Origin of the sequence: Pandoraea cepalis (genome assembly GCF_902459665.1) — a bacterium.
Classification (GTDB): Bacteria; Pseudomonadota; Gammaproteobacteria; order Burkholderiales; family Burkholderiaceae; genus Pandoraea; species Pandoraea cepalis.
In genome coordinates this window covers 114344-157398 of record NZ_CABPSL010000013.1, presented here as the reverse complement: position 1 = coordinate 157398, position 43055 = coordinate 114344, and the positions used below count along the sequence as shown (strand labels likewise).

The following is a 43055-nucleotide window of genomic DNA, read 5'->3' as shown; positions in this document are numbered from 1 at the left end:
CTGCGCTCCACTTGAAAGTCGCTCCGTCAGGGCACCGGCAATCTCCGCCAATCCATTGCCCCAGGACAACCATCGCCGGATCGTCACTCGGTGTTTCACGTGAAACCTGGTCGGGTGGATTTGGCGGTTGCTTTGACGTTACCGCGACGTGAAGGCACGACTCCACCACCTCACCCTCAAACTCCACCGCCCCCTTTTCCATCTCGGCGGCGCCAGCGGACTTCAATGCAGGACGCAGTTGAGAGATCGAACGCACTAGTAGTGGGATTGGCGGAGCTCTGACGGAGTGACTTTGCGGTGGAGCACAATCAGTGTGCCAACAATCAATGACCACTGCCCGGACGGATGAGAGCACGTCACCTGATTGCAGGGACGCGGTGTTTCTGCTTCCTTATTCCCCCCCCCCCCGCTCTACGTGAAAACCTCGGAAGCAAAAGCGACGCTACAAAATCGAAAGCACCTTCTGGCATCGCACTTTGAAACCCGCATATCCACAGGCGCCTTCTTACCCCGAAAATCGCTTTCGGGAATTTGCTTTTCTGTGGATAACCTCAAATGTCATTTCCTTGAGATTCTCGAAAATATCGCCAAACCCCTTATTGCGGCAGTGCGCCATGGATTTTGCAGCGCTGCAAATATCCACAAGCAACTGTGAATAAGTGAGTCCACCGGTGCAGTGCATGGCACCCCTCTCTTCTTCAAAAAATAGGGGCAGATAACAGTCGCCGACGGGAGCCGGTCAACCTCCGAAAATGAAAAAGCCCGCCAAACTGGCGGGCTCTCCGGGGGTACCAACGCGACAAGCGACGCCCTTCAGGCAGCCTTCTTCGCCAGCCCCAGATACGTTTCGATGACTTTAGGATTGTTGGCCAGTTCTTGCGCCGGGCCTTCCAACGCGAGTTCGCCCGTCTCGATGACGTAACCGTAATCGGCCACCTGCAACGCCGCGCGAGCGTTCTGTTCGATCAGCAGCGTGGCCACACCGGTGTTACGCAAGTCGCTGATGATGTGGAAGATTTCCTTGACGATCAGTGGCGCCAGCCCGAGGCTGGGCTCGTCAAGCATCAGCAATTGCGGCTTGGCCATCAATGCACGGCCCACCGCGAGCATTTGGCGCTCACCGCCTGACAAGGTCCCCGCTTGCTGCTTCTGGCGCTCTTTGAGACGCGGAAACAGGGCGTAGACGACTTCCATCTGGTCCAGGAAGTTCTTCTCCCCCGCCCGCTTGCGACGGTACGCCCCCAGCAACAGGTTGTCCTCGACGGTCATTGTCGAGAACAACTCGCGCTTTTCCGGCACCAGGCACATGCCGCGGGCCACGCGGGCTTCGATGCCCAGCGCCGACATCTCGTGACCGAGATACGCGACGCTCCCACGGCTGGAGCCGTTGTGCGGCAATGCCCCCATGATGGCGTTGAGCATGGACGACTTGCCCGCGCCGTTCGGACCGATCACGGTGACGATCTGGCCCGCCCCCACCCGCAGATGCGCACCGTGCACCGCTTCGACTTTGCCGTACGCCACGGCGAGGTCCTTGACCTCCAGAATCGCGTCTGCCATCACTCCACTCCTCCCAGGTACGCTTCGAGCACTGCCGGGTTCTTCTGCACGTCTTCGGGCAGGCCTTCGGCGATCTTGGTACCGAACTCCATCACGACGAGGTGATCGGTCAGGTTCATCACGAAGTCCATGTCGTGCTCGACCAGCAGCACGCTCATCCCTTCGTCCTTGAGCTTCTTGAGCAAATCGGCCAGCGCCTGCTTCTCTTTGTAGCGCAGGCCGGCTGCCGGCTCGTCGAGCAACAGCAACGTGGGATCGCACGCCAATGCGCGTGCAATTTCCAGAATACGCTGCTGGCCCAACGCGAGACTGCCCGCCTCGTCATACATGTGCGCGCCGAGACCCACACGCTCGATCTGCCGCTTGGCTTCGTACAGCAACATGGCTTCTTCCTGACGATCAAGACGCAGCACGCTGGACCACACGCCGCCCTGGGGACGTCGACGCAGCCCGTTCTTGTCTCGCAGATAGGCGCCAATCGCAACGTTCTCGAGCACGCTCATCTGCGGCATCAAGCGCACGTGCTGGAATGTACGGCCAATACCGCGCTTGACGATTTCGCGCGACGGCAGCCGGTCGATTCGCTCGCCGAGGAAGGAGATCTCGCCGCGGGTGGCCTGCAGCACGCCGGTCACGAGGTTGAACGTGGTCGACTTGCCCGCGCCGTTCGGCCCGATCAGCCCCACGATCTCGCCTGCTTTGACCTGGAAGGAGACGTCGTTGACCGCTACGAGGCCGCCGAACTCCTTGCGCGCCTTGTCCAGCGTCAGCACCACTTCGCCAACCGCCGGCTTGGCACGATGACCCAGCGGATCCGCTTGCTCCGGCGCCTTCGCGACACGACGCGCCGGGAAGATCTTGCCGAAGAAGGGCCACACGCCGTCGCGCGCATATTGCAGCAGCAGCACCAGCAACACGCCAAAGACGATGGTCTCGAAGTTGCCGTTCGCACCCAACAGCATCGGCAGGATGTTCTGGAGGTAGTCCTTGAGCACGGTCAGGATCGCCGCGCCGAGCACCGCGCCCCACACATGCGAGACGCCCCCCACCACGGCCATGAACAGGTATTCGATGCCGTGGTTCAGGTTGAACGGCGTCGGGTTCACGGCGCGTTGCAAATGCGCATACAACCAGCCCGAGATGGCGGCGAGCACGGCGGCGTACACGAACACGACCACTTTCATCCACGCGGTGTTCACGCCCATCGCCTCGGCCATCACGCCACCGCCCTTGAGCGCACGAATGGCGCGGCCAGGACGCGAATCAAGCAGGTTCTTGACCGATACCACCGCCAGCACCACGACGATCCAGATCAGGTAGTACATCTGACGCCCGCTCGCCAATTCCTTGCCGAAGAGGCTGATCGTCGGGATATCGTTCAGACCGTCGTACTTACCCAGGAACTCGAGGTTGCCGAACAGGTAGTACAGCGCCAGGCCCCATGCAATCGTGCCCAGCGGCAGGAAGTGGCCCGACAGGCGCATGGTGATCGCGCCAATGACAAGCGCTGCCGCCGCGGTGATGATCACCCCGACGATCAGGCCGAGCCACGGCGACGCGCCATAGGCAGTCGTCAGATAGGCCGTCGCGTAGGCGCCCAGACCGACGAATGCCGCCTGTCCGAACGACGTCATCCCCGCCACGCCCGTCAACAGCACGAGACCAATGGCCACAATGCTGTATAGACCGATGTAGTTGAGCAGCGTTACCCAGTACTCGGGCAAACGCACGGGTGCAGGCAGCACCGGCAACACGGCCAGCACCACCAGGAAAATCAGGAAGTATTTGTTTTTCATTCTGTGGTCCGCCCCGGCTTATTCCTCGTCTTCTTCCACATGCTTGCTTGTGAGCGACAGCCACAGCAGCACGGGAAGGATCAGCGTGAAGACGATGACCTCTTTGTACGCACTCGCCCAGAACGATGAGTACGACTCCAACAGGCCGACCAGAATGGCGCCCAGCGCCGCAACCGGATAACTCACCAGACCGCCGATGATCGCGCCCACGAAGCCCTTGAGGCCGATCAGGAAGCCCGACTCGTAATAGATCGTCGTGATCGGTGCGATCAAGATGCCGCACAGCACGCCCAGCACGGCCGCCAGCGTGAACGCCAGACGCCCCGCCTGCACCGTGCCGATGCCCACGAGCCGCGCGCCCAGCCGGTTCACGGCCGTCGCACGCAACGCCTTGCCCGAGAGCGAACGGTCGAAGTAGAAGTACAACGCCAGGATCATCACGACCGAGACACCCAACACCCACAGGCTCTGGCCAGACACCATGACGGAGCCGATGTTGAAGTTGGCGTCGGAGAATGCCTGCGTGCGCGAGCCTTCCGCCCCGAACATCACGAGCCCCAGCCCCGTCAGCGCGAAGTGCACGCCCACGGAGACGATCAGCAGCAACAGCGTGCTCGCCTCCGCCAGCGGCTGGTACGCGAGACGATAGAGCATCGGCCCCATCGGCACGACGAGCAACATCGTGAGCGCGATTTGGACGAGCATCGGCAGATTCATCGGTGCCAACGCCCTGACGACGAAGAACGCGGCAATCGGAAACACCAGGTACTTGCCCGCAAGCGTCGGCACCAAGCGCCCCGCCAGCTTGCGACGCTCGCTGTGACGCAAGACGCCCGCCGTCTCCACGACGAACGTACATACGCCCATCGCCACAAGCATCCAGCTCGTCAGCGGAAACTTCTGGGTTTGCAGTGCCGCCAGCGTAAGCGCGCCATACGACACGAACTCGCCCTGCGGAATGAAGATGACGCGAGTGACGGAGAACACCAGCACCAGTGCCAATGCCAGCAAGGCATAAATCGCACCCGTGGTGATGCCGTCCTGCGCCAGGATGGCTGCAATCGAAAGATCCATGCTCCTCTCACTTCGTTTGAGTACTTCTTGAGCCGACTGGCGAGACAGCCGGTGTGATGCACGGCGCAGCGCGCTGCCACCCCGTTCCCCTTCATATCCCTACGCCCCCACGGTCCCCGTGTGACAGCGCACAGAATTATGTATTGTATAAATCATTATGCATTGGTAAAACTCGGGCGACTACTGAGTCATCGACGTCTTTCGAGTGACGTCGCTGCCTGCCATGTCGTCCTCGCCACCCGCGCCCGGCATGCACCGGCCATCATCGCAATACCAGGCGTCCCGAAAACGGTCATTCCGCCACCTTCCGGCGGCGACGCGGCTTGGCCGGCAGCGATGGCGCAGCGGCCAGCACCTCCGGCGGCAGGGCCTCGCACACGACGTCGAGCAGCCGGTAGATCTCGGCGAGCGTGTCTCGCCCGACCTTGTCTTCCAGATAGCGATAGCGCGCCTCGACCAGCGGACCGAGCTTCTTGCATAGTGCGCGGCTCGATGGCGTGAGCGACACCATCACGCGACGCTGATCGACTGCCATCCGACGGCGAATGATGAGGCCCGACGCCTCCATGCGCTCCAGCATGCCGGACAGGCTCGGGCTGAGGATGCAGCACTCCCGTGCGACCTGCCCGATTTCCATTTCCCCGGATTCGCTATCGTTGACGGCCCTTATGACACGCCATTGTTGTTCCGTGATGTCATAACGATTGAGCAAGGGTCGGAACAACCCCATTGCCGCTTCCCGCGTCTGTAACAACACCAACGATAGGTTGCGGTGTTCGAATTCACCCGTCATGGATTTACGCTCGAAAGGATCGGCCGGCCAGCCCCCCGGCGGCGGCGATCAGGTTGGGACAATGCGGCCTCTCAGGTGCCGCTCGCAAACGCATGTCCTGCCGTCTCTTTGCGAAGCGCGAAACTACCACGCTCAAAAAAAACGGGCGCGAACGCCCGTTCTTCCGGCCCGGTCGGTCCAACCGGGCGCCGATACCGCAGATCCATCGGAGGTGACAGCGGGGCATGCCTGTGAGCTATAGGCAGCCCCCGCGCCCATCAGTTCGCCAATTTCCACTTGCCGTTGACGATTTCCACCATCACGCGCGAGCGCTGGTCCAGGCCGTTGTGGTCCTTCGCGCTCATGTTGAAGATGCCCGCGGTGCCCGGCATGTCCTTGACGTTCTCCAGGGCCTCGCGCAATGCCGCGCGGAACTCGGCCGTGCCCGGCTTGGCCTTCTTCAGCGCAACGGGAATGGCCCGCTGCAGCAACAGACCGGCGTCCCAGGCGTGACCGCCGAAGGTCGAGATGGAGCCCGCGCCGTATGCCTTTTCATACACGACCTTGTAGGCAGCGGCCGACTTCTTCACCGGATTGTCGGCAGGCAGTTGGTCGACGACGAGCAGCGGGCCCGCCGGCAGGTAAGTGCCGTCGCAATCCTTGCCGCAAACGCGCAGGAAGTCGTTGTTGGCTACACCGTGGGTCTGATACAGCTTGCCCTTGTAGCCACGCTCCTTGAGCGTGCGCTGCGGCAGCGCTGCCGGCGTACCTGAACCAGCGATCAGCACGGCATCCGGATTGGCCGCCATGATCTTGAGGACCTGGCCCGTGACCGACGTGTCGGCACGATTGAAGCGCTCATTGGCCACGACCTTGATCTTGTTCAGATCGGCAGCCTTCTGGAACTCCTTGTGCCAGCCTTCGCCGTAGGCGTCGGAGAAGCCGATGAACGCGACCGTCTTCACGCCGTTGTCGGCCATGTGCTTGGCAATGGCGGTGGCCATCAGAATGTCGTTCTGCGGGGTCTTGAACGACCAGGCGCGCTTGGCGTCCACCGGTTCGACAATGGCAGCGCCCGCGGCCATCGAGATCATCGGGGTCTGCGTCTCTGCCGCCACGTCGACCATCGCCAGGGAGTTCGGCGTGACCGTCGAGCCGAGCACGGCGTCAACGTGGTCTTCGCTGATCAGCTTGCGCATGTTCTTGACGGCCGTCGTGGTGTCGGTCGCGTCGTCGAGCAGGATGTACTGCACCGACTGGCCGCCGATCGTCTTGGGCAGCAGCGAAATGGTGTTCTTCTCGGGAATGCCCAGCGAAGCCGCTGGACCGGTCGCCGACAGCGACACGCCAATCTTCACCTGGGCGCTCGCAACGCCCGTAGCCAGCATCATCGCCGACGCCACGCACAGCAACTTCAGTTTCATTTGGGTCTCCTCGCAAAAATTTTGAATTCGTTGTTCTGACCATTGTTGAACCCGCCGGCCCGATATTAACCGACCGCGCAGTCGGCAAATTGTCGCTCATCTTACGGGCACCGGCGCCTTCTCGTAAAGTGCGGTTTCCCCACCTGTGGCTTCAACCGCAACGGCTCACGTCCGAACGGCGCCCGGCGCCGCCCTCACGGCCCTTCACGACCCTCCCCCCCCTTCACCCGCAATGCCGCACTTACCCACGCGCGATGCTGCCCGGTCTCCCGTCAGCCGCGAAGCAATGCGTCATAGCCGGTCTTCACGATCAGCACGGCGAGCACATACAGGAACATGCGTCGCACGAAACCCACGCCGCGCTTGAGCGCGAGCCGGCTGCCCACCTGACTGCCCAGCACGTTCATGACCGCCATGCCGAGGCCAACCTGCCACGCAACGTGCCCGCCCATGCCAAACAGCCACAGCGCGGCCAGGTTGGTCGCCACGTTCACGATCTTCGCAGACGCCGAGGCGTTGACGAAGTCCTGACCAAACAGGCGGACAAACAGGAAGACGAGGAAGCTGCCCGTGCCGGGGCCGAAGAAACCGTCGTAGAAGCCGATGGCGCCGCCCACGGCGATCGCCATGAGGGTCACCCCCACCCCACCCGTCACAGGGGCGTGAACCGTCCCGAAATCCTTCTTGCGCAGGGTGTAGATCGCCACGCCGGTCAGCACGAACGGCAGCAGCTTGCGAAGCACGTCGGCCGGCACATGGGAGACGGCGTACGCACCGCAAAACGAAAACAAGAAGGCGGCGACGGTGGCCGGCAACAGAATGGCCCAGCGCAGTTGAACGCCGCGCGCGTAGCGCAGCGCAGCCGATGCCGTGCCCCAGATACCGGCCAGCTTGTTGGTACCGAAAAGCAACGGCGGCGCCGCGTTCGGGAAGACGGCGAAAAGCGTCGGTACGGAGATCAGCCCGCCACCTCCGACCACCGCATCGACCAGACCGGCCACAAACGCCCCGACCGCGAGCATCAGCCAATCGGTCAGCGCCCAACTCGTCAACATCCGTCCCCCCTATCGGCAAACAGGTGTTTTTCGGGACGTGCTCCGATCGCCGCAAGGACACGCCGGACATGGGCGCGCAAAAGTGCTGAAGGAGGAACGTGAGGGGGGCGGGGCATGCGACCAGGACTGTCGGGGGACGAGAATCGGGCTTCTGCGGATGACGGCCTCGCACTGCGGCGAAGCCCAATATAAAAAGCGCTGTTGGAGTTCTCTCCAACAGCGCTTCCTTTTTGGCGGTGCGCGTTATCGCGCTTATTGTCTCCTCGATCCTCGCCCCTATATCCTGCCGTGACGCGAATTGAAGGAGAGAATAAAGGAGCACCCGATGCACCACAAGTCAGCATTTACCCCTACGGATTAGGTTTTTTCCGACACGCGTGCGCCAGGGTGAAGAGCGGGCGCCCCAAGCCGGTGCGCCCGCGCCTCCGTCAAGAAGGTTGCGCCGTGGTGCGCGCAGGGCGGAATAACCGGCTCCGCGCCACCAGCTCGCCCACCAGACCGCGGCGGAAGGCCAGCACGCAGATGATGAAGATCACCCCGATGACGATCGTCACCGACTCGCCGAGCGTCTGGAACCAGGTCACGCCCGTGGCCGTCGCGAGCCAGTCGCCGATGTCGCCGAGCTTGTTCTCCAGCACGACGATCACCACCGCGCCCACCACCGGCCCAAACATCGTGCCCAGCCCACCCACCAGCGTCATCAGGATCACCATGCCCGACATCGTCCAATGCACGTCCGTCAGCGTCGCGAAGCCCAGCACCAGCGTCTTGGTCGAACCGGCCAGCGCGGCAAGCGTGGCCGACAGCACGAACGCGAGCAGCTTGAAGCGATCGACGTCGTAACCGAGCGAGATGGCGCGCGGCTCGTTCTCCTTGATCGCCTTGAGCACCTGACCGAAGGGCGAATGCACGACACGCATGATGAGCAGGAAGCCCAACGCGCAAATGGCCAGCACCACGTAATACAGCGTGAGGTCGGAATCGAGCGGCAGCAGGCCAAAGAGGCTACCGCGCGGCACGCCTTGCAGGCCGTCCTCGCCACCGGTGAACGGCGCTTGCAGGCAGAGGAAGTACAGCATTTGCGCCAACGCCAGCGTAATCATCGCGAAGTAGATGCCCTGCCGCCGGATCGCCAGCACCCCCATGACGAGGCCAAGCAACGCCCCGGCCGCCACGCCCGCAATGATGCCGACTTCCGGCGTGAACCCCAGATTGCGCACCACATAACCGGTGACGTAGCCCGCGCTGCCAAAGAACGCGGCATGGCCGAACGACAGCAGACCCGTAAAGCCGAGCAGCAGGTTGAACGCACAAGCGAACAGCGTGAAGCACAGCACCTTCATGATGAATACCGGATACGCACCGGCGAACGGCGCGACGATCAGCGCCAGTAGCAAGAGGGAATAAAGCACCCGTTGTTGCGTCTCTTGTTGCATGGTTCCGCCCCTTACTTTTGTTTGCCGAACAACCCTGCCGGGCGCAGCAGCAACACGATCACCATGATGACGAACACCACGGTCGCAGACCCTTGCGGGTAGAACACCTTGGTAAAGCCTTCGATGATGCCGAGCATCAGACCGGTCAGGATAGAACCCATGATGGAGCCCATACCACCGATCACGACCACCGCGAACACGGTGATGATCATCGACTGCCCCATGAGCGGCGAGATCTGGATAACGGGCGCGGCGAGCACGCCCGCAAACGCGGCGAGCGCCACCCCGAAGCCATACGTCAGCGTAATCATGAGCGGCACGTTCACACCAAACGCTTCCACCAGCTTCGGGTTTTCGGTCCCCGCGCGCAGATACGCACCGATCTTGGTCTTCTCGATCACGAACCACGTTGCGAAGCACACCACGAGCGAAGCCACCACCACCCACGCGCGATAGTTCGGCATGAACATGAAGCCGAGATTGGTCGCGCCGGAGAGCATGTCGGGGGCGTCGAAGGGCTGCCCCGACACGCCGTAGATCGAACGGAAGACGCCCTCGAGCACGAGCGTGATGCCGAACGTCAGCAGCAGGCCGTACAGGTGATCGAGCTTGTAGATCCAGCGCAGCATGGTGCGCTCGATGACGATACCGATGATGCCCACCACGACGGGGGCGAGAATCAACATGACCCAGTAATTGAGGCCGAGATAGTTGCCGCCCATCCAGGCGAGCATGGCCCCCAGCATGAACAACGCGCCGTGCGCGAAGTTGATCACGTTGAGCAGGCCGAAAATCACCGCCAGGCCGAGGCTCAGCATGGCGTAGAACGAGCCGTTCACCAGTCCCAGCAGCAGTTGGCTCAACAGCGCCGGCAGGGGGATGCCTAGTAATTCCATCGAAATCGATTCTCTGCGAGAAAGGTCGCGACGGGACACGCGTCCCGCCGCTTTCGGAGCATCGTGCTAACGGCGCTTACTTCTTCCAGATCGGACAGGTCGACTCTTGCGGCGTGGTGAATGCCTTGTCACCCGGAATTGTGGCGACGATCTTGTAGTAGTCCCACGGCGCCTTCGATTCCTGCTTGGTCTTGACCTGCATCAGGTACATGTCGTGGATCATCGAGCCGTCCTTGCGGATGTAGCCCTTGCTGAACATGTCGTCGATCTTGATCTTGTGCAGTTCGTCCATCACCTTGTCGGCGTCGGTCGAGCCCGCGGCCTGAACCGCCTTCAGATACGTCATCGTGGCCGAATAGTCGCCGGCCTGCAGGCTCGACGGCATCTTCTTCATCTTGTCGAAGTAACGCTTGGAGAAGGCACGCGTCTTGTCGTTCTTGTCCCAGTACCAGCTATCGGTCAAGTACATGCCGCCGGTGTTATCCAGCCCCAGCGAGTGAATGTCGTTGATGAACACGAGCAGACCGGCGATCTGCATCTTGCCCTTGATGCCGAACTCCTTCGCGGCCTTGATGGCGTTGACCGTGTCGCCGCCGGCATTGGCCAGACCCAGCACCTGGGCGCCCGACGCCTGCGCCTGGAGCAGATACGACGAGAAGTCCGAGGCCGAGAGCGGATGCCGCACCTCGCCCTTCACCGTGCCGCCGTTGGCCTTGACCACATCGGCCGTGGCCTTCTCCAGCGCGTGGCCGAACGCATAGTCGGCCGTCAGGAAGAACCACGACTTGCCGCCGGCCTTCACGACGGCCGAGCCGGTGCCACGCGCCAGTGCGACGGTGTCATAGGCATAGTGCACGCCGTACGGCTGGCACTGATCGTTGGTCAGGGCGTCCGAGCCGGCGCCCACGTTGATGTAGACACGTTTCTTCTCGGCCGAGACCTTGTTCATCGCGAGGCCAGTCGCCGAGTTCGTGCCGCCGATCAGCATGTCCACGCCATCACGGTCGAACCATTCGCGCGCCTTGGACGCTGCGACGTCCGCCTTGTTCTGGTGATCGGCGGTGACCAGCTCGATCGGCTTGCCGAGGACCTTGCCGCCGAAGTCGGCGATGGCCATCTTGATGGCTTCCGCCCCGCCCGGCCCGTCGATGTCGGTATACAGGCCCGACATATCGGTAATGAAACCGATCTTCACTGCATTGCCGTCGGCATGGGCCTGTGAGGCCATCGCCGCAAAACCGAACGCAGCCGCAACGGCCAACGCCTTCATCCGCATCGTCATCTTTGTCTCCTTCATGGATTGGATTGCCTGGTTTCATCGCCCGGCAAGCCTGCGCGCCGGGCAACTCACCTCATACCCCTAACAACTCGTGCAGCACCGGCATCTTCGCCTCCAGCTCCGGAGCGCCGAAGCGCTCCACGATCTTGCCGTGCTCCATCACATAGAAGCGATCGGCCAGCGGAGCCGCAAAACGGAAATTCTGTTCCACCATCACGATGGTGTAGCCCCGCGCCTTGAGCGTGGTGATCATGCGTGCCAACGTCTGCACGATCACGGGCGCGAGCCCTTCGGAGATCTCGTCGAGCAACAGCAGATTCGCACCGGTGCGAAGAATGCGCGCCACCGCCAGCATCTGCTGTTCGCCGCCCGACAGGCGCGTGCCGGGACTGTGGCGACGCTCCTTCAGGTTGGGGAACATGTCATAGATTTCGTCGAGCGACATTCCGCGCCCGCCGTCGTCGCGACGATTGCCTCGCACACCGATATAAGGGGGCAGCAACAGGTTTTCCTCGCACGACAGGCTCGCGAAAATGCCCCGCTCCTCGGGGCAGTAGCCCACGCCATGGTGCGCAACCTTGTAGGTCGGCAGGTGAATGGTCTCCTCGCCGCCGATCCGGATCGAGCCCTGACGCTGGCCAGTCAGGCCCATGATGGCGCGCAGCGTGGTGGTGCGCCCGGCGCCGTTGCGTCCGAGCAGCGTCACGACCTCGCCGCGGCCGACCGCCAGATCCACCCCGTGCAGGATGTGCGATTCGCCGTACCAGGCCTGCAGTCCTTCGACTTCGAGTGCGGGCACATTCGCGCCACCATTACCGCCGCCGTTACCGTACATAGACGTCCTCACCCGTGCGCTCCCTGCAATTCGCCGTCCGCGGTGCCCATATAGGCTTCCATCACCTGCGGATTCTTCGAGACTTCGTGATACGGCCCTTCGGCGAGCACCTCGCCACGCTGAAGCACGGTGATGGTGTCGGAAATGCCGGCGATCACGTTCATGTTGTGCTCGACCATCAGGATCGTGCGACCGGCCGACACTTTCTTGATGAGCGCGGTGACACGATCCACGTCTTCGTGGCCCATGCCTTGCGTCGGCTCGTCGAGCAGCATTAGTTCGGGCTCCATGGCAAGCGTCGTGGCGATCTCGAGAGCGCGCTTGCGCCCGTAGGGCAGCTCCACGGTCAGCGTATCGGCGAATTCGGTCAGGCTGACTTCCGCGAGCAATTCCATGGCACGGGCATCGAGCTGATGCAGCGAACGGCTGCTGCGCCAGAAGTGGAACGCGGTGCCGAGGTTGCGTTGCAGGCCGATGCGCACGTTCTCGAGCACGGTGAGGTGCGGGAAGACGGCGGAGATCTGGAACGACCGGATGATGCCGCGTCGCGCGATTTGCGCGGGCGCTTCGCGTGTGATGTCTTCACCGTTGAACGTGATGGTGCCGGCGCTGGGCACGAGGAACTTGGTGAGCAGGTTGAAGCAGGTCGTCTTGCCGGCGCCGTTAGGCCCGATGAGTGCGTGAATGGTACCGCGCGCGACGCGCAGGTCGACCCCGTTCACGGCGGTGAAGCCACGAAACTCTTTCGTGAGTCCGCGGGTCTCGAGAATGTAATCGTTGTTCGCCATGTCTCCTGCCACATTCCTGGTTGGCGGTGCGAGGCAAATGACCGCCTCGGCACCATCGTCTGTGACAACCGCGAGGCAGGCGGACATCGCTGTGGGTGGCGTCGTCGGCGAGGTGCCCCGCGTCCCGGGGTGTGTCGCCGAATTCTTGGTCCGGTCGCACACTGGGAACCGATATTGTGTGGGGTTTGCTGCAACGCGATCATTGGGATTTGCACTAGGCTTCGCGTCTACCGAAACGCGCATGCGCACACGCTTTGGAGACCCTTCGATCGCGGCGCGAACACGTCCCAAACCCCTTATGGCATAAGGCTTTTACCGCGCCCGCAAATAAGCGTCCGGGCCCGTTTGACGATGCCCCGCCGTGGGTCGCGCAACCGACATTAGGTATTACTACGTAAGTTTTAAGGTAAATATCCGGAAATCCGGAAAGTGCGCCTGGCGCCGTCATCATCGGATTTTCACCAAACTACGCCGCGTCGCTTCGTGACAGCATCGAACGCTCTCCCCGGAAGAGATTCGAAATGCGCAGCGCGGAAGTCCTTTGGCTCACCAGTTCACTCACGGCGATCAGCGCGCTGCTGCTCGATGTCACATTGCCCGCGTTCGGAGCCATGGCGCTCGACTTTCGGATCGACGTCCGCGCCATCGCCGCCATCGTCGGCCATGTGGTGCTGACACTCTCAGGACTGCAATTGATCGTCGGCCCGATGTCCGATCGCTTCGGTCGAAAGCGCGTGCTGCTCGGCAGCCTGATGCTTGCGAGCATGGGTGCCGTCGGCAGCGCATGCGCCACGACGTACGAGATCCATTTCGCCTTTCGCATCGTTCAGGGCGCAGGCTGCGCGGGCTTCGCGCTTTGCCAGGCTATTCTGCAAGACGCCTTCCCCGGCGAGACCGGATGGCGCGCGCGCATTTTCACCCTCACGTTCGCGGGTGTCTGCCTCGCGCTCGCCCCACTTGTGGGCGTGGCATTGACGCAGGCCGCCGGCTGGCGTGCCATTTTCTGGTCCTTCGCAGGACTGGGCGCCCTGACGGGCTTTGTCACAGCGGTTCGATTCCCGGCATCGACGCCGCAAGCGCATTCCGGCCTCGCGCAATACGTTCGGCTGTACGCACAAATGCTGCGGCATCGCCAGTTCATGATCTACGCCAGCCAGGCCGCGATGGCCTTCGTCTGCCACTTCTCGTTCATCATGCTCTCCCCGGCGATCTTCATCGACGACCTCGGGTATTCAGCGAGCGCCTATGGGCAGATGCTCGCCATCTACGGGTTGACCTACGTGGCGGCTGGCTTCGCGGCAGGACGCATGGCCCGCGTGCGTGACGCGCGCGATCAAATCCGCACGGGATTCATGCTGCTGGCGATGGCGGGTGGACTGATGGCATCGCTGGGAGTCCTGATTGGAATACATGTCGTCACCGTACTCATCCCCATGCTGATCGTCACGTTCGGCGCAGCCGCAGTGCGTCCCGCCAGCACAACGCTCGCGATGGCCCGCTTCGAGACGCACGCCGGCACGGCAGCGGCCATGATAGGGGCCATCCGCTTCACGATGGCGGGCACCCTGACGCTCGTCATCACGGCCGTCGATCTGCCACGACTCGCGATACTCGCCAGCCTGCTGATCACGTGCTCGCTCACCGCCCTGCTTTGCGCGCCGCGCGAATCATGTCGCTCGCGCGCTCGGCGATCATGATCGTCGGCGAGTTCGTGTTGCCCGACGTGATGACCGGCATGACCGACGCATCGACCACGCGCAGGTTCTGCACGCCGCGCACGCGCAACTGCGCATCGACGACCGCCTGGGGGTCGTTGGCTCGGCCCATGCGACACGTGCCCACCGGATGGAAGATCGTCGTGCCGATGTCGCCCGCCGCGCGCTTCAACTCCGCGTCGGTCTGGACCGATGGCCCCGGCAAATATTCGCGCGGTTCATAGCGCGCGAACGCCGGTGCGCCCACGATGCGGCGCGTCAATTTGATGGCATCCGCCGCCACGCGCAAATCCGCTTCCGTCGACAGATAATTCGGCGCAATGCTCGGCGCAACGCGCGCATCAGGTGAGCTCAGATGGACACCGCCACGCGACGTCGGCCGCAGATTGCACACCGACGCCGTGAACGCATTGAACTTGTGCAACGGTTCGCCAAAGCGCTCCAGCGACAACGGCTGTACGTGATACTCAAGATCGGGGCGCGCCATATCCTCATGACTGCGAACGAACGCCCCCAATTGCGACGGTGCCATGCTCATCGGTCCGCGCTGCGCAAACGCATATTGCATGCCGATCTTCAGCTTGCCGAACCAACTGTTGGCGGTGAGATTGAGCGTCGGCACCCCGCGCAACTTGTACACCGTGCGCAATTGCAGATGGTCTTGCAGGTTCTCGCCCACGCCCGGCAGGTCCGAGACGACGTCGATCCCGAAACCGCGCAGACGCTCGCCATCGCCAATGCCCGAGACCTCCAACAGATGCGGCGAATTCACCGCCCCTGCCGCAAGAATCACTTCGGCACCCGCCAGCGCCGTGAAGTCCTCATTGCCGCCGCGATACGCCACGCCTGTACAGCGTGTGCCGTCGAACAGCAAGCGACTCACACTCGCGCCCGTGATGATCGTCAGGTTCGGCCGCTGCGACGCCGGACGCAAGAACCCCTTGGCCGCACTCCAGCGCACACCGCGCCGCTGATTCACTTCGAAATAGCCAATGCCGAAGTTGTCGCCCTGATTGAAGTCGTCCGTCTTGGGGATACCCACCTGCTCGGCGGCGTCCGCAAACGAATCGAGCACGCGCCACGACAGGCGCTGCTTCTCGACACGCCATTCGCCCCCGCTGCCGTGAAACGCCGTACCGCCCTTGTAGTGATCCTCGCTGCGCTTGAAGAGCGGCAGCACGTTGTCCCACCGCCAGCCATCGTCACCGGTGGCGTCGGCCCACACATCGTAATCCTCACGCTGTCCGCGCATGTAGATCATGCCGTTGATCGACGAGCTGCCGCCCAGCACCCGCCCACGCGGATACGCGAGCGAACGCCCGTTCAGCCCTGCCTCGGCCTGCGTGCGATACAGCCAGTCGGTGCGCGGATTGCCGATGCAGTAGAGATAGCCGACGGGAATGTGAATCCAGTGATAGTCATCCTTGCCGCCCGCTTCGAGCAACAGCACGGTGACGTCGGGGTCCTGCGTGAGGCGATTGGCCAGCACGCAACCGGCCGAGCCGGCCCCCACAATGATGTAATCGAAGCGATCCGGCTTCGCTGCCTGCTTGTTCATTCCCGCCTGTCTCCGTCGATGGCGCAGCACTCGCCATGGTGCGGTGCCAACACTGGTGCGGCACCCGAGTGGGATGGACTGTCGCCACCCGCACCGGGTTCATTTTTGTCATCAGGTCCGACATCCGGCGCGACACCCCGGTGCGCGCCGATACGCACGGCACTCGATTATTTCGCCACCGGCATCGTGAATTCCGCCCCCTTGGCGATGCTGTCCGGCCAGCGCTGCATCACACTCTTGAAGCGCGTGTAGAAACGAATGCCCTCCTCGCCATACGCGTGATGATCACCAAACAGCGAACGCTTCCAGCCGCCGAACGACTGCCACGCCATCGGCACCGGAATCGGCACATTGATGCCCACCATGCCGACCTTCACCTGACGCGAGAACGCGCGCGCCACGCCACCGTCGCTGGTGAAGCACGAAACGCCATTGCCATATTCGTGCCCATTGACCAGGTCGATGGCCGCCGCAAGATCCGGCACACGCACCACCGCCAGCACCGGCCCGAAGATCTCTTCCCGATAGATCGTCATTTCGGGCGTGACGTGATCGAACAGCGTCCCGCCGAGGAAAAACCCCTGCGCGTGGCCCGGCACCTGCAATCCGCGGCCGTCGACCAGCAGCTTCGCGCCAGCGCTCACCCCATCGGCAATATAGCCCTCGATCTTCGCCTTGTGCGCCCCCGTGACGACCGGCCCCATTTCCGAGGCCTCGTCGACCCCCGGCCCCACGCGCAACGCCTTCACACGGGGCACCAACGCATCGACCAGACGATCCGCCACCTGGCCCACGGCCACCGCGACCGAAATCGCCATGCAGCGCTCGCCCGCCGACCCGTAGGCCGCACCGATCAGCGCGTCAACCGCCTGATCGAGATTCGCGTCGGGCATCACCACCAGGTGATTCTTCGCGCCGCCGAGCGCCTGCACTCGCTTGCCGTGACGCGTGCCTTCCGTATAGATGTACTCGGCAATCGGCGTCGAACCGACGAACGACAGGGCGTCGACGTCAGGATGCGCCAGCAGCGCGTCGACTGCGACCTTGTCCCCTTGCACCACGTTGAAAACGCCATCGGGCAGCCCCGCTTCGCGCAGCAACTCGGCGATCAGCAAGCTGGCCGACGGGTCGCGCTCGGACGGCTTGAGCACGAACGTATTGCCACACGCCAGCGCCATCGGGAACATCCACATCGGCACCATCACGGGGAAGTTGAACGGCGTAATGCCCGCACATACGCCAACGGGCTGACGCAGATGCCAGTTGTCGATACCGCCGCCGATGTTGTCGCTGTGCTTGCCCATGAGCAGGCTCGGCGCACCGCAGGCGTATTCCACGACTTCGATACCGCGCGTGACTTCGCCGCGCGCGTCGGAGAACACCTTGCCGTGCTCGCGCGTGATAATGCGTGCCAGTTCGTCCTGATGTTCGTCGAGCAACGCCTTGAACTTGAAGAGCACCCGGGCGCGCTTGAGCGGCGCCGTGTCCGCCCACGATGGCAGCGCAGCCTTGGCCGCCGCCACCGCGGCGTTCACGTCGTTGACACCCGCCAGCGCCACGCGCGCACTCACGGTGCCGAGCGCCGGATCGAAAACGTCGCCAAAACGCTCGCCCTCGCCCGCTACGCGGCGACCGCCGATGAAGTGTTGCACCGTCGGAATATCAGCATTGCTCATGTTCGTCTTTCCCCAATCCGGCCCGGTCCGTGACACGGTCCCCGCCTGTTTCGCCAGACGCTCGCCCCACGGCTCACGCCACATCAAGCCCCAAGCGTACTGCTGCGCACCGACACAATCCAATGAGAAATTATCAAAAGCAATATAAGATTCACTTATGTTGCTCTCCCTTTCTCGATAATCCACGCCTCGGGCGCCGCCCGTGAATGTCCTCCATGGAACTCGCCCATCTTCGCGCGTTTGTCGCCATCGCCCACGAGGGCAACCTCACGCGCGCCGCGCAACGCCTGCATCTGACGCAACCGGCGGTCAGCCTGCAGGCGAAGGCGCTCCAGGAGGCGCTGCGGCTCACCCTCTTCACACGCACGGCGCAGGGGTTGGCGCTCACGCGCGACGCACAGGCCCTGTTGCCGCTGGCCGAGCGCATGCTCGCCGCGCTGGCCGATCTGCAGCAGGCGGCCGGTGCGATGCGCGACACGGTGCGGGGACGGCTGCGCATTGGCACGATTCTCGACCCCGAATTCACCCGGCTGGGCGCCTTTCTCAAACGGCTGGTCGAGTCATATCCGCAGATCGAAACGGCGCTGCGTCAGGGGATGTCCGGCTCGGTGCTGCAACAACTGGGGCGCGGCGAACTCGACGTCGGCTTCTATCTCGGCCTGCCTGACCCCGAGCGCTTTCACGCCATCACGCTCACGCCGTTCTCGTATCAGGTGCTGGCGCCCGCCGGCTGGCGCGAGCGCGTGGCCCGGCGCGGATGGCGCGAACTCGCCGCGTTGCCGTGGATCTGGACGCCCCCCGAATCGGCCCACAACCGCCTGCTCTCTGAACGCTTCGGCGCTCTGGGCGTGTCGCCCACGAAGGTGGCGGAAGTGGATCAGGAGCCGTCGATGCTCGATCTGGTGAAGTCGGGCGTCGGGCTGTCGCTCGTGCGCGACTCGATCGCGTTGCGCGAGGCGCACGCCCACGGTCTGGTGATCGCCGACGGCGTGAGTGTGCCGACGGAGCTCACGTTCGTCACGCTGGCCTCGCGACGCGACGAACCCGCCATCGCCGCCGCCTTGCAATTGGTGACGGCGGTCTGGGCCTGAGCGCGCGAGCAACGGCTACGGCACGCCCTCGCCCAACGCCAAACGCCCGACGCCCCGCGCCCTCTACCCCCGGTTGGGGCGCATAATTCGTGGCTCGGGCCATCGGGTTCCAAACCTTCGAAAAGCCCCCCCTGTCCCGCGATTCACGCCCACGTCGTGGCGCATCCCGGAAGACGCTGCCATGCCGGATCCCGGTGAAAGCTCTAGAATTTAACTCTGTCTTCGAGGAGTCGATCATGTCTGTGAGAATGGAACGCGATACCTTCGGCGAAATTGCGGTACCCGCCGATCGTCTCTGGGGTGCGCAAACGCAGCGCTCGCTGCAGAACTTCAAGATTTCCACCGAGAAGATGCCGCGCGAACTCGTGCGCGCGCTCGCTCGCGTGAAGCGCGCCGCCGCCGAGGTCAACAAGGGCCTGGGCGTGCTCGACGCGAAGAAGGCCGACGCGATCATCCAGGCCGCCGACGAAGTCATCGCCGGTCAGCATGACGACGAATTCCCGCTGGCCGTGTGGCAAACCGGCTCGGGCACGCAGTCGAACATGAACATGAACGAAGTGCTCGCGAACCGCGCCAGCGAACTGCTCGGCGGCGTGCGCGGCGAAACGCGTCTCGTGCACCCCAACGACGACGTGAACAAAGGCCAGTCGTCGAACGACGTCTTCCCGACGGCCATGAGCGTGGCCGCCCTCGACGCCCTCGTCAATCACCTGAAGCCCGGGGTCGGCCAACTGCGCGACACGCTCGCCGCCAAGGCCCGCGCTTATGACGATATCGTCAAGATCGGCCGCACCCACCTCCAGGACGCCACGCCGCTCACGCTCGGCCAGGAAATCTCGGGGTGGGTCGCGCAGATCGACCACGGCCTGAAGCACGTCGACGACGCCCTGCCCCACGTGGCGGAACTCGCGCTCGGCGGCACGGCTGTGGGCACCGGCCTGAACGCGCATCCGGAATTCGCCAGGCAAGTAGCCGCCACGCTCGCGCGCGACACCGGCCTGCCGTTCGTCACCGCGCCGAACAAGTTCGAAGCGCTGGCCGCCAACGACGCCATCGTCAACGCGCACGGCACGCTCAAGACGCTCGCCGCCAGCCTGATGAAGATCGCCAACGACGTGCGCTGGCTGGCCAGCGGCCCGCGCTGCGGCATTGGCGAGCTGATGATTCCGGAAAACGAACCGGGCAGCTCGATCATGCCGGGCAAGGTCAATCCGACCCAATGCGAAGCGATGACGATGCTGTGCGCCCAGGTGCTCGGCAACGACGTGGCGATCAACATCGGCGGCTCGATGGGCAACTTCGAGCTGAATGTGTTCAAGCCGATGCTCATCCACAACTTCCTGCAAAGCGTGCGCGTGCTGGCCGACGGTGCGGTGAGCTTCGACGACAACTGCGCCATCGGTATCGAACCGAACCGTGCGCGCATCGGCACGCTGCTCGAAGAGTCGCTCATGCTCGTGACCGCGCTCAACCCGCACATCGGGTACGACAAGGCCGCGCAGATCGCCAAGAAGGCGCACAAGGAAGGCACCACGCTCAAGGCGGCCGCCCTCGCGTTGGGCCACGTCACGGCCGAGCAGTTCGACGCCTGGGTTCGCCCCGAGCAAATGGTCGGCAAGCGCTGATTTCGCGCGCGCCCTCACCCGTCACTTCGTCACCACGCATGCCCATCTCGCCGTTGCCGCCGCTGCATTGCCTGATCGCTTTCGATGCAGCCGTGCGGCACGCGAGCTTCACGCGGGCCGCCGTCGAACTCAATCTCACACAAAGCGCCGTGAGCCGGCAAATCGCGCAGCTCGAGGAATTCCTCGGGCGCGCGCTGTTCACGCGCGAGCATCGCACGCTGCGCCTGACGGTGGCCGGGCAACGCTACGCCGAACAGATCCAGCGCCTGCTCGGCGAGTGCGCCGAAGCCACCGCCGACCTGATGAAGCGGCGCGGCGATCTGGAACTCACCGTGGCCTGCTCGTCGGGCGTGGCGGTGTTGTGGATGACGCCCCAACTCATGCGATTTCGCGCCGCGCACCCCGACATCAAGATTCGCGTGATCGTGAAAGACGGCATGACGTCGCTGTCCGCGTCGGAGTTCGATCTGGGCGTCTATTACGTGCGTAACGACCTGCCCCCGGACTTCGCCGGTCGGCGGCTCTTCGACGAGGAAGTGTTTCCCGTCTGCTCGCCCACTTATTTGCGCGGGCGCCAGCTCACGCCGGCCGATCTCGTCGGCGAGACGCTGCTCTTCATCGAAGACGGCCAGCGCAAGTGGATGTCATGGACCGACTGGTTCGAGCTGCAGGGGGTGAACGCACCGAAGTTTCCGCGCATGGTGAGCGCGAACTACTACCCGCTACTCGTGCAGATGGCGATCGAGGGTGGCGGTTTGGTCATGGGATGGCGCCACATGATCGATCCGTGCCTCGACGCGGGCCTGCTCGTGCAGGCGTGCCATGCGACCGCCAGCCTGGGCGGCGGCTACTATCTCGTATGGCCTGCCGAGCGCCACGAGCATGCTGCGGCGCGAATTTTCCGCAACTGGATCTACACGGAATATTGTTCCCCATCATAGGGGTTACGCCATCTTTCGGACCGTTGCCATGCGCCACACGCATGGCAACATGCAGAATTTTCGTTTGGCCTGTCATTTTGTCTGCACTACTTTGTGTCTTATCCGCGCACGTGTGCCGATCCCGATGGGAGCGCAGACGTGATCCGACATAAAAGCAGGCGTATTACCGGTATGACGTAGTCGCAAGGCACGCAACGGACGCCACCCATCTTTCGGGAGACTCAGATGCAGGCGACTTTGGCAGTGCCTCAACAGAACCTGGCCCGTCAGCGCCGTCACGCGATCGTGGCGACGGTGATCGGCAACGGTCTCGAGTGGTTCGACTTCACCGTGTACAGTTTCTTCGCGGCCATCATCGCGAAGCAATTCTTCCCCACCGGCGACGATCTGTCGTCGTTTCTGCTGGCCGTGGCCACGTTCGGCGTGGGCTTCTTCATGCGCCCGGTCGGCGGCATCGTGCTCGGCATCTATTCCGACCGCGTGGGCCGCAAGGCGGCCCTGTCGCTCACCATTCTGCTCATGGCCGCCGGCACCGCGATGATCGGCCTGGCCCCGACCTACGATCAGATCGGCCTGGGCGCGCCCCTCATCATCGTGCTGGCGCGTTTGCTGCAAGGCTTCTCGGCCGGCGGCGAAATGGGCGGCGCAACGGCCTTCCTGACCGAGTACGCGCCCGCCAATCAGCGCGCCTATTACTCGGCCTGGATTCAGTCGAGCATTGGCTTCGCCGTGCTGCTCGGCGCGGCCGTGGGCACGTTCGTGACAACGGAACTCGATCACGCCTCGCTCGTGTCCTGGGGCTGGCGCGTGCCGTTCCTCGTGGGCATGCTCATCGGCCCGGTCGGCTTCTACATCCGTCACAAGATCGACGAAACGCCGACGTTCCAGCACGCCGAGAAGTCCGATACGCCGTTGCGCGACGTGCTCTCGCAGTATCCGCGCGAGACACTCGCCAGCTTCTCCATGGTTGTGCTGTGGACGATCTGCACTTACGTGCTGCTGTTCTACATGCCGACGTATGCCCAGCGCGTGCTCAAGCTGCAGGCCTCCGATGGCTTCACGGCGGGCATGGTCGGCGGCGCGATGATTCTCGTGTTCGCGCCGGTGGTGGGACGTCTGGCGGATCGCTACGGACGCCGTCCGTTCCTGTCGGGATCGGCCCTGCTGATCCTGCTGCTGGCATGGCCGATGTTCACGTACCTGAACGTGGCCCCTGGCCTGCACTCGCTGCTGATGTTCCAGATCGTGTTCGGCCTGCTCATCGCTTGCTATACCGGCCCGATTCTCGCGGCGTTCTCCGAGATGTTCCCCGCGAAGGTGCTCTCGACGGGTCTGTCGGTAGCCTATAACTTCGCGGTGACGATCTTCGGCGGCTTCGCCGCGCTCATCATCACGTGGCTGATTGCCCGCACGGGGAGCAACATGGCGCCTGCTATCTACGTGATCGTCGCGGCGGCCATCAGCCTCGTCGGCACGTGCTTCGTGAAGCCGCTGCCCAAGGCCTGAGTCCCCTGTCGCCCGGGCGCGCCCTCACCGGCGCGCCTTATGCATTTTTTCAAGGAATCCCCCCATGTCCGTTACCCTGCTTCGCGGCGGCAATGTGCTCGATGCAGCCGCCGGCCGCTTGCTCGAGCGTCACGATGTCGTTATCGAAGGCAATCGCATTGCGGCGCTCAGCGCCACGCCGCTCGACATCGACGGCGCGACGGTGATCGACGTCACCGGCAAGACCGTCATGCCCGGCATGATCGACTGCCACGTGCACGTGCTTGCTTCGCATCCCAACCTCGGCACGAACACCAGCCAGCCGAACGTGCTCACCGTACTCAAGTCGCTGCCGATCATGCAGGGCATGCTCAATCGCGGCTTCACCACCGTGCGTGACGCCGGCGGCGCCGATTGGGCGCTGCAACAGGCCATCGAGCAGGGTGTGATTCCGGGGCCGCGCATTTTCCCGTCGGGCAAGGCGCTCTCGCAGACGGGCGGACATGGGGACTTCCGTCCCCGCAGCGACACGCTCGAGCCGTGCTCGTGCGCGTTTCGCGCGGGGGCGATCGGGCGCGTCGTCGATGGCGTCGATCCGATCCGCCTCGCCGTGCGCGAGGAGATTCAGAAGGGCGCCACGCAGATCAAGCTGATGGCCTCGGGGGGCGTGGCGTCGCCGGTCGATCCCATTGCCAACACGCAATACTCGGAAGACGAGATCCGCGCCGCGGTCGCGGAAGCGGAGGCGGCGCAAACCTATGTGATGGCCCACGCCTACACCCCGCGGGCGATTGCCCGCGCTGTGCGCTGTGGCGTGCGTACCATCGAGCACGGCAATCTTTGCGACGCCGAGACGGCAAAGCTCATGGCGGAGAAAGGGGCTTATGTGGTGCCGACGCTGGTCACCTACGACGCGCTGGCCAAGGACGGCGCGTCGCTGGGCCTGCCGCCGGAGTCGGTGGCCAAGGTAGAGAGCGTGCAGCGCGCCGGTCGCGAATCGCTTACGATCTATCGCGACGCCGGCGTGAAGATGGGCTTCGGCTCCGACCTGCTCGGCGACATGCACAAGTACCAGTCCGACGAGCTGACGATCCGTGCCGACGTGCTGGGGGCCGCCGAAGCGCTTCGCTCGGCGACGGTCATCGGTGCGGAGATTCTGAATCGCGCGGGCGAGCTGGGTGTGATCGCACCGGGCGCGCTGGCCGACGTGCTGGTCGTCGAGGGGAATCCGCTCGAATCCATCGAGGTGCTGACCGGCCAGGGCGAAAACATCCGCTGGGTCTTCAAGGACGGCAAGGTCGCCAAGCAGCCGGAATAACCGCAATCACCGGAGCCGCCGCCCGGCAACCCGCGCAAGCGCGTTCGCGGTGAGCGGAAAGCGAAGCGCCGCGATGTCTCGCACATCGCGGCGTTTTTTTGTTGCGTAAGCAGTCGTTGCCGGTGGTGCCTCGGTACCCCGTTTCCGACAATTCGACGCGCGAATGAAAAGCGCGGCCGGGCACCGCTGCATAGACTCCTCGCAATGTCGCGCAGAAGGTGTCTACCCATGAAGCTCGCTCCGCCATCCTACCTGTCATTAGGCTTCGATACCGCCTTTGGCGGGCGTGTCGCCAAGCCCTTATCGCCAACGCCCGGGTCCGAATGGAAACAGGTCGGGGTTCGGCAGCATGCGCCAGCCCCTGGATCGGCCTCGTCGGCCACCGCTGGCGCCGATACCTTACCCACGATCGAAACGCTCCGGGCCGACATTGTCGCCAACCTGGCCGCGATCAAGCGCGACTGGGATGCGGCGGCGCAAGCGGTCAGCCCCGCAGCGGTCCGGGGCAAACTGTCCGGCGAGTACGACGCCATCGCGCGACTGTCGGAAACCATCTCGACGCACGCGGCGTCCGATATTCTCGGCATCGATGCACTGATCGACCAGTTCGAGAAGGCCATCGTGAAAATCGGCAAGGCACGCGATCTGTCGTTCACGTCGCTAATCTCGTCCAAGCGCGTCGACGCGCAACAATCAATCTCCGACACGGCACAACTGACGCCGAAAGCGAAGGCGGCGTTCGACGCGCTCCGTCATTTGAAAGCCGCGCTCGACACGATGGTGGGCACGACATCGGCGCGACGGGTTCTGGAGGACCAGCAGCGGGCCCTGGAGAACGCGGAGATGACGCCGGCAGCGCTTCGACAAGCGAAGGCAGAGCTATACGCGGCGTTCGTGGTGACGGGCGATCTGTTGAGCAAGTCCGAGCCGCTGATCAACCACTATCTGACCGAGGCGCAGGCCGCCATCCCGGGAGAGAAGCGGAGATGGAAGACAAGAATCCTGATTCTCGTCTCGTTCCTGGTCATCACGGTCTCGTTAGGGGTCGCATCGGCGGTGCTTCCCGGGTTGCTGCCCGCCATCGTCGGTCTCGCGCTGGGGTTGAAGCTCGCCTCAACGGCGGCCGGTGTGTTGACGGCCTGCAACGGGATATTCAACGTCTTCGGTTATGCCCGCAATCGCGGCTGGGGCAAGCTATCGAACGAGATTACGGCCATCAAGAACCTGAACGACGCCGTCAATCGCGGGCTGGAAGCGAGACACAGTGCGCATCAATCGGGCGCGACTACCGAAACACAGGCCCGTCTCAACGAGCTCCGTCATGACATTGCGCGCACCACACGCAATCAAAGCGTGCTCAATGAGAATCTCGAGCATCTTGATCACACGCTTGGGAATACGAGGCTTTGACGGCGAGCCATTGGCTCGGCGAGGGTTCATTCAACACGAGGAGACAAAATCACCATGCGTCCAATCAATTACGTATCCGCCGCGCCCACCGTCGATTTGGCGCAACGCTATCGGACACTCGCCGCGCAAGGGCAGATCAGGGACGCCCTAACGGACGCGGAAAACGGCCTCGCGGAACTGCTGAGCCTGCAGAATGCGGCGCTGGCCCGCGTCGAGCGCCTCGTCCGTCAGGCGAACGCGGGCGCTGCGGCGCACGATGCATCCGCCGGCGAGGCGCAACCCCTGCTCAGCGCAGAGTCGTTCAGGAACGACATGGCACAGTGTGGATCGAGCCCCAACGGCGAGACCGCCCCTGTCACCAGAACTGCCATACAGACGCCCTCCTCGACAACGCCTCGCCCTCTGCCGCGCCCATGAAAAAAGCAGCCCACCTTCGGGCTGCTTGCTTACGCTTGGCAACATCGCCCACGCGACGTTACTTCTTCCACCCGGGCGTAACAAAGACAGAGCGCACATCTTCGAGCGTTTGCGAGACCGTCTCACGCGCGCGCTCCGTACCGGCGCGCAGCATGTCCCACACGAACTCCGGGTTCTTGGCGAATTCTTCGCGACGCTCACGCATCGGGCGCAGCATCTCCTGCAACCGCTCTTCCAGACGCGCCTTCACCTTCGAGTCGGCCAGACCGCCGCGCACGTAGTGATCCTTGAGCGCCTGCAAGCCTTCCTTGTCTTCGTCGAAGGCATCGAGATAGGCGAATGCCACGTTGCCTTCCAGGTGCCCCGGATCCTCCACCTTCAGGTGCAGCGGATCCGTGTAGCACTTCTTGACGGCAGCGCGGATCTCGTCCGGCGTCGACGAAATGTTGATCACGTTGCCCAGCGACTTGCTCATCTTGGCCTTGCCGTCGATGCCCGGCAGACGCCCGATCGGCGGCACCAGTGCCTTCGCTTCGACCAGGATCTCGCGATCGGCCAGACGGTTCAGGCGGCGCACGATTTCGTTGGTCTGCTCGATCATCGGCAACTGGTCTTCGCCGACCGGCACGAGCGTTGCCCGAAACGCCGTGATGTCGGCCGCCTGGCTGACCGGATACGTGAGGAAGCCCGCCGGAATATCGCGCTCGAAGTTGCGCAGGCCGATCTCCTGCTTGACGGTCGGATTGCGCTCCAGGCGCGCCACGGTCACGAGGTTCAGGTAGTAGAACGTGAGTTCGGTCAGTTCGGGTAGCCACGTCTGCACGCAGATGGTCGTCACGCTGGGGTCGATGCCGACGGCCAGATAGTCGAGCGCCACTTCCGAGACGTTGCGGTGTACCTTGCCGCGATCGTCGGTGTTGTCCGTCAACGCCTGCGCGTCGGCGACCAGGATGAACTGTTTGTATTCGTGCTGATACGCCACGCGGTTCTTCAGACTGCCGACATAGTGGCCCAGATGCAGCGGCCCCGTCGGGCGGTCACCCGTGAGGATCACCTTGCGATCCGCAGGTGCCTTCGAAACACTCATTTTCCTCTCCGTATTCAAGCGCTTATGGCAAGTCCCGCTGCCGCCTGCTCGATGGACGGCCTCCCGTCGCAACGCCACCGCCGGCATCCGGCTCACCCCATTGCGTCAACCGTAACCCCCGAATGGTAGCGCGTCGGCGGGATGGCGGTGCAGAAACACACCCGCCGCAAGGCGCAACTACGTTTGCCGCCCCCAGAAAAAAACGGGGGCCGAAGCCCCCGCCTGGATACGTCAACGCCGGTGCAAACGGGTATGTCTCGATTAGCGCGCCGTCACCACCGGAATGCCCTTGAGCGACTTGCCGCTGCTGCGTGCGTGCGCCAGCGCCTGCTCGACGGCGTCGCTCGTCGCGGGTGTCACGTTCAGCCGTCCCGCGATCGTGGCCTCGACGCGCTTGACCATCGCCAGGTTCGCCAGCTTCACATGACCATAGCCGCGAATCTTCGCCGGTGCTTCGGCCAGCGCGATCACGTCAGCCAACGTGTCGGCCGAAAGGCCCGCCAACGCGCGCTCCAACGTCGTGCGATAGTCCGCGATCAACTGACGCTCCATGCGGCGCTCCAGCGTGTAACCGAAGACGTCGAGCGCACCGCCGCGCAAACCACGCAGCCTCGCCATGCCGCGCAACACCGGCCACAGCCACGGCCCGATGGTCACCTTCTTCGGCACCGCACCGTCCTTGCCGCGTGCAATCAGCGGCGGCGCCATATGGAACTCGACACGGAAGTCGCGTCCCGGCTTGCCCTCGAAGGCCTCGCCCAACGCGTCGGCGAACGCCGTTTGCGCATACAGGCGCGCCACTTCGTACTCGTCCTTGTAGGCCATCAGGCGCGAGAGCTGCTGCGCCACGGCGCGCGACAAGCGGCCAGGCGCCCCCGCCACGCGCGTTTCCGCATCGGCCACCCGCTTCACGAACGCGGCGAACTGCGTCGCATACGCCGCGCTCTGGTACTGCGTCAGCAATGTCATGCGATGCGCAACGAGCTCGTCGAACGCCATGTCGTCGGCGACCGGGGCATGCACCGGCGTCGGCGTGGCCTTGGCCGTCGTCTGCGTCAGCGCCGTCGGATCCCCCGCCGCCAGCCGGCCGATCGCCAGCGCGAGCTGGTTCATCGGCACCGCCACGTTGTTCAGTTCGATCGCACGTTGCAGTGCATGCAGCGACACTGGTACCAGCCCCAGCTGCCACGCAAAGCCGAGCATGATGATGTTCGCGCCCATCGTGTCGCCGAGGAAACGCTGGGCGAGCGCCTGAGCGTCGCACGCGTCGAGCTTGTCGCTACCTGCCGCATGACGCATCTTCTCGAGCAGCGCGTCGGCGTGAAGATTCGCGTCGGGGTTCTGCACGAACGTCGCGTTCGGAATCGCATGCGTGTTGACCACCACGCGCGTGCGGTCGCGTCGCACGGTTTGCAGCGCATCCGCACTGGCCCCCACGACCATGTCGCACGCGAGCAGCACGTCGGCCTGCTGCGTGTCGATACGCACCTGGTTGAGTGCTTGCGGCGTGTTGGCGAAGCGCACGAACGACAGCACCGCGCCGCCCTTCTGCGCGAAACCCATGAAGTCGAGCACCGACGCGCTCTTGCCTTCCAGATGCGCTGCCATCGTGATGAGCGCACCGATCGTCACCACGCCGGTGCCGCCCACGCCCGTGACCATGATGTCGAACGGTGCATCGCCGGCGAGCGCGGTCGGCTGCGGCAGCGCGTTCAGACGCCCTTCGAAGGCCGCCTGATCGAAGGCGGCGGCGAGCGCCTTCTTCAACTGCGCGCCCTTGACCGACACGAAGCTCGGGCAGAAGCCGTTCACGCAGGAGAAGTCCTTGTTGCACGACGACTGATCGATGCGACGCTTGCGCCCCAGTGCCGTTTCCACCGGCTCGACCGACAGACAATTCGATGCCACGCCGCAATCGCCGCAGCCCTCGCAAACCGCCTCGTTGATGAACAGACGCCGATCCGGATTCGGGAATTCGTTTTTCTTCCGACGACGACGCTTCTCGGCCGCGCACGTCTGATCGTAGATGAGCACGGTCGTGCCCGCGATCTCGCGCAACTCGCGCTGCACGGCGTCGAGTTCGCTACGGTGATGGAACGTCGTGCCCTTCGGGAACTGGCCTTCGTGGCCGATGTACTTCTCCGGCTCGTCGCTCACCACGACAAGTTTCGCAATGCCCTCGGCTTCGACCTGACGCGCGATCTGCGGCACCGAAATCGAACCGTCGACCGGCTGGCCACCCGTCATCGCCACGGCGTCGTTGTAGAGAATCTTGTAGGTGATGTTCGCCTTCGAGGCCACGGCCTGGCGAATCGCGAGCAGACCCGAGTGGAAGTACGTGCCGTCGCCCAGATTCTGGAAGACGTGCGCACGCTTGGTGAAGTGCGAGTGCGCGGCCCAGTCCACGCCCTCGCCGCCCATCTGGATCAACCCCGTGGTGTCGCGATCCATCCACGACGCCATGAAGTGACACCCGATGCCGGCCTGCGCGACGGAGCCTTCGGGCACCTTCGTCGACGTGTTGTGCGGGCAACCCGAGCAGAAATACGGCACGCGGCGCACGCCGTCGGCGGCGTTCGACAGGATGTCGTGCGCCACGAGATCGACCACACGCTCACGACGATCCAGCGCCGGGCGATGCTTCGCCAGCCACTCGGCGAACACCGGCAACACGCGCGACGGCCGCAACTCGCCCAGCGCGGAGAGCAGCACGCGGCCCTCGGCGTCGGTCTTGCCGAGCACGCTCGGGCGCGTGCCCGTCGTGCGGTTGTACAGGTATTGCTTGATCTGCTGTTCAACGACTGGGCCCTTCTCCTCGATCACGAGGATTTCCTTCAGGCCAGCGACAAAGGTGTCCAGGCGCGACATGTCGAGCGGGAACGACAGGCCGACCTTGTAGATGCGCACACCGGCCGCGGCAAGATCGTCGACGGTGATGTCCAGGCGGCGCAGCGTCTCCATCAGGTCGAGATGTGCCTTGCCGCACGTCACGATACCGATGTCGGCGTCCGGGGCCGGGGCAATCCACTTGTCGATGCTGTTCACGCGCGAAAAGGCGCGCACGGCGTCGAGCTTGTCCGCCAGACGCGCTTCGAGCGCCAGGCTCGGCAGATCGGGCCAGCGGTTGTGCAGGCCACCCGCAGGCGCAACGTAGTCCGACGGCTCGACCCAGTCGGTGCGGATCTTGTCGAGATCGACGGTGCCGCGCGATTCGACCGTCTCGGAGATGGCCTTCAAGCCAGCCCAGGCGCCCGAGAAGCGCGACAGCGCATAACCGTAGAGACCGAATTCGACGAGTTCGCCGATGTCGGCCGGATTGAGCACGGGCATGCTCCACGACATCATCGTAAAGTCGCTCTGATGCGGCATCGACGACGACACGCAACCGTGGTCGTCGCCCGCCACCACAACCACGCCACCGTGGCGCGACGCCCCGTAAGCGTTACCGTGCTTGAGTGCATCGCCCGCGCGATCCACGCCCGGCCCCTTGCCGTACCACATGCCGAACACACCCTCGACGGTGCGCTCCGGGTCGGCTTCCACGCGTTGCGTGCCCATGACGGCGGTACCGCCCAACTCTTCGTTGATCGCCGGCAGGAACTTGACGTTGGCCGCATCGAGCAGCTTCTTCGCCTTCCACAACTGCTGATCCACCCCGCCGAGCGGCGAGCCGCGATAGCCGCTGATGAAGCCCGCGGTGTTCAGGCCGCGCGCGGCGTCGAGCTGATGCTGCATCAGCAGGATGCGCACGAGCGCCTGCGTGCCGGTGAGGAAAATCTGACCGCGACTGGCCGCGAGCGCGTCGGAGAGCTGGTAATCGGGATGGGCCAGGGGATTGGCCGTCGGCGTCGCGAGGGCGGCGCGCATGGGGGCATTCATTGTGTCTCTCCTGATCCCCGCGGCCTGCGTCAGATCGATCTGACGGCGTCATCGGCCGTGCTTCGGGGGCATTTGTTCTGTTCGTCTCGACGTTCCGACCGCATCGAGCGGCCACGCATCGGTATGCAAGCAGTGTATGGGGAGGCACGAGAAAGATTTTTACTATTTCACTCCATTTGGCGCACAATAAGAAACGTTCATTTCGTAGATGGCGGTTTTGAGAAATGGAATTACTCGATAATTTTGCGCGCCAGATTCTGCGACTGTTGCAGATCGACTCGCGCCGCTCGGCGCAGGAGCTGTCGGATAACGTGGGGTTGTCGGCAACTCCGTGCTGGAGGCGCATCAAGGACATGGAGCAAAGCGGCGTGATCCAGCGCTACACGGTGCTGCTCGATCGGGAAAAGCTCGGCCTGCACGTGTGCGCCCTGGCCCACGTGCAACTCACCCGCCATACGGAGGGCGGCACGGAGCAGTTCGAGCGCGAAATCCGCACCTGCCCGGAAGTGACGGAGTGCTACAGCACCACGGGCGAAGCCGACTACATCCTCAAAATCGTGGCGCCCGACATCAAGGCCTACGACGCGTTCCTGCACGAACACATCTTCCGTCTGCCCGCGGTGGCCAACGTCAAGACCAGCGTCGTGCTGCGTGAAATCAAGTTCGATACGAGCCTGCCGATCTGACGCGCGGCTTTCATCCCCTTCCCATTCATTGACATCGCGTCACCTCGCCCCTTGACGCGTCGGTCGTTCTTCGTCAACAATGCAAATGATTCTTATTAACATCTTCGTCTCAAGGCCGAACCTATCCGGCCGCAGGACGTGAGATCTTTCGCCAGCCGCGCCTGCCGGCGTGTTCCCGAGCCTCGATAACGACACACGGAACACGACGATTGCCACGAGCGCTTGCCAGCCAGCAACGGGGTTTTCTTGCTCTGGGAGCCAGCAGTGAAGCAGTCGTCAAGCGGCGGGGGCCGCGCTATTGTCATGTCAACGCGCCGGGGTGGCCGGAAATTCGGCACCCACGGCTCGATCCGATCCGAAGATTTGCAACGCGATCGTGCGCGTCGATGGCGTCTTCGCCCGCTCGCAGGGGCGGTGCTTGCTGCGTTCTGGTCGCCCGCGGTCTTCGCGCAACCGGCCTCGAGCACGGGCTCGGCCCAGTCGGTTGAGACGCTTCAACTCGCGCAAGCCTCGCCCAACACGCCCTTGCAGCTCGCTGAAGCCAATCTGCGGGAGGTGAACGTCACGGCGACGCGCACGCCGACCGAAGCGGATCGAACCCCGGCGTCGATTTCGGTCATTACCGATCAGGATCTCGAAGAACAACAAGCGCAAGACATCAAGGAGGCCCTGCGCTACGAGCCAGGCGTCACGGTGCGCCGTGCACCGTATCGACCCGCATCGGCGGCCGCCGGCGGCGGTCGCGACGGCAATTCGAGCATCAACATTCGTGGCCTCGAAGGCAACCGCGTGGCGCTCTTCGAAGACGGCATCCGCATGCCGTCCGGCTATGCGTTCGGTCCGCTCGAAGCGGGTCGCGGTGATTACATGAGCATGGACGTGCTGCGCCGCATCGAAATCCTGCGCGGCCCCGCCTCTTCGCTCTACGGCAGCGACGGGCTCACCGGCGTCGTCAACTTCCTCACCAAGGATCCGCAAGACCTGCTTGATGTCTTCGGCAAGTCGACCTACTTCTCTCTGCGTCCCTACTACAACTCGATAGACCGCAGTTTCGGCACGACCGCCCAGGCCGCGTGGGGCGGCGAGCAGTGGCAGGGCATGGTGATCGTCGACGGCAACAAGGGCCACGAACTCGACGGCAAGGGCACCAACAACTCGGCCAGCACGTCGCGCACAACGGCCAACCCGCAGGACAGCAACGGCGACTCCGTGCTCGGCAAACTGGTCTTCAAGGCCACGCCCCGCTCGACGTTCAAGCTCACGGGCGAGACCGTGCGCCGTCGGGTGGACGCGAGCGTTCTGTCGGCCATCAATCCGCCCACGACGCTGGGTCTGACCACGAGCGATCGTCTGGAACGCAACCGCGTCAGCCTCGATTACGACTTCAACGACGCGTCGCAGGCCTATGTCCAGAACGCGCACGCGCTGCTGTACTTCCAGGACGCGAAAAACAGCCAGTTCGCGTACGAGCAACGCACGGCGGGCGATCGCACGCGCGACAACACGTACAAGGAGCGCACCGTCGGCGGCGCCGTGCAAGCGGAAAGCCACTTCACGACCGGCCCGCTCGCGCACAAGTTCGTGTACGGCGCCGACGCGAGCCTCGCGTACATCACCAGCTATCGCAACGGCACCGTGCCCGGCATGGGCGAGTCGTTCCCCAACAAGGCGTTCCCGGACACCGACTACACACTGTTCGGCGCCTTCGCGCAGGACGAGATCCGCTACGGCGCGCTGAGCGTCACGCCGGGCATTCGGTACGACGCCTACTGGCTCTCGCCGAAGCAGAACGATCCGCTGTATGTGTCGCAGACGGCCTCCGGCGCGCGCGTTCAACCGACTTCGTCGAACGATGGCGCGTTCTCTCCGCGCCTGGCGGTCATGTACGAGATCGCCCCTTCGCTGATTCCGTACGTGCAGTACGCACGCGGCTTCCGCACGCCAACGCCCGATCAGGTCAACAACGGCTTCTCGAATCCGATCTTCGGTTACATGTCGATCGCGAACCCGAACCTCAAGCCCGAGACGAGCGACACGTTAGAGCTGGGGTTGCGCGGACGCCTCGCCACCACGCTCGGCCCCGTCACCTACAGCACCGCCGTCTTCGCCGGCAACTACCGCAATTTCATCTCGCAGCAGAACATCAGCGGCTCGGGCCGCCCGAGCGATCCGCTCATCTATCAGTACGTGAACTACAGCCGTGCCCGCATCCAGGGCTGGGAGGGCCGCGCCACGTGGGCGCTCCAGGGCGGCGTGACGCTGCGCACGGCGATGGCCTACACACACGGCACGACGCAAAACAACGGCGCCGCCACCCAGCCGCTCAACACCGTCAATCCGTTCTCGATGGTGCTCGGCGTGCGCTACGAGCCGAACACGACGTGGTTCGCGCAAGCCGACCTGCTCTTTCAGGCCGCGAAGGCACAAAGCCAGATCGCGAAAACCTGCACCTCGGGCACGCAGCAGAACCAGACCTGCTGGGCGCCGCCGTCGTCGGTCGTACTCGACCTGTCGGGCGGCTATCGCCTCAACAAGTCCGCGACGCTCTACGCCGGCATCTACAACGTGTTCGACCGCAAGGCCTGGAACTGGTCGGACGTGCGCGGCCTCGCCGATAGCTCAACGCTCAAGGACGCGTATTCGGCACCGGGCCGCAGCGTGGCCGTGAGCCTGAAGCTTCAGTACTGATTCGACGGCTCGAGACTCGCAACGGCGCACCTGCCATCACGCAACGAACGCAACCCCCGCCACCAAGGAATCGCCATGATGAACACGCAAACCGCTACTCCCGCCGCCCGCCCGGCGTTCCCCGCGCTCGCCGACGTCACCCGTCTGCGCAGCGACTTCCACCGCGTCAAGACCGAACGGAACCTGCGCGATCGCGACGCCGCCGCCGCCCTGGGCGTCTCCGAAGGCGAGACGGTCGCGGCGTTCGTCGGCGAGCACGTCGTGAGGCTGCGTCCCGAGTTCATCGAGATCGTCGAAGCGTTGCCCGCGCTGGGGCGCGTGATGGCGCTCACGCGCAACAACGCCGCGGTTCACGAAAAGGACGGCCAGTACGAGAAGCTCTCGCACACGGGCACCATTGGCCTGGGGCTCGGCAAAGACCTCGACCTGCGCGTCTTCTATCACCAATGGGCGTTCGGGTATGCCGTCGAAACGCCGACGGAGAAAGGCCCCCGCCGCTCGTTGCAATTCTTCGACAAGACCGGCACTGCCGTGCACAAGATGTTCCTGCGCGATCACAGCGACGCGCTTGCGTATGACGCCCTCGTCGCCCGCTTTCGCGCGAGCGACCAGACGCCGGGTCAGCACGTCGTCGCTGCCGACGCCCCGAAGGCCGAGACGCCCGACGCCGACATCGACGCCGCCGCCTTCCAGCGTGACTGGCTGGCCATGACCGACACCCATCAGTTCTTCGAACTGCTCAAGCGGCACCGGGTGTCGCGCGCCCAAGCGTTGCGTCTCGCCCCCGAAGGTCATGCGCAGCGCGTGAGGGCGGCATCGGTGCGCGCGTTGCTCGACGATGCCGCCGGCACCGCCCTGCCGATCATGGTGTTCGTCGGCAACGCGGGCATGATCCAGATCCACACGGGGCCGGTCACGACGATTCGCGTCATGGGTCCGTGGGTCAATGTGCTCGACCCGGGCTTCAACCTGCATCTGCGTGAAGACCTCGTCGACTCGGCCTGGGTCGTGCGCAAGCCCACGGCAGATGGCATCGTCACCTCGCTGGAACTGCTCGATGCCTCGGGCATGGTGATCGCCATGTTCTTTGGTGAGCGCAAGCCCGGGCAGGCCGAGCGCGACGATTGGCGCGAGACGCTCGCTCGAGTGAGGCATGCGTCGCACGCGCAAGACGCACAAGGCGTCATGGAGACTTCGACGTGAACCGCCCGATCGACACACGCGGGGCCTCGCGGCGCGCGCTGTTGACCAGGAGCGCTGCGCTGGCAGCCGGCGCGTGGCTGGGCGCGCGAGTCATGACGGCGCAGGCCAACGCAACGACGCCTGAGGCGCCTGGGCGAGGCGGGCCGAAGCGCGTCGTGGTCGCAGGCGGCGCACTCACCGAAATCGTCTACGCGCTCGGTGCGCAGGATCGCGTGATCGCCAACGATCTGACGAGCCTGTATCCGGAAGCGGCCACCCGGCTGCCCAAGATCGGGTACCTGCGCACCTTGTCGGCGGAAGGCGTGCTCTCGCTGCGTCCCGACCTGCTGCTCGCGGGCGCGGAAGCGGGTCCGCCCAATGTGCTGTCGCAGATCGCGGCGGCGGGCGTGCCGGTCGAGCGCTTCGTACACGGCTATACCGCCGAGCGAGTGCTCGACAACATTCGCGCCGTTGCTACCGCTCTGCGCGTGCCCAAGGACGGCGCACGTGTGGCGGACCGCTTTACCGCCGACTGGCTGCGCGTTCGCGACGACGTCGAACAGCGGTATGGCATCGCGCGCCGCCCGCGCGTGCTGTTCATCCTCGGCCACATGGGCAACCAGGTGATGGTGGCGGGGCAAGACACGGCGGCGCACGCCATGCTCGCCTACGCCGGTGCGGAGAATGCGTTGCGTGGCTTCACCGGCTACCGGCCGCTGACGGCGGAAGCGGCCGTCGCGGCCCAGCCCGACGTGCTGCTCACGACCACGACCGGGCCATCGCCCGCCGATCCCGCGGTAACGCTGCTCGCACAACCGGGGCTCGCGAACACACCCGCGGGACGCGCCAAACGCGTGCTGAGCTTCGATGCGCTGTATCTGCTCGGCTTCGGTCCGCGACTGCCGCTGGCGGTTGCCGATCTCGCGCTGCGCGTGCACACCGTTTGACCATGCGCCAAGGCTATCCCGAAATCCGCCATTCGCCCGTAAACGAAACTATGCCAGCCGCGCCTGCGCTACCAAAGTCGTTGCCATCACGCCCCTCTGAAGCGGGACGGCCCACGACCGTTGCCGCCACACTGCATCACACCGGCACGGTGCGACGCCGCCCGCCACGATGGTGCGTCATGACGGCACTGGCCGCCTTGCTCGCCGTCGCGGTGCTCGCTGCGCTGTGCGGCGGGGCCTATCGCATCGCGCCCGGAGAAGCGATTGCTGTGCTGTTCCGGGGCGCCACAGGGGACTTCGCGCAGGACCAGGCACGCAACGTCATGTTGCAGATTCGCCTGCCGCGCATCGTGCTCGGTATCCTGGTCGGCGCGGGCTTCGGCGCCGCCGGCGCCGCGTTGCAGGCCCTCTTCCGCAACCCGCTCGCCGACCCCGGACTGATCGGCGTGGCCAGCGGTGCGGCGTTGGGCGCTGCAGGGGTGATCGTCCTCGGCGGTCTTCTGCTTCCGGCGACGCTCGCGGCGTCGCTTGGCCCGTGGCTGCTGCCGGTGGCGGCGTTCGTCGGTGCGCTTGGCGTCACCACGCTCGTCTACCGTCTGGCCGCGGGACGCGGTCGCCTCGCCCTGCCGTTGCTGTTGCTCGCCGGCATTGCGATCAATGCCGTCTCGGGGGCGGCCATCGGTTTGCTCACCTACCTCGCCGACGATACGCAGTTGCGCACGCTCACCTTCTGGACGCTCGGCAGTCTCGGCGGCGCGCAATGGCCGATGCTCGGCGTAATCGTATGGCCGGTCGCGCTGGGGATGGTCGCGCTCGCCACACAGTGCCGCTCGCTGAACGCCTTGTTGCTGGGCGAAGCGGAGGCGTTGCATCTGGGCGTCGCCGTGCAGTCGGTCAAGCGTCGAGTGATGGTGGCATGCGCGCTGTGCATCGGTGCGCTGGTCGCGTCGAGCGGCATGATCGGATTCATCGGCCTGATCGCACCGCATATCGTGCGGCTGGTCGTCGGGCCCGACCCGCGCGCCGTGCTCCCGGCAGCCGCGCTCTTCGGTGCGATCCTGACGTTGCTTGCCGATCTGGTCGCGCGCACCTGGGTGGCGCCAGCCGAGTTACCGTTGGGCATTCTCACGGCACTGCTCGGCGCGCCGTTCTTCCTGATGCTGCTGTGGCGACGCCGCGGACAGTTTGGGCTGTGACGCTCATCGATCCGGTCTGATAGAACAGGACATCGCCATGCTCAGTGCACACGACCTCACGATTGCCCACACCGATTCGCCCGTGCTCGACGGCCTGTCGCTCGACATCCGTCCCGGCGAACTGCTGGTGCTGCTTGGCCGCAACGGCGCGGGCAAGAGCACGCTGCTCAAGGCGATGGCCGGCGATCCGCTGCCCACGCGCACGCACATGCGCGGCGACATCACGCTCAACGGTGCGCCGCTCGCGCAATACGCCCCGGCGGCGTTGGCTCGCTTGCGTGCCGTGCTGCCGCAAACGGCGCAGTTGGCGTTTCCGTTCAGCGCGCTTGATATCGTGGCGATGGGGCGTCTGCCCTACCCGAAATCGCACAGACGGGACGCCTCCGGCAAGACCGTCGCGAGCGATACGGAAATCGCGACGCTCGCGCTGGAACGCGCGGGGGCGCTGCCGCTACGGCAGCGTGACGTGATGACCTTGTCTGGCGGGGAATGGGCGCGAGTGCAGTTTGCACGAGTCCTTGCGCAGCTATGGCCCGACGACGAGGCTTCGGCCCCGTCGGTGCCGCGCTATCTGCTGCTGGACGAACCGACGGCGGCGCTCGACCTGGCGCATCAGCATCACCTGCTCTCGCTCACGCGCGAGCTTGCCGCAACGTGGGGCTTCGGTGCGATGGCCATCGTGCACGACGTCAACCTCGCGGCGCGTCACGCGGACCGTATGGCGTTGCTAGCCAACGGACGCATTCTTGCAGAAGGGATACCTCGCGACGTGATGCGCGCCGACCTCATCGAGGCAACACTCGGCTTGCCGGTGCACGTGATGACGCCTGAGACATTGCCCGGCTATCCAAGGCTCAAAGACGCATTCGCAGGCGTGCCCTTCGCATTGCCCGCGTGAACACGCCACGCGGTTCACGCGTCGGCGCGACCTGGGCCCAACCCCGTTCATCCCAACGGCGTCAGACCGCTCAGGCAGCGGGCACGCCGTCCTTTGCGAGATTCGCGCGTGCGCACAAGACGGCGGCGAGATCCCACAGGGCGTAGCCCACGCTCTTGAAAATCACCGGCCCGCTCGAACGGAAGCGATCGGGGGTGATGATGGCGTCGAGCAACGGTGCGGCACGTCCCCAGTCGATGGCCGCATGCAGCAGATCGCCGGCTTCGTGCTTGACCTCCCAGGTATCGACGACGAGCGTGCCGCGCACGGCGGCGTCGCGACACAACTGCGGCGGCAGCTCGCGCATGTCCGGACGGAACGCACCGACGCCCGCGACGAAGATGTCGTCGCGCCAGCGCAGCACGTCGCTATCGGGCAGCACAGGCTCGCTGCTGGTGGTCGCGGCAATCACGATGCTCACGGTGTTCAGCACAGGCTCCACCGCGTCGACCACGGTCGCTTCCACACCAAGCGTAGCGGCATGTTCCGCGAGCGCGTGGGCGCGCTCCGCGCTGCGTGAAAAGATCATGAAGTGCCGCGTGCCCATGCCTGCGGCAAACGCTTCCAGGTGCGCCCTCGCCTGCACGCCGGCCCCGACGATCAACACCGGTCCCTTGGGGCGCGGCGCGAACTTGCGGGCGGCGAACAGCGTCACGGCGGCCGTGCGTCGACCGGTGATGGTGGGCCCGTCGAGCAACATTAATCGCTCTCCGGTATGCGGATCGAACACCATCACCTCACCGATGATGGAAGGCTTTCCCGCACGGCAATTCTCCGGATGCACGGTGATGTGCTTGGTCATCGCGACATCGCGATTGGCGGCGGGCATCACCAGCAGCACACCGCCACGGCGGCCGCGCTCCGGTTCGGTCAACGCGAAATGCAGACGCGCGGGCGCGCGCGCGGTGCCCGCGCGCATCTCCATGAGCATGGCCTCGATGCCGTCGGCCAACTGAGGGTACGGCAACAACTGTGCGGTTTGATGCGCGTCCAGCGTGATCATCGATGGGTCTCCGCGCCGGGGCGTGCGTCATTGTCGGGCGGCGGCGCGCTCGTCGCCGTCACATTGCGTCACGCATTGGCAGGTCTGATTCGAGTGTAGCCTGCATCGCGTGAACGCGTCTGCCGCATCAAAAATTATTCGCGATGCAGCGCACATGCGCTCAGCGACTCGCATTGCGCATGCGCTTGCCATCGTCGAGCGTCGCACCGCGCACTTCGAAGTGCACGCGGTCACGCGTTGCTCCGGCAGCATCGACGAGTTCGAGCGTGTGACGCCCCGGCCACGGCAGCCACCCCACACGCGCACGGCCCGCAAGCGGCTTGCCGTCGAGCCGCCATGCCGCCCCCTTCGGCCAGGCGGCCGCCACCTGGAACCACAGACGCTGGTTCGCCGGCGGAATATCCGGGTCGAGCGCCACGATCGTGCCGTCGGGCGGCCCGGCAATTCGCCAGAGCGGTCCGCCGGGCGCTTTCGTCGCGAGCGAGGAAAGCACGATTGTGCGCTGCGACGTTCCGCGAAGGAACCACTCGTCGCGTGCAGGTTCAACGCGCTCGGCGTACTGCACCGCAACATGCTCAAGTCCGGGCGGCGGCGTGGGCGGCAGGCTCGCCGTGCGTCGATGCAGATAGTCCATGAGGCGATGCCAGATCGGTGCGGCTCCCGACACCCCGGAGACGTCCCACATCGGAGCACCGTCGGCATTGCCCACCCACACCCCGACCGTATAGTGCCGCGAATACCCTACGGCCCAGTTGTCGCGCATGTCCTTGCTGGTGCCCGTCTTCACGGCGGTCCAGTAGCGCGTCGAGAGCGGGCTGTCGAGCCCGAACGTGCGGGTGCGCGCCTGCCGGTCGGCGATCATGTCAGAGACGATGAAACTGACCTGCGGCGAAAAGACGGTCGTGGGCGTTACCTCTCTCGCGCGCGCTTTCGTGACGTCACCCGCGCGCGGGCGTACCGACGCCGGCATGCGCTCGTTCACGCCGCTGGCGGTGCCTCCGTTGGCGAGCGCGCGATAGGCATTCGCGAGCGTGAGCAGTGTCACGTCGGCGCTGCCAAGCGCAAGACTGTAGCCGTAGAAGTCGCCGCTTTGCGTGAGCGGCAAGCCGAGTGACACGAGCGTCTGGGCGAACCTGCGCGGTGTGACCATCACGAGCGTGCGCACGGCCGGCACGTTCAGCGACGAGGCCAGCGCCGTACGCGCGCTGATCCACCCCTTGAAGTGATGATCGTAGTTCTGCGGAATGTACAGACCGCCCCCCGTGGGCAGATCGATGGGTGAATCGTCGAGGAGCGACGCTGCCGTCAGACGATGCTCCGCAATCGCCTGGGCGTAGAGAAATGGCTTGAGTGTCGAGCCGGCCTGTCGCAGCGACGTGACGCCATCGACCTGCGCCGCCGACGACAATGGCCCGGAGGAACCAACCCACGCGAGAATGTCGCCGCTTGCGTTATCGATGACGACAATGGCCCCGTCCTGCACGTTGCGCGAACGTCCCGGCGTGCCCAGCTCGCGCAGCGTCTGCTGCAAGGTGGTCACCGCCATGCGCTGGAGATTTGCGTCCAGCGTGCTGACAATTCGCGTGCCCGCGGGCGGACGACTCGCGCTGAACACTCGACGCGCGAAATGCGGTGCAAGGCCAACGGCATCGCGCGTCGTCATGACGCTTGCCGGTCGCGAAAACACGAGTTGCGCGTAGCCATCGAGGCCGTTGCAGTCAGACGCCTGCCTCATGTCACGCAGAATGCCGCAGGCGCGCTGCGCCACGCGCGCGGCGGGCGCGTTCGGCGCGCGCAGCAGCGCAACGGCCAACGCCGATTCGCGCGCGTCGAGTCCGCTGGGGAACTTGCCGAACAGCGTTTGCGAGACGGCCGAGATGCCGACGAGCTCGCCCCGAAACGGCACGAGGTTCAGATAGGCCTCGAGAATCTGATCCTTACGCCAGCGCTGCTCCAGCCACAACGCCGTTGCCGCCTGACCGATCTTCTGCGAAACGGATCGATTGCGGGTACTCGGTCGCAGATCGTCGTCGAGCAGCCCCGCCAACTGCATCGTCAGCGTGGAGGCGCCGCGCGTGCGCGTGTGCCAGAGGTTGCCCCACGCGGCGGCGGCCACGCCGCGCCAATCGACGCCACTGTGCTCGTAAAAGCGCTTGTCCTCGGAAACGATCAACGCCTCGCGAAAAGCGGGCGAGACATCGGCGAGCGTTACCCAGTCGCCGCGTTGCGCCTGCATGTCGGCCCGCAGGCGCTGCAAGGGTTCGCCGCGACGATCCAGCAGGATCCAGTCCGACGCGCGCCAGTCACGATGCACCTCGTCAAACGACGGGACGGCGCGCGCGGGTGCCGGGGACAGAAATGCCCCGAGCGTCAGCGCAACGCTCAACACGACCTGACGGCCAACGCCCCAGCCCCGATGTTCAATCACGGCGCACATGCGTCTCACCCGGTTGCGACAAATCCGCGGGACGCACTGCCAGGATGCCGGCCGCGAGCATCAGTTGCGCGAGTGCGTAAAGAATCCAGATGGCGTACTCCTGCGCCATGATGGGGCCCACGAAGCGCGTGGTGCCGATGAGCGCGTCCGAGACCGTGAAAAGCAGCGCGCCGACGGCGGCCCATTCGCTCGGCAGGTCGGCCAGCAGCGCCGCCGAGGCCATCATCGCCAGCACGATCACGTAGCACGCCACTGGTGCCTTGAGTTCCCCCATTCCCGGCCAGTACATCGCGTACGCCAGCGCCGCCGCCGCCCACACCAGCACGATGGCGACGCGATGCCAACCGGGCACCTTCGCCCAGGGGCACCGCAAGCGCCAGAACAACACGAAATATGTGAGATGGGCCAGCAGGAACGCGCCCAGGCCCAGAATGAAACCTTGCGCCAAGGTCGGCGAGGCGAGCAGCACGTCACCCGCGCCCGACAAGATCAGCGCCGCGCAAAGCCACACCCGCTCGCGCGGCACCCGGTGGTAAAGCGCCGCGAACAACAACAATGCACACAACAGCACCTTGGCAATGCCCTGGTCGGCATAAGGTGCGCCGCGCAACGCCAACGCATAGGCGGCGCCCGCAATCGCGGCCAGCCACCAGAAGCGGCGCGCCTCTCGTGGCAGCGCCGCCGCCGGGTCAAAGAAGTTCGACGTCATGACAGTGCGCCCCCATTCGTCATTACTTCGCCGGCACCACTTGCACCGGCGCGTTAGGCGTCTCGCCGTACATCGCCGGTTCGTACATCGCCTCGACCCGCGTTGGCGGTGTCGCGAACGTGCCGACGTTGTTCAGACGCACCGTGTACTCGA

Annotated in this window: 33 protein-coding genes (1 of these 33 cut by a window edge); 14 read left to right on the top strand and 19 right to left on the bottom strand. The window is 64.6% G+C overall.

Translation table 11 applies throughout. The annotated features are described in order from the left end of the window. Positions 1-813: 813 nt before the first annotated feature. The 11 genes from PCE31106_RS16470 to PCE31106_RS16420 all read right to left on the bottom strand — a co-directional run bounded on the left by PCE31106_RS16470 (position 814) and on the right by PCE31106_RS16420 (position 12915). Positions 814-1560 (bottom strand): ABC transporter ATP-binding protein, encoded by a 747-nt coding sequence (locus PCE31106_RS16470; protein WP_017233829.1) that lies wholly within the window; start codon positions 1558-1560, stop codon positions 814-816. Next, positions 1560-3356, bottom strand: coding sequence for a branched-chain amino acid ABC transporter ATP-binding protein/permease (locus tag PCE31106_RS16465; protein ID WP_017233830.1), 1797 nt, complete (start codon positions 3354-3356; stop codon positions 1560-1562). Before PCE31106_RS16465 ends, PCE31106_RS16470 begins: the two co-directional genes overlap by 1 nt. 18 nt (positions 3357-3374) lie before the next feature. Continuing rightward, a complete protein-coding gene (locus PCE31106_RS16460; RefSeq protein ID WP_017233831.1) occupies positions 3375-4430 on the bottom strand; it encodes a branched-chain amino acid ABC transporter permease in 1056 nt (351 codons plus the stop codon). 292 nt (positions 4431-4722) lie between these two features. Then, on the bottom strand, positions 4723-5223 hold the full coding sequence (hpaR, locus tag PCE31106_RS16455; RefSeq protein ID WP_150564007.1) for a homoprotocatechuate degradation operon regulator HpaR: 501 nt from the start codon (positions 5221-5223) through the stop codon (positions 4723-4725). Between the two features lie 257 nt (positions 5224-5480). Then, positions 5481-6626 carry an ABC transporter substrate-binding protein gene (locus PCE31106_RS16450; RefSeq protein ID WP_017233833.1) on the bottom strand — a complete coding sequence of 382 codons (1146 nt, stop codon included), beginning with the start codon at positions 6624-6626 and terminating at the stop codon, positions 5481-5483. A 272-nt stretch (positions 6627-6898) separates the two neighbouring features. Next, positions 6899-7681: a TSUP family transporter gene (locus PCE31106_RS16445; protein ID WP_150564006.1), complete on the bottom strand. Its 783-nt coding sequence runs from the start codon at positions 7679-7681 to the stop codon at positions 6899-6901. Between the two features lie 428 nt (positions 7682-8109). Next, complete coding sequence (locus PCE31106_RS16440; RefSeq protein WP_150564005.1) at positions 8110-9117, bottom strand: branched-chain amino acid ABC transporter permease; 1008 nt, start codon at positions 9115-9117, stop codon at positions 8110-8112. 11 nt (positions 9118-9128) lie between these two features. After that, positions 9129-10013 carry a branched-chain amino acid ABC transporter permease gene (locus PCE31106_RS16435; protein WP_017233836.1) on the bottom strand — a complete coding sequence of 295 codons (885 nt, stop codon included), beginning with the start codon at positions 10011-10013 and terminating at the stop codon, positions 9129-9131. 76 nt (positions 10014-10089) lie between these two features. After that, complete coding sequence (locus PCE31106_RS16430) at positions 10090-11289, bottom strand: ABC transporter substrate-binding protein (RefSeq protein WP_130028023.1); 1200 nt, start codon at positions 11287-11289, stop codon at positions 10090-10092. A 76-nt stretch (positions 11290-11365) separates the two neighbouring features. After that, positions 11366-12127 (bottom strand): ABC transporter ATP-binding protein, encoded by a 762-nt coding sequence (locus tag PCE31106_RS16425; RefSeq protein WP_130028024.1) that lies wholly within the window; start codon positions 12125-12127, stop codon positions 11366-11368. A gap of 8 nt (positions 12128-12135) precedes the next feature. Next, the gene (locus PCE31106_RS16420) at positions 12136-12915 is read right to left on the bottom strand and encodes an ABC transporter ATP-binding protein (RefSeq protein WP_017233839.1); all 780 of its coding nucleotides are present in this window, start codon (positions 12913-12915) and stop codon (positions 12136-12138) included. 521 nt (positions 12916-13436) lie between these two features. Between PCE31106_RS16420 and PCE31106_RS16415 the strand changes: the two genes are divergently transcribed. Beyond that, positions 13437-14612: an MFS transporter gene (locus PCE31106_RS16415; protein WP_150564003.1), complete on the top strand. Its 1176-nt coding sequence runs from the start codon at positions 13437-13439 to the stop codon at positions 14610-14612. On the opposite strand, the gene PCE31106_RS16410 is transcribed toward PCE31106_RS16415, so the two are convergent. Both PCE31106_RS16410 and PCE31106_RS16405 read right to left on the bottom strand, forming a co-directional pair. Then, complete coding sequence (locus tag PCE31106_RS16410) at positions 14554-16188, bottom strand: GMC family oxidoreductase (RefSeq protein ID WP_150564002.1); 1635 nt, start codon at positions 16186-16188, stop codon at positions 14554-14556. The genes PCE31106_RS16415 and PCE31106_RS16410 overlap by 59 nt on opposite strands. A gap of 167 nt (positions 16189-16355) precedes the next feature. Then, positions 16356-17864 carry a CoA-acylating methylmalonate-semialdehyde dehydrogenase gene (locus PCE31106_RS16405; protein WP_150564001.1) on the bottom strand — a complete coding sequence of 503 codons (1509 nt, stop codon included), beginning with the start codon at positions 17862-17864 and terminating at the stop codon, positions 16356-16358. A gap of 215 nt (positions 17865-18079) precedes the next feature. On the opposite strand from PCE31106_RS16405, the gene PCE31106_RS16400 reads away from it, so the two are divergent. The 7 genes from PCE31106_RS16400 (at position 18080) to PCE31106_RS16370 (ending at position 26151) form a co-directional block, all read left to right on the top strand. Then, on the top strand, positions 18080-18955 hold the full coding sequence (locus PCE31106_RS16400) for a LysR family transcriptional regulator (protein WP_017233843.1): 876 nt from the start codon (positions 18080-18082) through the stop codon (positions 18953-18955). 236 nt (positions 18956-19191) lie between these two features. After that, entirely contained in the window at positions 19192-20580 is a 1389-nt protein-coding gene (gene fumC, locus PCE31106_RS16395; RefSeq protein ID WP_254441097.1) for a class II fumarate hydratase, read from the top strand. Positions 20581-20618: 38 nt separating this feature from the next. Continuing rightward, entirely contained in the window at positions 20619-21521 is a 903-nt protein-coding gene (locus PCE31106_RS16390) for a LysR substrate-binding domain-containing protein (protein WP_017233845.1), read from the top strand. Between the two features lie 225 nt (positions 21522-21746). Further along, positions 21747-23027: an MFS transporter gene (locus PCE31106_RS16385; RefSeq protein ID WP_017233846.1), complete on the top strand. Its 1281-nt coding sequence runs from the start codon at positions 21747-21749 to the stop codon at positions 23025-23027. 64 nt (positions 23028-23091) lie between these two features. Beyond that, positions 23092-24324 carry a metal-dependent hydrolase family protein gene (locus tag PCE31106_RS16380; protein ID WP_150564000.1) on the top strand — a complete coding sequence of 411 codons (1233 nt, stop codon included), beginning with the start codon at positions 23092-23094 and terminating at the stop codon, positions 24322-24324. 228 nt (positions 24325-24552) lie between these two features. Then, complete coding sequence (locus PCE31106_RS16375) at positions 24553-25734, top strand: hypothetical protein (RefSeq protein WP_150563999.1); 1182 nt, start codon at positions 24553-24555, stop codon at positions 25732-25734. 54 nt (positions 25735-25788) lie between these two features. Further along, positions 25789-26151, top strand: coding sequence for a hypothetical protein (locus PCE31106_RS16370; protein WP_150563998.1), 363 nt, complete (start codon positions 25789-25791; stop codon positions 26149-26151). A gap of 58 nt (positions 26152-26209) precedes the next feature. Here the strand turns inward: PCE31106_RS16370 and trpS are convergent, their stop codons facing one another. Together trpS and PCE31106_RS16360 are read right to left on the bottom strand one after the other, a co-directional pair. Continuing rightward, complete coding sequence (trpS, locus tag PCE31106_RS16365; RefSeq protein WP_017233850.1) at positions 26210-27238, bottom strand: tryptophan--tRNA ligase; 1029 nt, start codon at positions 27236-27238, stop codon at positions 26210-26212. Between the two features lie 261 nt (positions 27239-27499). Further along, positions 27500-31117, bottom strand: a complete 3618-nt coding sequence (locus tag PCE31106_RS16360; RefSeq protein ID WP_150563997.1) for an indolepyruvate ferredoxin oxidoreductase family protein — start codon at positions 31115-31117, stop codon at positions 27500-27502. Positions 31118-31341: 224 nt separating this feature from the next. Here PCE31106_RS16360 and PCE31106_RS16355 point away from each other — a divergent pair, with 224 nt between their 5' ends. The 6 genes from PCE31106_RS16355 to PCE31106_RS16330 all read left to right on the top strand — a co-directional run bounded on the left by PCE31106_RS16355 (position 31342) and on the right by PCE31106_RS16330 (position 38714). Then, the gene (locus PCE31106_RS16355) at positions 31342-31803 is read left to right on the top strand and encodes an Lrp/AsnC family transcriptional regulator (RefSeq protein ID WP_130027606.1); all 462 of its coding nucleotides are present in this window, start codon (positions 31342-31344) and stop codon (positions 31801-31803) included. Positions 31804-32106: 303 nt separating this feature from the next. Continuing rightward, positions 32107-34491, top strand: a complete 2385-nt coding sequence (locus tag PCE31106_RS16350; RefSeq protein ID WP_150563996.1) for a TonB-dependent hemoglobin/transferrin/lactoferrin family receptor — start codon at positions 32107-32109, stop codon at positions 34489-34491. 75 nt (positions 34492-34566) lie between these two features. After that, entirely contained in the window at positions 34567-35694 is a 1128-nt protein-coding gene (locus PCE31106_RS16345; RefSeq protein WP_217425912.1) for a hemin-degrading factor, read from the top strand. A gap of 92 nt (positions 35695-35786) precedes the next feature. Next, entirely contained in the window at positions 35787-36620 is an 834-nt protein-coding gene (locus PCE31106_RS16340) for a heme/hemin ABC transporter substrate-binding protein (RefSeq protein WP_437343826.1), read from the top strand. Positions 36621-36670: 50 nt separating this feature from the next. After that, positions 36671-37816, top strand: coding sequence for a FecCD family ABC transporter permease (locus tag PCE31106_RS16335; RefSeq protein WP_174975238.1), 1146 nt, complete (start codon positions 36671-36673; stop codon positions 37814-37816). Between the two features lie 37 nt (positions 37817-37853). After that, the gene (locus tag PCE31106_RS16330; protein WP_150563993.1) at positions 37854-38714 is read left to right on the top strand and encodes a heme ABC transporter ATP-binding protein; all 861 of its coding nucleotides are present in this window, start codon (positions 37854-37856) and stop codon (positions 38712-38714) included. A gap of 70 nt (positions 38715-38784) precedes the next feature. Here the strand turns inward: PCE31106_RS16330 and PCE31106_RS16325 are convergent, their stop codons facing one another. The 4 genes from PCE31106_RS16325 to PCE31106_RS16310 all read right to left on the bottom strand — a co-directional run. Continuing rightward, entirely contained in the window at positions 38785-39756 is a 972-nt protein-coding gene (locus PCE31106_RS16325; RefSeq protein WP_150563992.1) for a delta(1)-pyrroline-2-carboxylate reductase family protein, read from the bottom strand. 160 nt (positions 39757-39916) lie between these two features. Continuing rightward, positions 39917-42193 carry a penicillin-binding protein 1C gene (gene pbpC / locus PCE31106_RS16320; protein WP_150563991.1) on the bottom strand — a complete coding sequence of 759 codons (2277 nt, stop codon included), beginning with the start codon at positions 42191-42193 and terminating at the stop codon, positions 39917-39919. Beyond that, positions 42177-42902, bottom strand: a complete 726-nt coding sequence (locus PCE31106_RS16315; RefSeq protein WP_150563990.1) for a lysoplasmalogenase — start codon at positions 42900-42902, stop codon at positions 42177-42179. The genes pbpC and PCE31106_RS16315 overlap by 17 nt, the downstream gene beginning before the upstream one ends. A 22-nt stretch (positions 42903-42924) precedes the next feature. Continuing rightward, positions 42925-43055 carry the end of an alpha-2-macroglobulin family protein gene (locus tag PCE31106_RS16310; protein WP_150563989.1) on the bottom strand. 5902 nt of this gene lie beyond the right edge of the window, so 131 of the gene's 6033 nt are visible here — the last part of the coding sequence; its start codon lies beyond the right edge, outside the window; it ends in the stop codon at positions 42925-42927.

What these genes read in the sequence shown, in the direction of transcription:
- PCE31106_RS16350 (WP_150563996.1), top strand. Translation starts at nt 32,107, where the DNA reads ATGTCAACGCGCCGGGGTGGCCGGAAATTCGGCACCCACGGCTCGATC.
- PCE31106_RS16440 (WP_150564005.1), bottom strand. Translation starts at nt 9,117, where the DNA reads ATGCAACAAGAGACGCAACAACGGGTGCTTTATTCCCTCTTGCTACTG.
- PCE31106_RS16315 (WP_150563990.1), bottom strand. Translation starts at nt 42,902, where the DNA reads ATGACGTCGAACTTCTTTGACCCGGCGGCGGCGCTGCCACGAGAGGCG.
- PCE31106_RS16465 (WP_017233830.1), bottom strand. Translation starts at nt 3,356, where the DNA reads ATGAAAAACAAATACTTCCTGATTTTCCTGGTGGTGCTGGCCGTGTTG.
- PCE31106_RS16355 (WP_130027606.1), top strand. Translation starts at nt 31,342, where the DNA reads ATGGAATTACTCGATAATTTTGCGCGCCAGATTCTGCGACTGTTGCAG.
- PCE31106_RS16340 (WP_437343826.1), top strand. Translation starts at nt 35,787, where the DNA reads ATGACGGCGCAGGCCAACGCAACGACGCCTGAGGCGCCTGGGCGAGGC.
- PCE31106_RS16430 (WP_130028023.1), bottom strand. Translation starts at nt 11,289, where the DNA reads ATGCGGATGAAGGCGTTGGCCGTTGCGGCTGCGTTCGGTTTTGCGGCG.
- PCE31106_RS16335 (WP_174975238.1), top strand. Translation starts at nt 36,671, where the DNA reads ATGCCAGCCGCGCCTGCGCTACCAAAGTCGTTGCCATCACGCCCCTCT.
- pbpC (WP_150563991.1), bottom strand. Translation starts at nt 42,193, where the DNA reads ATGTGCGCCGTGATTGAACATCGGGGCTGGGGCGTTGGCCGTCAGGTC.
- PCE31106_RS16415 (WP_150564003.1), top strand. Translation starts at nt 13,437, where the DNA reads ATGCGCAGCGCGGAAGTCCTTTGGCTCACCAGTTCACTCACGGCGATC.
- PCE31106_RS16435 (WP_017233836.1), bottom strand. Translation starts at nt 10,013, where the DNA reads ATGGAATTACTAGGCATCCCCCTGCCGGCGCTGTTGAGCCAACTGCTG.
- PCE31106_RS16380 (WP_150564000.1), top strand. Translation starts at nt 23,092, where the DNA reads ATGTCCGTTACCCTGCTTCGCGGCGGCAATGTGCTCGATGCAGCCGCC.
- PCE31106_RS16470 (WP_017233829.1), bottom strand. Translation starts at nt 1,560, where the DNA reads ATGGCAGACGCGATTCTGGAGGTCAAGGACCTCGCCGTGGCGTACGGC.
- PCE31106_RS16405 (WP_150564001.1), bottom strand. Translation starts at nt 17,864, where the DNA reads ATGAGCAATGCTGATATTCCGACGGTGCAACACTTCATCGGCGGTCGC.
- PCE31106_RS16330 (WP_150563993.1), top strand. Translation starts at nt 37,854, where the DNA reads ATGCTCAGTGCACACGACCTCACGATTGCCCACACCGATTCGCCCGTG.
- PCE31106_RS16450 (WP_017233833.1), bottom strand. Translation starts at nt 6,626, where the DNA reads ATGAAACTGAAGTTGCTGTGCGTGGCGTCGGCGATGATGCTGGCTACG.
- hpaR (WP_150564007.1), bottom strand. Translation starts at nt 5,223, where the DNA reads ATGACGGGTGAATTCGAACACCGCAACCTATCGTTGGTGTTGTTACAG.
- PCE31106_RS16410 (WP_150564002.1), bottom strand. Translation starts at nt 16,188, where the DNA reads ATGAACAAGCAGGCAGCGAAGCCGGATCGCTTCGATTACATCATTGTG.
- PCE31106_RS16375 (WP_150563999.1), top strand. Translation starts at nt 24,553, where the DNA reads ATGAAGCTCGCTCCGCCATCCTACCTGTCATTAGGCTTCGATACCGCC.
- PCE31106_RS16400 (WP_017233843.1), top strand. Translation starts at nt 18,080, where the DNA reads ATGGAACTCGCCCATCTTCGCGCGTTTGTCGCCATCGCCCACGAGGGC.
- PCE31106_RS16360 (WP_150563997.1), bottom strand. Translation starts at nt 31,117, where the DNA reads ATGAATGCCCCCATGCGCGCCGCCCTCGCGACGCCGACGGCCAATCCC.
- PCE31106_RS16425 (WP_130028024.1), bottom strand. Translation starts at nt 12,127, where the DNA reads ATGTACGGTAACGGCGGCGGTAATGGTGGCGCGAATGTGCCCGCACTC.
- trpS (WP_017233850.1), bottom strand. Translation starts at nt 27,238, where the DNA reads ATGAGTGTTTCGAAGGCACCTGCGGATCGCAAGGTGATCCTCACGGGT.
- PCE31106_RS16325 (WP_150563992.1), bottom strand. Translation starts at nt 39,756, where the DNA reads ATGATCACGCTGGACGCGCATCAAACCGCACAGTTGTTGCCGTACCCT.
- PCE31106_RS16370 (WP_150563998.1), top strand. Translation starts at nt 25,789, where the DNA reads ATGCGTCCAATCAATTACGTATCCGCCGCGCCCACCGTCGATTTGGCG.
- PCE31106_RS16460 (WP_017233831.1), bottom strand. Translation starts at nt 4,430, where the DNA reads ATGGATCTTTCGATTGCAGCCATCCTGGCGCAGGACGGCATCACCACG.
- PCE31106_RS16385 (WP_017233846.1), top strand. Translation starts at nt 21,747, where the DNA reads ATGCAGGCGACTTTGGCAGTGCCTCAACAGAACCTGGCCCGTCAGCGC.
- PCE31106_RS16390 (WP_017233845.1), top strand. Translation starts at nt 20,619, where the DNA reads ATGCCCATCTCGCCGTTGCCGCCGCTGCATTGCCTGATCGCTTTCGAT.
- PCE31106_RS16420 (WP_017233839.1), bottom strand. Translation starts at nt 12,915, where the DNA reads ATGGCGAACAACGATTACATTCTCGAGACCCGCGGACTCACGAAAGAG.
- PCE31106_RS16445 (WP_150564006.1), bottom strand. Translation starts at nt 7,681, where the DNA reads ATGTTGACGAGTTGGGCGCTGACCGATTGGCTGATGCTCGCGGTCGGG.
- PCE31106_RS16345 (WP_217425912.1), top strand. Translation starts at nt 34,567, where the DNA reads ATGATGAACACGCAAACCGCTACTCCCGCCGCCCGCCCGGCGTTCCCC.
- fumC (WP_254441097.1), top strand. Translation starts at nt 19,192, where the DNA reads ATGTCTGTGAGAATGGAACGCGATACCTTCGGCGAAATTGCGGTACCC.